The organism is Sporomusa termitida (assembly GCF_007641255.1).
GTDB lineage: Bacteria > Bacillota > Negativicutes > Sporomusales > Sporomusaceae > Sporomusa > Sporomusa termitida.
The window spans coordinates 3,909,902-3,967,572 of sequence record NZ_CP036259.1; the positions used below are offsets into that span (position 1 = coordinate 3,909,902).

At 52.5% G+C, this 57,671-nt stretch carries 55 protein-coding genes, 1 CRISPR repeat array and 1 riboswitch (1 of these 57 cut by a window edge); of the genes, 8 read left to right on the forward strand and 47 right to left on the reverse strand.

The features are described from left to right. Positions 1–238 precede the first annotated feature (238 nt). The 11 genes from SPTER_RS18345 to SPTER_RS18395 form a co-directional block, all read right to left on the reverse strand. Entirely contained in the window at positions 239–1,279 is a 1,041-nt protein-coding gene (locus SPTER_RS18345) for a nicotinate-nucleotide--dimethylbenzimidazole phosphoribosyltransferase (RefSeq protein WP_144351711.1), read from the reverse strand. Then, the gene (gene cobT / locus SPTER_RS18350) at positions 1,272–2,312 is read right to left on the reverse strand and encodes a nicotinate-nucleotide--dimethylbenzimidazole phosphoribosyltransferase (protein ID WP_144351712.1); all 1,041 of its coding nucleotides are present in this window, start codon (positions 2,310–2,312) and stop codon (positions 1,272–1,274) included. The genes SPTER_RS18345 and cobT overlap by 8 nt, the downstream gene beginning before the upstream one ends. Positions 2,313–2,398: 86 nt before the next feature. Then, positions 2,399–2,588, reverse strand: a riboswitch (cobalamin riboswitch). 64 nt (positions 2,589–2,652) lie between these two features. Next, complete coding sequence (locus SPTER_RS18355) at positions 2,653–4,137, reverse strand: UxaA family hydrolase (RefSeq protein ID WP_144351713.1); 1,485 nt, start codon at positions 4,135–4,137, stop codon at positions 2,653–2,655. A gap of 23 nt (positions 4,138–4,160) precedes the next feature. After that, positions 4,161–5,678, reverse strand: coding sequence for a tagaturonate reductase (locus SPTER_RS18360; protein WP_144351714.1), 1,518 nt, complete (start codon positions 5,676–5,678; stop codon positions 4,161–4,163). Between the two features lie 22 nt (positions 5,679–5,700). Next, entirely contained in the window at positions 5,701–6,714 is a 1,014-nt protein-coding gene (locus SPTER_RS18365) for a zinc-binding alcohol dehydrogenase family protein (protein ID WP_170233320.1), read from the reverse strand. Positions 6,715–6,727: 13 nt separating this feature from the next. Next, complete coding sequence (locus SPTER_RS18370; protein ID WP_144351716.1) at positions 6,728–8,008, reverse strand: TRAP transporter large permease; 1,281 nt, start codon at positions 8,006–8,008, stop codon at positions 6,728–6,730. 1 nt (position 8,009) lies between these two features. Then, positions 8,010–8,507, reverse strand: coding sequence for a TRAP transporter small permease (locus SPTER_RS18375; RefSeq protein WP_144351717.1), 498 nt, complete (start codon positions 8,505–8,507; stop codon positions 8,010–8,012). Between the two features lie 77 nt (positions 8,508–8,584). Continuing rightward, positions 8,585–9,610: a C4-dicarboxylate TRAP transporter substrate-binding protein gene (locus SPTER_RS18380; protein WP_144351718.1), complete on the reverse strand. Its 1,026-nt coding sequence runs from the start codon at positions 9,608–9,610 to the stop codon at positions 8,585–8,587. A gap of 196 nt (positions 9,611–9,806) precedes the next feature. Then, the gene (locus tag SPTER_RS18385; protein WP_170233321.1) at positions 9,807–11,648 is read right to left on the reverse strand and encodes a sigma 54-interacting transcriptional regulator; all 1,842 of its coding nucleotides are present in this window, start codon (positions 11,646–11,648) and stop codon (positions 9,807–9,809) included. A 784-nt stretch (positions 11,649–12,432) separates the two neighbouring features. After that, entirely contained in the window at positions 12,433–13,599 is a 1,167-nt protein-coding gene (locus tag SPTER_RS18390) for an ABC transporter substrate-binding protein (protein ID WP_144351720.1), read from the reverse strand. A 359-nt stretch (positions 13,600–13,958) separates the two neighbouring features. Continuing rightward, positions 13,959–15,326 carry an N-acyl-D-amino-acid deacylase family protein gene (locus SPTER_RS18395; protein WP_144351721.1) on the reverse strand — a complete coding sequence of 456 codons (1,368 nt, stop codon included), beginning with the start codon at positions 15,324–15,326 and terminating at the stop codon, positions 13,959–13,961. A 30-nt stretch (positions 15,327–15,356) separates the two neighbouring features. Between SPTER_RS18395 and SPTER_RS18400 the strand changes: the two genes are divergently transcribed. Then, the gene (locus SPTER_RS18400) at positions 15,357–15,713 is read left to right on the forward strand and encodes a toxin-antitoxin system HicB family antitoxin (RefSeq protein WP_246105352.1); all 357 of its coding nucleotides are present in this window, start codon (positions 15,357–15,359) and stop codon (positions 15,711–15,713) included. 1,188 nt (positions 15,714–16,901) lie between these two features. Further along, positions 16,902–17,306: a hypothetical protein gene (locus SPTER_RS18405; protein WP_144351723.1), complete on the forward strand. Its 405-nt coding sequence runs from the start codon at positions 16,902–16,904 to the stop codon at positions 17,304–17,306. A gap of 69 nt (positions 17,307–17,375) precedes the next feature. Here SPTER_RS18405 and SPTER_RS18410 read toward each other — a convergent pair whose 3' ends face one another. Continuing rightward, on the reverse strand, positions 17,376–18,125 hold the full coding sequence (locus SPTER_RS18410) for a 3D domain-containing protein (RefSeq protein WP_246105353.1): 750 nt from the start codon (positions 18,123–18,125) through the stop codon (positions 17,376–17,378). Positions 18,126–18,222: 97 nt separating this feature from the next. Then, on the reverse strand, positions 18,223–18,885 hold the full coding sequence (locus SPTER_RS18415) for an HAD family hydrolase (RefSeq protein ID WP_246105354.1): 663 nt from the start codon (positions 18,883–18,885) through the stop codon (positions 18,223–18,225). A 261-nt stretch (positions 18,886–19,146) separates the two neighbouring features. On the opposite strand from SPTER_RS18415, the gene SPTER_RS18420 reads away from it, so the two are divergent. After that, complete coding sequence (locus SPTER_RS18420) at positions 19,147–19,716, forward strand: xanthine phosphoribosyltransferase (protein WP_144351724.1); 570 nt, start codon at positions 19,147–19,149, stop codon at positions 19,714–19,716. Positions 19,717–19,773: 57 nt separating this feature from the next. Here SPTER_RS18420 and SPTER_RS18425 read toward each other — a convergent pair whose 3' ends face one another. Beyond that, positions 19,774–20,130, reverse strand: a complete 357-nt coding sequence (locus tag SPTER_RS18425; RefSeq protein WP_144351725.1) for a hypothetical protein — start codon at positions 20,128–20,130, stop codon at positions 19,774–19,776. A gap of 58 nt (positions 20,131–20,188) precedes the next feature. Then, complete coding sequence (locus SPTER_RS18430) at positions 20,189–20,668, reverse strand: GNAT family N-acetyltransferase (protein WP_144351726.1); 480 nt, start codon at positions 20,666–20,668, stop codon at positions 20,189–20,191. 223 nt (positions 20,669–20,891) lie between these two features. Between SPTER_RS18430 and SPTER_RS18435 the strand changes: the two genes are divergently transcribed. Further along, the gene (locus SPTER_RS18435; RefSeq protein WP_170233322.1) at positions 20,892–22,106 is read left to right on the forward strand and encodes a diguanylate cyclase domain-containing protein; all 1,215 of its coding nucleotides are present in this window, start codon (positions 20,892–20,894) and stop codon (positions 22,104–22,106) included. 59 nt (positions 22,107–22,165) lie between these two features. On the opposite strand, the gene SPTER_RS18440 is transcribed toward SPTER_RS18435, so the two are convergent. From SPTER_RS18440 to SPTER_RS18450, 3 genes are all read right to left on the reverse strand, one after another. Then, complete coding sequence (locus tag SPTER_RS18440; RefSeq protein ID WP_144351728.1) at positions 22,166–22,687, reverse strand: isoprenylcysteine carboxyl methyltransferase family protein; 522 nt, start codon at positions 22,685–22,687, stop codon at positions 22,166–22,168. Continuing rightward, positions 22,681–23,733, reverse strand: a complete 1,053-nt coding sequence (locus SPTER_RS18445; RefSeq protein ID WP_246105355.1) for a type III polyketide synthase — start codon at positions 23,731–23,733, stop codon at positions 22,681–22,683. The genes SPTER_RS18440 and SPTER_RS18445 overlap by 7 nt, the downstream gene beginning before the upstream one ends. A gap of 123 nt (positions 23,734–23,856) precedes the next feature. Then, positions 23,857–25,251 (reverse strand): FMN-binding glutamate synthase family protein, encoded by a 1,395-nt coding sequence (locus SPTER_RS18450; protein WP_144351730.1) that lies wholly within the window; start codon positions 25,249–25,251, stop codon positions 23,857–23,859. A 156-nt stretch (positions 25,252–25,407) separates the two neighbouring features. Between SPTER_RS18450 and SPTER_RS18455 the strand changes: the two genes are divergently transcribed. Continuing rightward, positions 25,408–25,860, forward strand: a complete 453-nt coding sequence (locus tag SPTER_RS18455) for a hypothetical protein (protein WP_144351731.1) — start codon at positions 25,408–25,410, stop codon at positions 25,858–25,860. Positions 25,861–25,939: 79 nt separating this feature from the next. On the opposite strand, the gene SPTER_RS18460 is transcribed toward SPTER_RS18455, so the two are convergent. The 3 genes from SPTER_RS18460 to SPTER_RS18470 all read right to left on the reverse strand — a co-directional run bounded on the left by SPTER_RS18460 (position 25,940) and on the right by SPTER_RS18470 (position 28,982). Continuing rightward, positions 25,940–26,542, reverse strand: coding sequence for an ECF transporter S component (locus tag SPTER_RS18460; protein ID WP_144351732.1), 603 nt, complete (start codon positions 26,540–26,542; stop codon positions 25,940–25,942). A 209-nt stretch (positions 26,543–26,751) separates the two neighbouring features. Continuing rightward, complete coding sequence (locus tag SPTER_RS18465; protein ID WP_144351733.1) at positions 26,752–27,663, reverse strand: Na/Pi cotransporter family protein; 912 nt, start codon at positions 27,661–27,663, stop codon at positions 26,752–26,754. 122 nt (positions 27,664–27,785) lie between these two features. After that, a complete protein-coding gene (locus SPTER_RS18470) occupies positions 27,786–28,982 on the reverse strand; it encodes an MFS transporter (protein WP_144351734.1) in 1,197 nt (398 codons plus the stop codon). Positions 28,983–29,177: 195 nt separating this feature from the next. On the opposite strand from SPTER_RS18470, the gene SPTER_RS18475 reads away from it, so the two are divergent. Beyond that, positions 29,178–29,381 carry a hypothetical protein gene (locus SPTER_RS18475; RefSeq protein ID WP_144351735.1) on the forward strand — a complete coding sequence of 68 codons (204 nt, stop codon included), beginning with the start codon at positions 29,178–29,180 and terminating at the stop codon, positions 29,379–29,381. Between the two features lie 240 nt (positions 29,382–29,621). On the opposite strand, the gene accC is transcribed toward SPTER_RS18475, so the two are convergent. The 16 genes from accC to SPTER_RS18555 form a co-directional block, all read right to left on the reverse strand. Further along, positions 29,622–31,001, reverse strand: a complete 1,380-nt coding sequence (accC, locus tag SPTER_RS18480; protein ID WP_144351736.1) for an acetyl-CoA carboxylase biotin carboxylase subunit — start codon at positions 30,999–31,001, stop codon at positions 29,622–29,624. A gap of 12 nt (positions 31,002–31,013) precedes the next feature. Further along, positions 31,014–31,967, reverse strand: a complete 954-nt coding sequence (locus SPTER_RS18485) for a DUF979 domain-containing protein (protein ID WP_144351737.1) — start codon at positions 31,965–31,967, stop codon at positions 31,014–31,016. Next, entirely contained in the window at positions 31,957–32,670 is a 714-nt protein-coding gene (locus SPTER_RS18490; RefSeq protein WP_144351738.1) for a DUF969 domain-containing protein, read from the reverse strand. The genes SPTER_RS18485 and SPTER_RS18490 overlap by 11 nt, the downstream gene beginning before the upstream one ends. 45 nt (positions 32,671–32,715) lie before the next feature. After that, positions 32,716–33,165 (reverse strand): acetyl-CoA carboxylase biotin carboxyl carrier protein, encoded by a 450-nt coding sequence (gene accB, locus SPTER_RS18495; RefSeq protein WP_144351739.1) that lies wholly within the window; start codon positions 33,163–33,165, stop codon positions 32,716–32,718. A 14-nt stretch (positions 33,166–33,179) separates the two neighbouring features. Continuing rightward, positions 33,180–34,187: a 5-oxoprolinase subunit C family protein gene (locus SPTER_RS18500; RefSeq protein ID WP_144351740.1), complete on the reverse strand. Its 1,008-nt coding sequence runs from the start codon at positions 34,185–34,187 to the stop codon at positions 33,180–33,182. Further along, positions 34,184–34,897, reverse strand: coding sequence for a 5-oxoprolinase subunit PxpB (pxpB, locus tag SPTER_RS18505; protein ID WP_144351741.1), 714 nt, complete (start codon positions 34,895–34,897; stop codon positions 34,184–34,186). The genes SPTER_RS18500 and pxpB (SPTER_RS18505) overlap by 4 nt, the downstream gene beginning before the upstream one ends. A gap of 38 nt (positions 34,898–34,935) precedes the next feature. Then, positions 34,936–35,703: a LamB/YcsF family protein gene (locus SPTER_RS18510; RefSeq protein ID WP_144351742.1), complete on the reverse strand. Its 768-nt coding sequence runs from the start codon at positions 35,701–35,703 to the stop codon at positions 34,936–34,938. A gap of 193 nt (positions 35,704–35,896) precedes the next feature. Further along, positions 35,897–36,835, reverse strand: a complete 939-nt coding sequence (locus SPTER_RS18515) for a 5-oxoprolinase subunit C family protein (protein ID WP_144351743.1) — start codon at positions 36,833–36,835, stop codon at positions 35,897–35,899. Then, positions 36,832–37,593, reverse strand: a complete 762-nt coding sequence (gene pxpB / locus SPTER_RS18520) for a 5-oxoprolinase subunit PxpB (protein ID WP_144351744.1) — start codon at positions 37,591–37,593, stop codon at positions 36,832–36,834. The genes SPTER_RS18515 and pxpB (SPTER_RS18520) overlap by 4 nt, the downstream gene beginning before the upstream one ends. Before the next feature lie 17 nt (positions 37,594–37,610). After that, positions 37,611–38,498, reverse strand: a complete 888-nt coding sequence (locus tag SPTER_RS18525) for a LysR family transcriptional regulator (protein WP_144351745.1) — start codon at positions 38,496–38,498, stop codon at positions 37,611–37,613. Between the two features lie 111 nt (positions 38,499–38,609). Continuing rightward, positions 38,610–38,888 (reverse strand): helix-turn-helix domain-containing protein, encoded by a 279-nt coding sequence (locus SPTER_RS18530; RefSeq protein WP_144351746.1) that lies wholly within the window; start codon positions 38,886–38,888, stop codon positions 38,610–38,612. 295 nt (positions 38,889–39,183) lie between these two features. Continuing rightward, on the reverse strand, positions 39,184–40,113 hold the full coding sequence (locus SPTER_RS18535) for a DMT family transporter (RefSeq protein ID WP_144351747.1): 930 nt from the start codon (positions 40,111–40,113) through the stop codon (positions 39,184–39,186). Between the two features lie 201 nt (positions 40,114–40,314). Beyond that, positions 40,315–41,226: an arginase gene (rocF, locus tag SPTER_RS18540; RefSeq protein WP_211367322.1), complete on the reverse strand. Its 912-nt coding sequence runs from the start codon at positions 41,224–41,226 to the stop codon at positions 40,315–40,317. A gap of 537 nt (positions 41,227–41,763) precedes the next feature. Continuing rightward, positions 41,764–43,140 (reverse strand): C4-dicarboxylate transporter DcuC, encoded by a 1,377-nt coding sequence (gene dcuC / locus SPTER_RS18545; RefSeq protein ID WP_144351748.1) that lies wholly within the window; start codon positions 43,138–43,140, stop codon positions 41,764–41,766. Between the two features lie 67 nt (positions 43,141–43,207). After that, on the reverse strand, positions 43,208–44,299 hold the full coding sequence (locus tag SPTER_RS18550; protein ID WP_144351749.1) for a mandelate racemase/muconate lactonizing enzyme family protein: 1,092 nt from the start codon (positions 44,297–44,299) through the stop codon (positions 43,208–43,210). Positions 44,300–44,540: 241 nt separating this feature from the next. After that, positions 44,541–44,882 (reverse strand): DUF3870 domain-containing protein, encoded by a 342-nt coding sequence (locus tag SPTER_RS18555; protein WP_144351750.1) that lies wholly within the window; start codon positions 44,880–44,882, stop codon positions 44,541–44,543. 245 nt (positions 44,883–45,127) lie between these two features. Here SPTER_RS18555 and SPTER_RS18560 point away from each other — a divergent pair, with 245 nt between their 5' ends. After that, the gene (locus SPTER_RS18560) at positions 45,128–45,898 is read left to right on the forward strand and encodes an exodeoxyribonuclease III (protein ID WP_144351751.1); all 771 of its coding nucleotides are present in this window, start codon (positions 45,128–45,130) and stop codon (positions 45,896–45,898) included. A 63-nt stretch (positions 45,899–45,961) separates the two neighbouring features. Further along, positions 45,962–46,951: an asparaginase gene (locus tag SPTER_RS18565; protein WP_144351752.1), complete on the forward strand. Its 990-nt coding sequence runs from the start codon at positions 45,962–45,964 to the stop codon at positions 46,949–46,951. A 92-nt stretch (positions 46,952–47,043) separates the two neighbouring features. Here SPTER_RS18565 and SPTER_RS25720 read toward each other — a convergent pair whose 3' ends face one another. The 10 genes from SPTER_RS25720 to cas3 all read right to left on the reverse strand — a co-directional run. Continuing rightward, positions 47,044–47,175, reverse strand: a complete 132-nt coding sequence (locus SPTER_RS25720) for a hypothetical protein (RefSeq protein WP_281289458.1) — start codon at positions 47,173–47,175, stop codon at positions 47,044–47,046. Between the two features lie 95 nt (positions 47,176–47,270). Then, positions 47,271–48,710 (reverse strand): DEAD/DEAH box helicase, encoded by a 1,440-nt coding sequence (locus SPTER_RS18570; protein WP_144351753.1) that lies wholly within the window; start codon positions 48,708–48,710, stop codon positions 47,271–47,273. A 67-nt stretch (positions 48,711–48,777) separates the two neighbouring features. After that, positions 48,778–51,156 carry an ATP-dependent DNA helicase gene (locus SPTER_RS18575; protein WP_144351754.1) on the reverse strand — a complete coding sequence of 793 codons (2,379 nt, stop codon included), beginning with the start codon at positions 51,154–51,156 and terminating at the stop codon, positions 48,778–48,780. A gap of 222 nt (positions 51,157–51,378) precedes the next feature. Further along, the gene (locus tag SPTER_RS18580; protein ID WP_144351755.1) at positions 51,379–51,585 is read right to left on the reverse strand and encodes a hypothetical protein; all 207 of its coding nucleotides are present in this window, start codon (positions 51,583–51,585) and stop codon (positions 51,379–51,381) included. Positions 51,586–51,742: 157 nt separating this feature from the next. After that, a complete protein-coding gene (locus tag SPTER_RS18585) occupies positions 51,743–53,770 on the reverse strand; it encodes a methyl-accepting chemotaxis protein (protein WP_170233323.1) in 2,028 nt (675 codons plus the stop codon). A 486-nt stretch (positions 53,771–54,256) separates the two neighbouring features. Further along, complete coding sequence (locus SPTER_RS18590; protein ID WP_144351756.1) at positions 54,257–54,511, reverse strand: hypothetical protein; 255 nt, start codon at positions 54,509–54,511, stop codon at positions 54,257–54,259. A gap of 132 nt (positions 54,512–54,643) precedes the next feature. After that, a CRISPR array of direct repeats spans positions 54,644–55,188; the repeat unit is 29 nt; unit sequence GTTTCAATACATCCATGTTACGGTCAAAG. A 179-nt stretch (positions 55,189–55,367) separates the two neighbouring features. Further along, positions 55,368–55,649, reverse strand: a complete 282-nt coding sequence (cas2, locus tag SPTER_RS18595; protein WP_144351757.1) for a CRISPR-associated endonuclease Cas2 — start codon at positions 55,647–55,649, stop codon at positions 55,368–55,370. A gap of 8 nt (positions 55,650–55,657) precedes the next feature. Further along, positions 55,658–56,668 (reverse strand): type I-B CRISPR-associated endonuclease Cas1b, encoded by a 1,011-nt coding sequence (gene cas1b, locus SPTER_RS18600; RefSeq protein ID WP_144351758.1) that lies wholly within the window; start codon positions 56,666–56,668, stop codon positions 55,658–55,660. A 13-nt stretch (positions 56,669–56,681) separates the two neighbouring features. Next, positions 56,682–57,176 (reverse strand): CRISPR-associated protein Cas4, encoded by a 495-nt coding sequence (gene cas4, locus SPTER_RS18605; RefSeq protein WP_144351759.1) that lies wholly within the window; start codon positions 57,174–57,176, stop codon positions 56,682–56,684. Next, positions 57,173–57,671 carry the 3' portion of a CRISPR-associated helicase Cas3' gene (gene cas3 / locus SPTER_RS18610; RefSeq protein ID WP_144351760.1) on the reverse strand. It continues 2,162 nt past the right edge of the window, so 499 of the gene's 2,661 nt are visible here — the last part of the coding sequence; its start codon lies beyond the right edge, outside the window; the stop codon is at positions 57,173–57,175. The genes cas4 and cas3 overlap by 4 nt, the downstream gene beginning before the upstream one ends.

Genomic DNA, 57,671 nt, shown 5'->3' on the forward strand with positions numbered 1-57,671 from the left:
TATTTAACTAATAACTAGGTGCCTGTTTCTATTTATTAAAAGGGTTACATTCTCACCTTGCCTTATTTATGGCTTGGTGTCTATTTTTTTATGCAGAAAAAGCCCAGGCAGCAGAATTTTTGCTGCCACCTGAGCTTGTTAGGGGTTACCAGGGCTTCCGCCCGGTAGCTTTTATCTGCTTGACAAAACCCGCGGCCTTCGGTTAAGCCTGGGCTTTACCTGGCGGGAAGCCAGCCTGCTAATCCTTAACCTCCTTGTTCTGCTTTAACGCCCCCGGACCGTCCTGAGCAACAGCAACCTCGGCTTCGCCGAAGGTCTTCATATCATTGATCACATGCTCGGAAGCCTTGACAAGGGACAGGCCGAGAGCGGCGCCGACGCCTTCGCCCAAAGCGATATCCAGCTTAAGATAGGCCGGTATCCCGATCAGCGCCAGGGCGGTCTGATGGGCAGGCTCCACAGCAAAGTGCGAGCCTAGCAAATAATGCTTCACGGCCGGCGCCAGCCTGGTGGCAATGAGTGCGGCCGCACTTGTGGCCAGGCCGTCCAGGACAACGGCGGTCCGGTGAGCAGCTGCCCCCAGGATGACACCGGTCAGGCCGGCAATGGCCAGACTGCCGGTTTTGCTGACAACATCCAGGGGATCTGCCGGCTCAGGCTGATTGACAGCTAAGGCTCTCTGCACAATCTCGCTCAGCAGACTGCCTGCTTCAGTCCAGGCCTTGTCACTATAACAGGCAATCACGGCCGTACCCGGCGCAGTGCCGCCCAGCCCCATTTCGCCCAGGCCCAGCACCCTGGCCCCTTGTGCGGCTTCCGCGCGGGCCAGGGCGATGCCGGTCTCCAGGGCCTGAATCGCCTGCTGCCGCGTCATTGCCGGCCCCCGCGTAATATCACCGGTACCGTAAGCTATTTTTTTATGGCAGATCTGCGGCCAGTGCGTCAGTTCGGCCGCAACCCCGATATCCACGACAACCGTCCGGGCCTGAACATGCCCGGCAAACGTCGTCAGCGGCGACCGGCCGCGGCAGAAATTCTCAATCCTGCCGGCAGTTGGCTGGCCGGCGGCGGCAACACCATTATCAGCCGCCATGACAATAATACTTTTCCCCAGGCTCCGGGGCCGGGGGTTGCCGGTAATGCCTGCCAGCTGACAGGCTATATGCTCAAAGGAATATAGACTGTTGAGAGGCTTGGTCAGGTTATCCAGCCGCAGCTGACACTTCTCCATCGCCGCGGCATCAAGGGGTTTGATTTGGCTAATCGTATTCTCAAGCATTCGACTGACCTCCCAGGTTATTCAGCATATTAACTGTCGCCGTCAGCATATCCACCACGACCGAAGCCCCAATCGCTTCGCCCAGGCGAACCCCCATATCCAGGCAGGCTTCCAGATTAAGATGCCCCAAAGCAATGATATGGGCCGGTTCCCCGGACAGATGGGAAGCAAACATATATTCCTTGCTCAGGGGATGGATCGCATTGGCGATCAACGCCGCCGCCGTGGTATTGAGACCGTCAATCACAACCGCACAGCGGTTGGCGGCACAGCCCAGAACAATACCGGCCAGCGCCCCGATCTCAAAGCCCCCCACCTTGGATAAAACATCGATGCCGTCGCCGGCGTCAGGCTGGTTCAGGGCCAGCGCCCGGCGGACAATATCCATCTTAACCTGCAAACGGCTGTCCGATATCCCGGTGCCCCGGCCGGTCACCTGCTCCGGCGACAGACCGGTAAAGGCCCCGACAATCGCAGCGCTGGCGGTTGTGTTGCCAATGCCCATCTCCCCCAGGCTAAAGCAGTTATAGCCCTGCCGGACCCGGTCATTGACGATGTCGATGCCTGTTTCGATTGCCTGTACAGCCTGCTGCCGGGTCATAGCCGGCCCCTGGGTAAAATCCTGCGTCCCATAGGCTATTTTCCGGTGCCACAACCCCGGCACATGCGACATATCGCCGGCCACGCCCATATCGACAACAACCATGTCGGCGCCGCAAAAATTAGCAAAGGCATTGGCGCTGCCGCCCTTGGAAATCAGATAATTGGCCGTCATATGAATGGTGGTTTCCACCGGATATGCACTAATCCCCTGTCTGGCTACCCCATGATCGGCCGAGGCCACCACCATGCAGGCCCGGGGAATGTCAGGCTGCAGCCGGCCGGTTATCGCCGCATACTGCCGTACCATTTGCTCCAGACGGCCCAGACTGCCGGCCGGCCGCAGCAGCCTGTCCAGTTTTTCCTGTACCTGCTGCCCAATCACAGGTTCCGGTGCCGTAATGCGCAATAACGTCTCGTGTAGTAAACTCATAATAACCCCCCATTTTAGTACAACAATCAGGCAAAAACAAAGGGCTTTTCTGGGTAATCCCAAAAAAGCCCTCTTTTCCATGAAGGTGGTATAACGGTATTAAGGCAGGTCTCCTGGCTCCCGGTTCATCAACACTTACGCCTTCCCCTTGCGAGTGGCATCGGTAAGGTCTTCCCGGTACAGTGGCGGGCCCGCGCCTACATACGGAATCATTCCGTACTCGGACTTCCCTATTCTCCCCCGGCACGCGGGGGCACCTCAACCGTGAATATATATAATGTTCACCGTCATTATAGCAGACGGTCCGGAAAGCCGTCAATGGCTAAAAACCTAAAACCGGCTACAGAGTGACCCCGTTTTTAAAGATCGCAATCTCCCGGAACCCCATTTTTTCCGCCTGCGTCTGCCGGCCGGAAGCCACCGCCAGCACATAGTCGACAAACAGATCGGCCAGCGGCTCCAGCTTCATGCCGGTCAGCAGCCGGCCGGCATCAAAATCCATCCAGTTGCGTTTTTTACTAAACAATTCACTGTTTGTCGCCACCTTGACGGTCGGCACAACGGTTCCCAGCGGCGTACCGCGTCCGGTGGTAAACAGGATCATATGACAGCCGGCAGCAGCCAGCACCGTTGTCGCCACCCCGTCATTGCCGGGACCGCTTAACAGGTTTAACCCCCGGGTTTTAACCTGCTCTCCATAGTTCAGGACATCAGTCACGCTGCTGGTGCCGCCTTTTTGCGTACAGCCCAGCGATTTGTCCTCAAGGCTGGAGATGCCGCCCTGCTTGTTGCCCGGGGACGGGTTCTCATAAATAGCTTGGTTATGGGCGGCAAAGTATTCTTTGAAACCATTAATCAGCCGCACGGTTTTTTCAAAAACCTCCCGATTCGCGGCCCTGTTCATTAGAATCGTCTCGGCCCCGAACATTTCCGGCACTTCGCTTAATACGGTAGTGCCGCCCATGGCGGTCAGCCGGTCGGAAAAAGCCCCGACCAGCGGGTTGGCGGTAATGCCGGAAAAGCCGTCTGAGCCGCCGCATTTAAGACCGATGATCAGTTCCGAGGCCGGGCAGTCCTGCCGGGAAAACTGCCGGGCGTAGCCGGCGAGTTCGCCGATAAGCCGCACCCCTTCGGCGATTTCATCCTCAACCGCCTGGGCTTCCAGAAACTTTACCCGGTCCGGGTTGTAGCTGCCCAACACCTTTTTAAACTCCCCGATATTGTTGTTTTCGCAGCCCAGCCCCAGCACCAGCACGGCCCCGGCATTGGGATGCGCAACCAGATCGGCCAGAATCCGCTGGGTCGTCAGCTGATCCTCGCCCATTTGCGAACAGCCATAAGGATGCTTAAGTTCAAAGATACCGTCAATATGTTCCATACCGCCATATTCCCGGGCCGCCTGCCGGGCAATCAGCTCGGCATTCTTGTTGACACAGCCGACGGTCGGCACAATCCAGATCTCGTTGCGGATGCCGACTTTGCCGTCCGGACGGCAGTAGCCCTGAAACATTTTGGCGGCCGCCGGCCTTAGTTCCGTAAGTTCGGGCTTATATTCATAGGCCAGAATCTCCCCCAGGCCGGTGGTCAGGTTATGGGTATGGACCCAGTCGCCGGCCTTGATATCGGCGGCGGCAATACCGATAGGAAAACCATATTTAATAATTTTCTGGCCGGCGGCAATATAGCCGAGCGCAATCTTATGGCCTTTGTCAACCGCCACCGCCGCCCGCAGGCACTGGCCGTTGATTGCCAATTCCTCACCGGCCGCAACCGGCGCCAGGGTGACGGCCACATTGTCATTGGCCTGAATTTGTAACAACGCCATTGCTATTCCTCCAACCGCTTCGGCTATTCGACTAATTGGGCCACAGTAGCCTGGATACCGTGCTCGCAAATATCGTAAAGATACGCGGCAATCATCGGCGTGAGACCGGGAACCGCCGTAAGATCAGTACCCCAGATGCCGGTATTGCCCAAAATCGCCTGGGCTACTTTGGCGGCACTTTGGGCGCTGCCGTCATAGTCCCGCCAGGCGGCAGCACAGAATTCCAGAGTCGGCAAATCGTCTTTCATAATAAACTCGCCGGCTGCGCGCTGGGCTTTCATGGCCGAGCCGTCAATAACGCCGTCTTTGTAAACGGTAATCAGGGCCGCCAGCGAGAATACCAGCTTCTCAGACAGTACGCCGTTCTGCTGGTAGTAAGCAAGCAGTGACGGCAGATTCCTGGTTTTGAACTTGGCGGACGAGTTAAGCAGAATACTAAGCAGATAATGCTTAATAAAAGGATTCTCAAACCGTTCAATCACACTGCCGGCGAAATCGCTCAGCATCTCCCGGTCCAGGTTAATCGACGGGACAATCTCCTCCCAGATAACCTGGCGGATAAACTTCCCCATCACCGGATGATCCATCATCTCTTTGACCGCCTCCAGCCCGTACAGATAAGCCACCGGCACCGACGCGGTGTGCGCGCCGTTCAGGATGCGGACCTTACGGGTGCGGTACGGCGACATATCGTTGGTCCAGATCACATTCAGGCCGGTTTTGGCAAAAGGCAGGCGCTCAGCTAATGCCGCCGGCCCCTCAATAACCCATAAATGGAATAATTCTCCCGTAGTTAACAACCGGTCCTGATACCCCAGATACTGTTCCAGTTCCCCCGCTTCCTCCCTGGGGTAACCGGTGACAACCCGGTCCACCAGCGTATTCACAAACGTATTGTGCTCCGACACCCAGGCTGCGAAGGCCGCCGGCAGGCCCCATTCCCGGGCCAGGCGCAGCACAATGGCCTGCAGCTGTTCCCCGTTGCGCTCGATCAGCTCGCAAGGCAGAATGACCATGCCCTTGGCCGCCTCACCCTGAAAATGCTGAAAGCGGTGATACAGGTAGACAGTCAGTTTGCCGGGGAAAGAAACAGGCGGCAGCTTGTCGGGGCGGTCCGCCGGGTCATAGATAATACCGGCTTCCGTTGTATTGGAAACGACAAATTCAATGGCCGGGTTCTCCGCACACGCCAGGCAGGCCGCCCAGTCTGTATAGGGATTGATCCCCCGGCTGACAGAGCTTATCAGTTCTTTTTGCTCAACAATCCGGCCCGCCTGCAGGCCCCGCAGCAGCAGGGTATATAACCCGTCCTGCTCATTAATGCTGCCGGCCAGCCCGTCGGCAATCGGCTGAACCACTACAATCCGGCCGTTGAATAAGCCCTGCTTGTTCAGCCGGTGAATCATCCAGTCCACAAAAGCCCGTAAAAAGTTACCCTCGCCAAACTGAATAACCCGTTCCGGCAAATGACTGGCGGCAAACACCTCCAGGTCGGCCGGCGGCTGCAGGTTTGCCAAAGTTGCTGCGTTTAATTGGTTCATCTTCTTCACTCCCGCTATTGAATTAGAACAGGCCAATGACCTTAAGGTAACGCTCCGGATGCTCGGAGATATCCTTAACCGTAGCCGGAATCTCCTCTACAGAGACTGTTTTCGTGACAAGGGCGGCCACATCGACTTTTTTCCCGGCAATCAGGCGCAGGCTTTCCGGGAACATGCCCACACTGTTACGGGAACCGACAATTGTCAGCTCTTTTTTGGTAAACAGGGCTGTCGGCAGCGGAATTTCATTCTTAGGCCAGCCGACAAAGGAAATCCGTCCGGCATAGGACACATAATCAATCGTACTGCGAATGGCGCGGGCATCCCCTGAGGCCTCGATGACAACCTCGGCCATACGCTGATTGGTGATTGTCTGAATCTCCTTAACCGCATCACCGGCAACAGGATTAACCGTGTGCCGGATTCCCAACTGCCGCGCCAGGGCCAGTCTCTCCTCCACCGGATCGACAACAATCGGGATCGCCCCTAAGGTCAGCGCATATTGGGCCGCCAGCAGACCGATGGGGCCGCAGCCGGTAATCACCACATGCTCGCCGGCCTGCGTCTTGGGCTGGGTAACCGCATGCATGGAAATAACCAGCGGCTCGGCCATCGGCAGAATATCCCAGGGAATATCATCAGGTGCTTTATGCACCAGGTGCCGGGGATGGGAAAAATACTGGGCCATACCGCCGTCAATATGTACCCCCAGCACCGTCAGATTCTCACAGCAGTTCGTGTGGCCGATCGAACACGGGTAGCAGTGGCCGCAATACACATAGGGTTCAAGAATAACCCGGTCCCCCACGGCAAAATTGGTTTCATCCGCCGGGATTTCGATAATTTCACCGGCAATCTCGTGACCAATGATCCGTGGATAGGAAACCAGCGGATTGGTACCGCGATAGGCGCCGATATCGGAGCCGCAAATACCGGCACTGCGGACCGCAATCAGAAGCTCGTCCCGGCCGCGCTGCGGCTTTTCAATCTCCGCGATTTTAATATCGCCGGGGTTTTGTAAATATACAGCTTGCATGTAAAACACTCCTTTACTTAACGAGTTCTGCCAGAATCAGGCTTAGCGGCGGATAGTAGGTCGTAACCGCCAGTGTTATCAGCAGCACTACGTAAAATGGTATGATTTCTTTAAGGAATTCGTCCATCCTTACCCCCGTCAGGTTACAGGTCAAAAACATAGTTGTCCCAAACGGTGGTGTAATGGCGCCAATCGACAAATTGAAAATCATGGTAATGCCAAAGTGTACCGGATCAATCCCCAGAGCATGCACCGTAGGCATTAATAACGGCGTCAGCACAATAATCGCCGCATTGCCGTCCAAAAACATACCGATAACCAGCAGAAACAGGTTAACAAGCAAGAGGAACATGGCCGGGTTATCCGTAAATCCAGTCAGCATGGCCGTCACATTCGCGGCAACCCCTTCCCAGGACAGTATCCAGGCAAAACCGGCTGAAGCCATTAATATCAGCATAATGGAGCCATTGGACCGGGCCGCTTCGGCCAGGGCGGTCTTAACATCGGCCCAGGTAGTCTCCCGGTAGATAAAGCCGATAATCAGTGCATAAATAACCGTTACCGCCCCGGCTTCGGTAGGGGTAAAGATACCATAGCGGATACCGCCCAGGATAATGACCATCAGCATTAGGCCCCAGACAGCATCTTTGGTCGCTATCGCTACTTCTTTAACCGACGGCATCTTCGTACGGGTTGGCTTGTAGCCGCGTTTTTTGGCAACATAGTCAACAGCCACCATTAACAACAAGGTAAGCAGTATACCTGGTCCCATGCCGCCCAGAAAGAGCTTGCCAATTGAGGTGTCGGACACAAAACCATAAATAATAAGACCAATACCGGGCGGCAGAATCGGCCCCAGCAGTGCCGACGCTGCCGTCAGGGCGGCCGCAAAGGGACGGCTGTAGCCATTGCGCACCATTTCCGGCACCAATACCTTGCAGATCATCGCCGCATCGGCCAGACCGGCGCCGGAGGGCCCGCCAATCAGCGCGCCCAGTATTACATTGGTCTGAGCCAGACCGCCGCGCATATGGCCGGTAAGCATATCAGCCAGCTTCAGCAGCCGCTGCGTAATCCCCGTATAATTTAATATTGACCCCAGCATCATAAAAAACGGAATGGCCAGCAAGGGAACATTATCGGCCCCGCCAATCATCCGCTGGATCACCATCACCGGTGACAGGTCATTGGCCACAAAAAAATAAACAAACGTTGACAGAGTAACTGCAAACGCCACCGGCACATTAATGCCGAACAGGGCCAGCATGACTAAGAAAGCAATTAAAACAGACATATTAGTGTAATTCCTCCATCTTGCATTTTTCCTCTTTACCGGTTAAATGCCGCCAGGTGCTCCGGAGGTAATAGCTAAACATAAAGACGCCGGCAACCGGGAGCGCGGCATCGACCAAAGAATAGGGAATGCCGAGTATTGGCGTCACCTTGCTGGTGGCCAGTATGGACAGCTCGGTTCCATACCAGATGACGAGACCAATTGTCACCAGTGTGCACAAATTGCCGAAAATGGTTATAATACGCCCTGGTCCCGGCGGCAGCTTTCTTGTTAACACATCAATGCTACAGTGACCTTCCGCTTTAATGACGGCGGCAGCGCCAAACATAGTCAGCCAGACAAAAGTAAAGATCGTTACTTCCTCAACCCAGCCCCAGGGGCTGCCGACAACATACCGCATAAATACATTGGCACAAGCCAGTAATATAATAAAAGCCATTAAAACCATGCCGGCAAATTCGTCAAAATTCTTAATAAAATTCCATAGCTGACGTCCCATGTTATCACTTCCTTATGCTTGTTACCCCACTGATTAATCCGGCCCCGGTTGCAAAACCGAGGCCGGGTTATGGTGGTTTACTCTTTAATGATGGAATACACCTTATCCATTATTTCAGGCGGGAATTCTTTGAATCTCTTGGGGAAATCCTTCATCGCTTCTTTAAAGGCAGCGCGGTCAACCTCGACGATCTGCACGCCGGCAGCCTTCATTTTTTCTATTGCTTCTTTGTCTGCCTTTTCATTCTCTTTTATCAGGAAACGGCCGGCTTCTTCCCCGGTTTCCTTCAACTGCTGCACGACCTCAGGCGGCAGCTTGTCAATAAATTTCTTACCGGCAATCCAGGTGGACAGATTTACCTGATGGCGGGTAAGCATCAGGTATTTCGCACCTTCAAACATTTTGCCGCCATACAATACCGGGATAGGGTTCTCCGCCCCGTTGATTACACCCTGCATCAGGCCCGGATAGGCCTCGGCCAGCGGCATCGGTGTGGCGACAGCCCCCATTGCATTCATCATTTCGTTGGACAGCTTAATGTTCGGCACCCGGATTTTCAAGCCTTTGAGGTCTTCAGGCTTAGTAACAGGTTTGGTGGCAAGCAGATGACGGTCACCATAAATCCACTTGCTGTGAACGACATATAAGCCTTTGGTCTCCAGCTTTTGGGCGAGATCTGTAAACAGGTCGCTATCCACTAATTTAAACAATTGCTCTTTATTATCAAAAATATAGGGCAGATAGGTTACACCAAACTCAGGCACATAGTCCATCAGGAAACCGCCGTCGGAGATCGTAATAACATTGGCTCCGATGATCAACTGTTCGGTTACGTCTTTTTGCGAACCAAGCTGAGAGCTGGGAAAGTACTGGAACTCAACCTTGCCGTTGCTCTTCTCTTGCATGAGACGGCCCCATTCGCGGACAGCCTTGTCATTGGGCTCACCCACGTTATTGCCATAGGCAATCTTGATAATGATCTTTTCATCAGCCGCTGCTTTCTGTTCGTCTTTCTTACCGCCACAGCCGGCCAGTACCAGTGTCAGCCCGATCACACATGCTATCAAGGCCAGTACATACCTGTTTTTACCCATGTTTTTCATGCTTGTACGTCTCCCCCTTTTTGTTTACAGCCCCTCGGCAAACCCGGTCACTGCATCGCGCCCGCAATCACCCCTGTCATGTTTGGACTAACAGCTCCGGTATAACTAATAGCAAGAAGTGTGCCAAGCTGAAATCATAGATTTTTTGGCACACCCCGGCAAATTTTGTTTCGCATCTGAAATTACATCTGTTTCATTATTGAAACAAATCCTTGGTTTTTCGCCACAAAGTAACCCGGCTAACCCCCAGCTGCCGGCACACCTCATCGGTTGAGTGTTTGGCTAACAGACATTTTATAATTTCCCCCTCCATCTGCTTCAGCGAACCACCGGCCGGTATGGTAATCGACTTACTCTGTTCGACCCGGGTCTCCTGCTCTCTGAGCACATCGTCAATATGTGCAGGTTCAATGACCTCATCCCCGCCATAAGTAATCACCTCGGCAATGTTTCGCAGCTGGCGGATGTTTCCCGGCCAGGAGTAGGCCTTCAGTATCTTCATAGCCCCGGCGCTAATCCTGACTTTCTTGCCTTCCCTGGCACTCATTCGCCTGACAAAATAGTCAAAGAGCAGCGGGATATCCTCCGCCCGTTCCCGCAGCGGCGGGATACGCAGCCCCAGCACATGAATCCGGTAATACAGGTCCTGCCGGAAAGCACCGGTTTTTACCTGCTCGAACAAATCCCGGTTTGTTGCCGAAATAATCCGCACATCCACAGGTATTATCTTATCATCGCCAATGCGCATGATCTCCTTTTCCTGCAAGACCCGCAGCAGCCGGCTCTGGATTTCAGGCGTAAGCTCGCCGATCTCATCCAGAAAAATCGTTCCCCCGTGGGCCAGTTCAAACAAGCCCTGCTTGCCGCCTTTGCGTGCCCCCGTAAAGGCCCCTTCGGCATAGCCGAACAGTTCACTTTCCAGCAGGCTGGGCGGTATTGAAGCCGTATTGACCGACACGAACGGCCCTTTGTGATACCGGCTGTGGTTGTGCACACTCTGGGCGATTACCTCTTTGCCGGTGCCGGTCTCGCCATAAATCAGCAGGTTCGATTTATAGGTGGCATAGTTTTTCGCCTTGGCAATTAATTGCTGCATGATTGCCGACCGGGCGATAATATCGTCAAAGGAACGCTTCGCATACAAACCTTTTTGATAAGAAGAAAAGCGGATTTTTCTCTCAAAAGCCTGGATACTGCTTACCTCGTGGAAGGTAATAACGTCGCCCCGTTTTTTATTATTAAACTCCAGGGGAATAATGCGGGCCAGCACGCTATTGCCATTGATGGAAACAATCTTTTCCTGATTGCGGTAGTTCAGCAAATCCACAATATGACTGAAGGTCAGCTTCTTATTGGGCTCTGTACAGATTCGTTTCGCCAGATTATTATAGAAACTCACTTTTTTATCACCGGTGACGGCAATGACCCCTTCCTCAATATTGTCGATGATCGCCGTCAGTTGGGCGGCCTGCAGTTTTTCACTTTCTTTGGCCTTGACAATCCGGACAGCCTCCTCCAGCGCTTTTCTGATCGAAACCGCGCTGGAGTCCAGCAGTTCGGCAACCAGCCCGCACTCCCTGGCTGTTTCGTATGCCATCCGGCAGCCGATTACCGCCTCAATCTGTTGCTCAGAAAACTGCAGCACCGTCTGGTGAATCTCCTGTTCATCAGTACAGGAGCGAATATACACCTCCGTATCGGCAATAGAAAAATCCCCCATTGTGCCGTCAAATAAATTGGCGCGGCTGGCAATGCCAATGCGCCGGATGCCCTGTCCGGTAAGCCGGCTCAGCACACTGAGCAGATCATTAACCGACATCGTGATCTCCACAACACTCATATTGTCAAAGCCTCTAACCTTCTCCGCCACCCCGCCGCGGCTGACAATAACCTCGGTGTCCGGATATTTATTGACAATTGCTTGCGCCTGCGCATCATCAGTCACCTCGACAATGACCTGGATGCCCATCTTTTGGGCGATTGCCGTCGCCAGATTAGCCATACCGGGAAACGGTGCTAAAAATAATATCGGTATCATGCTTATTCCTCCATCTGCCGTCCTGAAGCTGTCTCTAATTTGAATTTCGCCTAATTTCATTTCTGCAACAGCCGCTAAAATCCTCTTCCCCGGCCCCTCGCAAAATTTGGTATTATTCCCCGCCCAGGCTACAGCGACGGTGGTTCTTTTTATTTTCAGCGTTAGCATGGTTAAGCTCCAGTAAAAAAAAGAAGCAAAATGAACGTCCCCCTGCTTCTTAGGTCAGAGTCTTTGTTCCAGCTACTAGGCAGCCCCAGCAAGCTATGCTTATTAGGTGGCTGACAAGCCGACTGTTGTTACAACTAATTTCCTAAACTGTTATATAATGACTTCCGCCTGTAGAGATTATATAATGTTAATGGGACGGGTACACGGCCCGTCCCAAAACTGAATAAGGAGGTGAGACTTATGCGCTTTACGACGAAGTGGTTCACAATCACCGTCTCAAGCGGCTTTCTCTGGATGATTTATCAGATCATCAGAGAACTGTGGAAGTAGCCTCCCTATTCCTAATGCAAAGCGCTCCTGTTCTCAGCAGGGGCGTTTTGCTGTATTAACCTATGCTTATTATAACCCATTTATACCAATTGTAAAAGGTTTTGTTGCTAAATTACTTGCTAACCTGGTGAACAAACCATTGCTCATTTTGAATTATTCTCCCGGTAATTGTCATCTATTGCATTTTTTTCACTAGCGTTGCTGTCACCAAAATCTTTCAGCAAACATTAGCGGGCTGCCCCTATGCTAGCAGCAGCCCCTGAACTTGCACTTAATTATCAAACCCCTACGGCTTAACAGTTGCTTTATAGACCTGTTTGCCTTCCTTCATTTCAATAATGACCGCGTTTTTCACCGCGTCGTGGCTGGCGTTTAAGGTGGTCGATCCCGTTACGGTCGGGTAATCCTTAGTCGCCGCCAGGGCCTCGCGAATTTTGCCGGGTTCCAGGCTGCTGGCCCGTTTAATGGCATCAATCAGTACATTGGCGGCATCATAGCCAAGTACTGCCATAGCGTCAGGCGCCAGGCCGTACTCTTTTTTATATGCTTGCACAAAGGACTGGGAGGCGGCACTGGTATCATCCACCGAATAATGATTGGTAAAATAGGTATTATTCAAAGCCGCTGCCGTACCAATCTCCACCAGTTTCGGCGAATCCCAGCCATCGCCGCCGATGATCGGGGCTGTGATCCCTAATTCGCGGGCCTGCTTAACAATTTTGCCCACTTCCTCATAATAGCCGGGTACGTACAGGACTTCAGGATTCAGGGCTTTAACCTTAGTCAGGATTGTTTTAAAATCCTGGTCTTTTTGCAGATAGGCCTCTTCCGTTAAAATACTGCCGCCGCCTTTAGTGAACGACTCCTTGAAAAAAGCCGACAGGCCCTTGCTGTAGTCGCTGCTGTTGTCGACCAGGATAACCGCTTTGTTAAGCTTTAATGTATTAAGAACAAAATTGGCCCCCACCGTGCCCTGGAACGGGTCAATAAAGCAGACCCGGAACGTATATTCTTTTACCTTACCGCTTTTCTCATCAATAGTGACCTTGGGATTTGTCGCCCCTACCGCCAGAAACGGCACCTTGACCGATTCGGCCACACTGGAGGCGGCAATCGCATTGGAGCTGGCAAACATGCCGGTCACAGCCACAACTTTATCCTGAGTCGCCAGTTTGGTCATAGCATTGGCAGCCTCCGAGGGTTCACTTTTATTATCGGCAATCACGGCCTGAATCTGTTTGCCCAGCAGGCCGCCTTTCGCATTAGCCTCTTTGATTGCCATCTTTGCCCCATTGGCGGACGAGGTGCCCATTGTCGCATTGCCACCTGTCATTTCATTGAGAACACCAATTTTAACCTCATTTGCGGACGTGCCGCCACAACCGGCCAGCACAGCGGCTGCTAGCAAAGTGGCGAATACGGTAGCGGCAAACCTGAAACCAATCTTGCGCATATAAATGTCTCCCCTTCTTTTTTGGCCATCAGAATAATATTGCTGCAACAGGTTAAATCCCATTAGCTAATCCGGCCATTTTGCATGAAAAGTACAATATAAAAGTATACTGACTACATACTTTTATAGTATTTTTTCATGCTTCACACTACAATTCTAGATTATATTACATTATGGCAAGTTTTTCAAGATGTTTCGCGACAGTTATCACTAATAATTCCAATATTTTTTACCTTTTGTGCGCCGCACGTAAACACGCCCTCCTTTAGTCTGCACAGGAGGTATTATAAAAAAAATAAAACACCCCGGCAACGGTGGCTGGCGGGGTGACAGGCAAAATATTTTCCGGGCTGACTGCTTTAAATAGTATAGTCATACACAGGGGCGGTGCAGCGGACAGCCTGGCCGGCCCGGGTATGCAAAAGCTGCCCTTTGTTCAGTACCAGCTTGCCGCCGATAAGCACATAGTCAATCCCCTCAGGGACAGCATCAGGCAAGCCAAAATCAGCCTTATCCATAATGCCCTTAATATCGAACACGACCAGATCCGCATCCATGCCGGCCCGCAAACGGCCCTTGGTATGGAAACCAAGCGTCTCCGCCGGCAGCAAAGTGGCTTTCCGGATTGCTTCCATAATCGTTAATTCATAGCGTTCACCCACCATTTGCCGGAAATAGCGGGGGAAACTGCCGGCAATCTGGGGATGGCCCTCACCCGGTGCATACTCGCCGGTGTCGGTAGAGGGCATGGCATAAGGATGGCTTAAAGCCATATAAATCTCTTCCTCGATCCCGGTAAACACAACGACCGAGGCCTGGGGGTCATTAGCGCGCAAATCCCGGTACATGTCCATATCCAGCCGCCGGCCGTTATACTTGCCGGTCACAGCCAGGATATCCTCCAGTTTCCAGCCATTGGCCACCATCGACTCCTCGCTGAACAGAACCGCGCCGATATGGCTGGCCCATTGGGTATACATGCCGCTGTCAAAACGGATGTCCAGACCGTCCGCCCGGGCTTTGTCGATCACGGCCAGCGCCTCATCCATCATTCCGGTGCCATACTGATAAACCAAATGGGAGATCTGGACCCTGGCGCCGGTTTGCCTGGCAATATCGATCGCTTCCACCAGGGAATACATATCAATACTGGTGCGCATCCGCGTATCTACCGATACCACCCGCCCATAACGGGCGGCCAGCCGGCTGAGCCTGTATATCTCATCATTGGAGCTGCCGGGGGCGTAGGCCAGCCCCAGGGATAAGCCGCAGGCCCCCTCGTTCAGGGCCTTCTCGACCTGATATTCCATCCGGGCCAATTGCTCCGCCGTCGCCGGCTGGAGCGGATCGCAGGCGCCCACCGCCTCCCGCAGGCTCATCGAATGCCCGAACATTTCCGCCTGATTGATAATAAAGCCCTCTTGTTCCTGGGCGGCAAAAAAGGCCTCAATATCCAGCGGGCTCAAACCGCAATTGCCGCCCACGGTTGTGGTTATCCCCTGCCGCAGCGACAGCTCGCCGCAGTAGGCGCGCCAGTCCACATGGCCATGGATGTCGATAAAGCCGGGACAAACAATCCTGCCGTTCGCATCAATCACTTCCCGGCCGTGAATTTCCTGCTGCGTAACCGCAGTGATCTTGCCGGCCTCGATGCCGATATTGCCTTGCCGCCGGGTCAGCTGTTCCGGATCAACTACAATGCCATTTATAATTACGATATCAAACATCTTATCGCCACCTATACGATTTATTAGGGGGTGACCCGCGGCCACGGCTCAAGATTATCATATCATTTCCTCCCGCTCCACACAACAAAAAAAGCAGGTGCAAAACGGCTGCGCCTGTTGATGCTCTGGCCCATTGCGATTGCACGAAACAAGGAACCTGGCCCATTGCGATTGCACGAAACAAGGAACCTGTCCCCCTGCTTCTACCAGGCTGGAAGCGATATCCCCGAACCTGAGGTGGAAGAATACAGCGGCAAATTTAATCTAAGGATACCAAAGTCATTGCACAAGGATTTAGTAATAAAAGCCAAGGCTGAAAATATTAGTCTAAATCAAATGGCAACCTATTTGCTGGCCAAAGGACTAAATGCAAAAGTGAAGCTATGACGGCAACCCCGGTAACCCCCGGCCCTTTGCCGGAAAAAGCGTTCCGCAGGAGAAAAGCCGGGCGGTATGCCGTTAAGAAATCCGTACTGTTTGAGCGCAGCGAGTTGCGGATTTTAGGAATACCGCCCGGCTTTTCAGCTTTTGGAGGCTCCGGGCCTAGACCTTTTGGTTACTTTGGGGCAATGCCAAAAGTAAACCCATCCCCTTGTAGGTCCAGAATTATCTGCTATGCGCGACCGCGCCCAGCGGTTTTCTTGTACTGTCGATTTATAAGTTTTAAGAGGCTAAAAGTCCTGATAAAACCAGGGGCGCCAAGGTCAATGCCCGGCTTGGGCAAGGAGCCGGCAACCCAGCAACCCCGGTAACCCCCGGCCCTTTGCCGGAAAAAGCGTTCCGCAGGAGAAAAGCCGGGCGGTATTCCGTTAAGAAATCCGTACTGTTTGAGCGCAGCGAGTTGCGGATTTTAGGAATACCGCCCGGCTTTTCAGCTTTTGGAGGCTCCGGGCCTAGACCTTTTGTTACTTTTGGGGCAATGCCAAAAGTAATCCCATCCCCTTATAGGTCCAGAATTAGCTGCTATGCATAAAGCCCCAAGACGGCGCCAACGGTTTTTCCTGGCTGGGAGCCGGTAAAAATGAAGCCCTTGTTCCAGCATAAGCCCCCGTACCGGCCGGAAAAATCGCGGCCGCCCTGCATCTCTACTTGCAAATTGCCGGAAACAGGCTATAATTAGAAATAGGTGGAAATAAAAAGTCGCCGTGACCCGAAAGTGTTCGAGCACTTCCGGGCCCGCGCAAGGTGTACGCAGCACACCTACACGTAACAGCAAGCTGTCCACGACGACATTTCTATTATACACCGGGCTTTCGCCCCAGCACAAGCGGGGGAGGAAAGCACGGGGTTTAAGAGATGTTGACGTCGGCTCCGGGCTGTAAGTGCGACAGACGCAGCAGACCATGCACTCTTCCCTCAATCTGCCAATGTCAGCAGCGGGGCCAGACAGAACTGACCGGCCCGACTGCCTTGCTGACCGGTCCGGCTTATTGGCATTGGGGCTTTAGCAGTTGACAAAGCCAAACGCATGTGTAGGGTACAAGCCTTCGCATGCGTTTTTTATTTCCCCCTGTAAAAACCCGGGGCAGCGGCCTGCGGGCTGCTGCCCCGGCTTAAGTATAGGGGGTATACATTGTGTCTGACGAAAACAGAACCCGGCTCCGGCCAGCCGCCGGCCCCAGGCGCCGGCGGCCCAGTGCCGGCCAGGCAGACCGGGATGGACTACAACGGCTGTTAAACCAGGTTTTTGATCAGTATATTGCTGCCAGGGTGGAACAAATCCTCTTGCGGGCCGGCACGCAGGATGCCGACTACCGGGAAACAGGCGAGAAAGTCAGCGCCGCCCTCGGCCAGTTGCTGGCACTGTCCCGGCAACTGAAAGGCCTGCAGCCGGAAATGACCGGTCTGGTTATGGATTTCGAGTCCTGGACAACGCTGGAATCGGGGCAGGCGGCGGAAATTGCCTACCGTCAGGGTTTGCGGGACAGCAGCGAGGTCTGCCGGGAGCTGATGGCCTGCCTGCAGCGGCAGGGTGATTGAAAACCGCCAGCCAGTGCCCCAGGACGGATAAAATCCTGCAAACCCTTATGCGGTCTGCAGGATTTTAGCTTAGGCATCCTTGCCCAAAACATGGACCTTAACATTCTTAATGCCAAAATCGTAGGCCTTAGCGACCGAGGGCACGGCAACATCAATCCGGTTGCCTTTAATGGCCCCGCCCGTATCCTCGGCCACGGCATACTGGCTTGTACCGTCGGGATATTCAATATAGACCCGTGTACCCAGGGGAATCACATTGGGATCAACAGCAACGATCCCGGGGCGGACCGTGGTGCCTAAAAAGGTTTTATCCCCCCACTGCCCGTTGTCATGTGCGCCCGGGGCATAAGCAGTGGCTTTAACATCAAGCACCTTGGTGGCATTGGCCGGCGCCTTGTCGGCGGCCGGAGAAGCCTGCACTTTTTTTGTGGTTTGCTTTGTATTTGGTTTTGTATTTTGTTTTGCGGCCTCTTTTGGGCCTGGCTTGGCAGTTTGTTCCGCAACCGGGGTTTTACTCTGCGCCTGCTGGCTGCGCTGGGCGGCGGCGGCTTTCGCCTGGGCTTTGGCCAGCTTCTTCTGGGGAACCCTGCTTTCCGACTTAAAATTAAAAGGTCCCTTCGGGGTTTTGGCCATCTGCTGCGTGGCCTGCGCAGGCTGCGGGGCCTGCTCCGGGGCCGCTGAGGCCTGGGCCGTCGCCGGCACGCCCGGCAGCAAGGCCGAAGTAACCAATGCCGCCCCGGCGACAGCGGCGGCGGCCGCCATCCGTTTGAATCGGCGTTTAAGCGAGCGGGAATGTTTGCGCTGCGGTTTATGGTGCATCAAATTCGCCTCCTTTCCCAAACTATTATTTATAGTTTCTGTTAAATGCCCTTTTCAATGCACAGCAGTTTTTTACAAGCAAAATTCGCAACAGCAGCTATAAGCTCAGCAATAATTGCTCCAGCTCCGTCACGGAGGCCACAAGATAATCGGCCCCGGCCTGCCTCAGTTCAGCCGGGCCGCCGTAGCCGTAACTCACGCCAATCGCAGCAAGCCCATTGCTGCGGGCGCCGCTGATGTCATGTTTTCTGTCACCGATCATAATAACGTCTGCCGGTTCAACCTGCGGCAACTGTGACAAAATACAGGCAATAACCTCCGCTTTATGGATGCGGCTGCCGTCAAGGTGGCTGCCGACAATGGCCTTAAAAAAATGCCCTAAGCCAAAGTGGGCAATAATCTGCTCCGAGAAAACTGTCGGCTTGGAGGTGGCAATGATTAGATCCCGGCCGGTGGCGGCCAACCGGGTCAGCATGGTTTCCACACCGGGATACACAGCATTCTCATACATGCCGGCCTGAACGAAATATTCCCGGTAATACCCGACCGCAGCCTGGGCGGCCGCCGGGCTGAGGGAGTAAAACTCCTGGAAGGATTCGGTCAGCGGCGGACCAATAAACGGGATCAAGCGGTCTAAATCGGGTTCAATAATATTACATTTCCGCAGGGCATATTGTACTGATTTTGTGATGCCAATTTTAGGATCGGTCAGTGTCCCGTCCAGATCAAACAATATTACCTGATATTTCAATCCAATCACCTCAAAAAACGTCGAATTTTACTTTGTTTTGTTGACAAGCCCGTAAAAAGGCTGTTACAATAAAGCCTAAATAATAAAAACTAGCTTGTTGGGGACCGGCCCCGGAAGTCGTTAGCGGCAACCGCAAATTGCTGTTATGTCCATATACTGCCTTTGACGGGGTAAAGCCCGGACAGGGAAGTTTCGCTCATATACTGCCAAGCGGAGTTTCCCTGCCAGGGCTTTTTGCATTTCCCCCACACTAACACAGGAGGCTTGTACATGGACTTATTAAAACAAAGAATCCAGGCTGACGGTCTGATTTTGAATAATTCCCTGCTAAAGGTTGACTCTTTTCTCAATCAGCAGATTGACCCCGAACTAATGATGAAAATTGCGGAAGAATTTGTCAGCCGCTTTCAAGGCGAAAAAATCACCAAAATATTAACCATTGAAGCTTCCGGTATTGCCGCGTCGGTAATGACCGGGCTCATTCTGCGGGTGCCTGTTATTTTCGCGCGCAAGCGCAAGCCAAAGGTAACCGGTGATGATGTGTATACGGCTAACGTCTATTCTTATACCAAGGGTGAAAGCAATAACATCATTATCTCCAGACAGTTTTTACAGGCCGATGACCGGGTGCTGATTATTGATGATTTCTTGGCCAATGGCGAGGCCGCCGCCGGCCTGGCCAATATTGTCGAGCAGGCTAAGGCCAAAGTCGTCGGGATAGGCATTGTCATTGAAAAGTCTTTCCAGCCCGGGGCCCAGAAATTAGCCGCCGCCGGCTACCGGGTTGAATCACTCGCCCGGATAAAATCGTTTGCCAACGGCCAGGTCAACTTCCTCTAAGCCTTATCAGGCAGCAGAACCGGCCCTGCTGCCGGCGATATAGCCGCTGCTGCAGACTTACAGGCCGGCGTTAGTTGCTTCAATATGAATAACCTCTACATCAGTAGTAGCTATCAGCCGGTAGCTGCTCTTATTTTCTCCTGCCAGCCGTTTCAGAAACCACCGCCGGCCCAGGTCCTTTCTCGTCGGCAGGGATAGTGCAACCACCAGCCGGTTTGTGCCGGCAGTCAGGCACGCCGGAAACAACGCCTGGCTGCTCTTGCTGACAACCGGATGCGGCACGGCGGCATTAACCTGGCAGAAAATGATTTCCGGCCCGTCTTTTTCAATCTGCCCGCTAATCTCCTGCATTATATCGGCTGCGGCGCAACCGGCTTTAGGCTCAATTAAAATAGCGAGATTATATATTTTCAAAGCAATCACTCCCGTACAGGCTGGGCCTGATATTGTACCGCTTTCCTGCTGTCAGCCCTTAAAGCGCTGCAAAATGTGCCAGCAGCAGACACTTTTCGTTACTGTCTTCCGCCCGGCGGCCCGGGGCCGGCAGGGAGGCAAAACCAGCCTGCTTATACATGGGGTTATCCCAGGTGCAAACAATGACCTCAAACTTGCCCGCGCCATGGTGAAGCCTGATCCTGCGGATACGTTCCTGCAGCATCAGCGCATTAATACCCTGATGCCGCCATTCAGGCACAACCGTAGCCCACGACAATTCATAAACGGAAAAACCGCACATGGACTGAGCCCAGGCAGCCACGCCGATTACCTTGTCCCGGGCCAGGGCGAGAATGAATCTGGCCCGGATATAGCCTTCGATGTCACCATTGAGAAAAGCTCTCATTTCAGCCTTTACATACAGCAGGCTTTCTTCTTCCCAGCCGCCGCTGATAAATACGTTCAGCGCTTCCTCAAATCGGTCTGCTGTTAAATCAACGAATTTAACATTGAACATACTGCTCCTCCTTATGCTTGTCTGCCAGTCCGGCCCAGCCAAGCCCCTGTCTCCGGTCAAAAGGGATTATGGCTTCTGATTCGGGATGGCAAATACCTTTTCCTTTATTTCACCAGGCATAAATATCGACAAATCTGCAACTCTACCTTGTCACCGGCAGGGATATTGTCAGGCCATAACGAAAAAAGCTTAATTCCCAATGCCGGCAAGGAGGGTTACATGCTTGAAGTCCAGCAAATTTATCCTTTTATTATTATTTTGCAGCGTCATCAGCATCATTCTTTATTCGCAGCGTTTTTTTACGGCTGAATTATTAACAATTGAAAGCAATATTGAAGTAGTGCAAAATCGCCATATTAAGCACTCCCGTATGGTTGTTGATATTCAGACCAAAATCAACAAAGTTCCTTTACTGCTGTGGAAATATATGCTGGCTGACTCAGGGGAGAAGAAAGCTTACTTTTCCAAGCAGCTGACTGAACAGATTGGCGAGATTGAAACCGAGCAGCTAGTCACTTTTAACAAGGATTCGGAAGAAATGATCCTGTATAGTTATGTACAGAAAAACTGGCTTGATTATAAAAATTTCGTTATCAAAACAATGGCCGCCGACAAAAACAATGAACCGCTGCTTGCCCTGGAAGCATTGACAGCAAGCCTGATTTACCTGGAGCGGGTCAATGACAGTATGAAAATGATTGTGGATTTCCATCAAAATGATGTCTCGCAAAAAACGGCAAATGTGGCCGCCATTGCCACAAGCTCCAAACACAATGCATTTGTATTCTCTTTTATTGCTGTTGCCGTCTTCCTGTTCGTTGTCTTCATTGCCTTCGGGAAAATTATCTTAACCGAAAAACAGCTGCGCAAACAAGTACTGGCCCTGGCGGAAAAAAATGCCCTGCTGGCCGAAAAAAACCTGAGAATCAGGCAATTGGCTTATGAGGATAATCTTACTGGGTTAGCCAACAGGTATGCCTTTCAATCCGCCCTGGCCAAAGAATTAAGTGCGGCCTGGCTGAACAACAGCGCCGGCGCTGTCGTTTTTTTGGACATTGATGACTTTAAGCAGGTCAACGACCGCTATGGCCATGCGGTCGGCGATGAACTTCTGGCCACGATCGGTACCCGTATTAAATCCCTGCTGGACCCGGAAATTTCTTTCGGTGCCCGTTTCGGCGGCGATGAATTTGCCCTGTTCTTCCGCAACATTACTGCGGCCGGGATTGTCCCGGTACTTGATACATTCCTTAACGTGGTTTTTATACCGGCGGAAATTCAGGGTATAACCCTTCATCCCAAGGCCAGTATTGGTGTGGCTTTTTACCCCCGGCAGGATACCGATACGGCCGGCCTGCTAAAAAAAGCGGATATTGCGATGTACCAGGCCAAGGGTAAAAAGAATGCCTATGTGCTGTATGATGACAGTATGCAATAAGCAGCCGGCCTTAACACACCGCAAAGTAAATTAAACCCCCGTAGCGCTGACGCCTGGCGCTAACGGGGGTTTTCCATATGGTTGAGGGCTCTTTCTTCGGCCGGAATCCGGATAAAAAGCAGCAGGGCCGCATTACAGAGGGTAGCCGCCGCCGCTGTCCAGACTGCGCCGAAGAGCAGCGGTACCGCCGCCAGTTCTATGGCTACTGCCAGATAGTTCGGATGCCGGAAATAGCGGTAAGGACCGCGCCGGCTATAGGGCTGGCCGGGAATAACCAGAATCCGGGTATTCCAGCAGCGCCCCAGGCTGATGATGCACCAGTACCGCAGCAATTGGGCCCCGGCAAACAGACTCAGCCACACCGGCCATACGGCTGATAACGCACCGGCCGCCTGCCCTTCCAGCACCCAGCCGGCCAGCCAGCTGCCGTGGAGGATGAAAAATAACCGGTAATGGTTAGCCCCATATTCCCGCGCGCCACAGGCCAGCGCCCGGCGGCGGTTGCTCTGGGCCAGCAGTAATTCGCCCAGCCGCTGCCCGGCAATGATCGCCGCCATGCTCGCAATGGCCCCGGCTACCACCGGAACAACACCTGCTCAGCGCTGAATCCCGGTCCCAAAGCCAGCATCAGTCCATACCGGTCAACCGGCTTGACGGTTGCCATAAACCGTTCCAGGACAAACAGCACCGACGCGCTTGACATATTGCCATAGCCTGCCAGTACAGTATAAGCGTTCCTGAGCTTATCGGCCGATAAAGCAAGGCTTTCCGCATAAGCGCCCAGTACTTTTGCGCCGCCGGGATGTACCACATAATGGACCACGTCGTCGGCGGCAATCCCGTTGCTGCCGCACATGGTGCCTGCCAGCTCCGGCAAATACCGGCGAATAATACTGGGTATATCCCGCGAGAACCGTACCTGCAGCCCGCCGTCGACAACATCCCAGCCCATAATATCCTCCGTATCAGGGAACAAGGTGCTATAGCTGTCGATAATGGCCGGGCCGTAGCCGCCCGGGGCAATGACGGCAGCGGCGGCGCCATCGGCAAACAGACTTGTCCCCACCAGGTTAGCCTTCGAATAATCGCCGCGCTGGAAGGTTAAACTGCATAATTCAACAGTCACGAGTAACACGGCCTTGCCTTTAAGAGAATAGCAAAACTGAGCGGCCCTGGCAATGCCGGTCACGCCCCCGGCACAGCCCAGCCCCCAGACCGGCAGCCGGCAGGTATTGGGCGGCAAGCCTAAGCTTTGGATCAGCCGGGCATCCAGGGTGGGGGTGGCAATACCGGTTGAGGAAACAAAAATAATCATACCGATATCAGCCGCCCCTACACCGGCCCGCTCAATCGCCTGGCTCGCTGCCTGTTCTGCCAGTTCCAGGGCCGCCTGCTCATAGATCCGGTTGGCTTCGGCAAAGGTATGTGGCTGCGCGTACCATTCCAGGGGCTGGGATAAATGCCTGACAGCAATCAGACTGTTCTCAAACACCGGCAGCAGCCGGTCCAGATTGTGCAGGCTGTCGCGAAACAGGGTGGCCACAAAACCTTTAATATCCTCTTGCCGCAGACAATAAGGCGGTACTGCTGTTCCCACCGCTAACACTTGCGGAACTCCCACATGCATCCCTCCTGCTCACTTTAAAGCAACTACTATAAAGCTATTGCAGCAGTGATAAAAAATGCCTGTCAGATAAATATATTCCTGGAAAATTTATAAAATGGCAGCACCGGCCGGCCACGCCCCCGTTCAATGCAACGGCAGTTCCTCCGGCTGATAATACTTGCCCGGCTGCGTTGCCGCCCCCGGCACCTGCCGGTGGCTGGCAGCATAGCGGATACCGGCAAACTCGGCCAGGTCCCGCTCCACAGTCACCAGATCAGTGCGTTCCAGGTCTTTTAACGCCTGCTTGCCGACAGCCTGCGCGGCCAGCTGCATTTCCACAGTACAGGAGTTGAGAAAATTCGCCAAATGCCTGGCAGCCTTATCAACATCAAGCTTATCGGTAATCCTGCCGCTATACAGTGCCAGCTGGGAAGGCGGGGTCTGGGGCAGGGCTTTAACCACCTGGGCCTGCATCGCCGCCATCAAAGCAATTGTGCCGATATAGACGGCGTCAGCCCCCAGTGCCAGGGCCTTCAGAAAATGGCCGGGCGTTGTCAGGCCGCCGGCAGCAATCACACTGAAGCGGTCCCGCAGGTGATTATCCTCCAGCCAGTCTACTGTGCGCACCAGGGTATGGAAAGTCGGCAGGCCGACATTATCCTGCAGGGTCGGGTTGGAGGCCGAGGTTCCCCCTTCCGAGCCGTCAACTACAATATAGTCGGCCTGGGTTTGGGCAATCACGGCCAGTTCATATTCTATATAGTCAGTGCCGGCAATTTTTACCCCCACCGGTACCTCATACTGCTCTTTCATTGCATTAACCATATTTATATAATCCTGCGGTGTTTGTTTGCCGGGCATTCTGGCATAGACCGTGTGGCTTTGCCCGGCCTCCAGCTGCCAGGCTTTGCGCAGGTGCCGCCCGATCTGCTCAGCCGGCATCGGCTCATCGACAGCCCCGCCCCAGGCCCCCTGTCCCAGCTGAATTTCAATCGCATCCAGCTGTTCTAGCTGTTCCCGGCCGCTTAACTGGCCGCCCCGGTGATACTGGCCTACCAGATATCTGGCCGCGTCCCGCTCTTCTTTAACAACCGCCGATTCACCGGTATTGGTTGAGGTTCCCGCCATCGCCGCCCCTTGGGCCAGAGCGGTTTTCATCAGCAGGCTCAGCGAACCGCCGTAAGACATGCCGGTAATCATAATCGGGATGTCTAGCCGTAACGGGCGTTTAGCGTAGGGGCCAATAACCGTTTGGGTAGCCACCTGGGTATAATCAGGATAAGGCAACTGAAAGAGCTGTTTGGGATTAAGCAGTATTTTATCCCAGGGTGACAGTACCACCGGGCTCCCCAGCGGTCTGACCAGTTCCTTGCCGGCCTCGGCCCGCATAGCCGCCTCCATGATGGCCCGCGGTGATAATTTCTCGGCTACAGTGACCATTAAAAACGGGTTATCCGGGTAATCTTCGGTAAGCGTTTTCGCCATCGCCTCATCAGCCATGGGGTCCATCATTTTCATCATCATCCAGCTTAATAGCATAGCTACCACCTCCGTATTTTGCTTACTAGTCTGCCCAATTTGCCGCAAATACTTGTAAAAGTCGCTAAAACTATGTTTATCTACAGGCAAGGCCGGATAAATACCGCTGGATTTCTCATAATAATAATAACTAAAAATTTACCAACAGGAGGTACCATGAAACTTATATTGCGTACGAAAATCATACACGCTGTTGTCTGCCTCGTGTTAGTAGGACTGCTGGCCGCCGGCTGCAGCAACAACATGACACCGGTTGATCCGAACGGATCGGCGCCGCCGGCTGCCCCGTCCCCGGCGACGCCGGTTCCGCAGGAACACAAAGTCACTTATAATTATGGTGATACCGGCCCCATTCAGCTCTCAGCCAACAATCTGGTGTTAACCGTAGGCCAAAAGCTAATCCTGGCCCCGGCCCCCGGCCTTACCAAAAATACCCGCTTTATCTCCAGCGGCGAGAATTTCTTTGGTGATATCATGCAGCAGGAGGGTGACACCGGCACCGGCCAGGTAGTATTTGTCGCTAAGAAAGCCGGCAAAGGCAAACTCCAGATTATCCCCAACACCAATGAGACCAGCAGAGCCACCGATCTGTGGGTTACAGTACAATAAATAAACAGCGCCCACTCGCTGCAGCAGCAGCGAAGCGGGCGCTGTTTATTTCATTTGACCGGCCCGTAAACCGGCAGGGTTAATTTTTGTACCGTTTCTTAATCGCCGTCACAATCGGCACCGTGATCGCGGTGGCAATAATCGCCTCCGGCACCCCGTTCACCAAAGCAATACCGTAAATGACCTTGGCGGTGGTGGCCAGGTCAATTCCCCTCACCTCGGCAAACTGAGCGGCATATAAAACATAAATCATCGTCAGCACACCAAACGTATTGGTCAGAGAACCGATCAGGGCTCCGGTCCCGATCCGCACCCCTTCATGCTTGCTTCTGGTCCATTTGTATGCATAATAGGCGGTAATACCGATAAGCACCCTTGGCAATACGGACACCAGGGGATTAATAAAGGCAAACGACAGAATGTTCGGGGCCATCAGGCTTTGGACAATGCTGAACAGCCCGAACAGCAGCCCGATCATCGCCCCGACCGCCGGCCCTTCCAATATGGCCCCGATAATAACCGGGATCTGCATTATTGTCGCCTTGGCTGTCGGCAGCGGAATAAACCCATACCCGGAAAGCCCCAAGATAATCGATATTGCCGACAACATGCCGACAACGGCAATCTGCCGCACCCCAAATCTGCCAGTAGTACGTAACGCTTCTGATTTTCCCAATCCCATTTCCTCTACCTCCGTTCTTATTCCCGCAGGATATAAGTCGATTTCTTTGCTTCTCCCAATTTCACCAGTCTGGTTAATAAAATACCAGCTATCTTGGTGCTCCGCCTAACATATTACCACACTTCAAATAAATTTTGTATAGTTTTTTTTACTATTTTTCCGGCCGGACATTGTCCGTCCCCGTAAGGCTTAAGGCCGCCGGCCGGGTGCTACCGCCCGGGTATCAGCAAACAGATTAACTTAGCGAACTGATTGAATACCGGTAATATCATCAGGGAGGAAATAATATTAAACAGGGTGTGAATAACAGCAACCTGGCCGCTGAAATCATCTGTAAACAGGCCGGCGGCGCTGATAAGCCAATGGGTCAGCGGGAAAAAAACAATAACACCCAGTACATTCAGGAGAATATGCGACATGGCAACCCGCCTGGCCGCCACAGGGGCAGCCGCGCTAAACACAACCGAGGATACGCAGGAGCCGATATTATTGCCATAGATTACATAGGCGGCAGTACTGATATCAACAAGCCCCATATCGGCCAGCAGCATTAGCAGCACGGTAGCGGCACTGCTGGATTGAAACATCAGGGTTGCCAGAATGCCGCCCCAAATCCCATACAGGGGCTGGGAATTAGCCAAAACCAGATATTCGGTCATTTCACTCATTTGCGCCAGACCGGAAATCCCGGTTACCAGCAGCTCCAGCCCGGCAAACATGCTTAATAAGCCGGTGAGAGCCAGCCCCAGGTTGCGCTGTTTGGCCCAGATGCACAGCAGGAGCGACAGCGACAGCAGCGGCAGGATATATTCTATCGGCACCGACAGGCTTACCAGCTGAACGGTGGAGCAGGTGCCGATATTGGCGCCCAGGATGATCCCCAGCGCCTGGCGGAAAGACATATAGTCGGCGCTCACCAGGCCGATGGTAATCAGGCACACGGTGGTGCTGCTCTGGAATAAAGCGGCCGTAATCGTCCCCAGCACCAGGCCCCGGCCCGGCGTCTTGGTCAGCTTTCCCAGCACCCCCTGCAGCCGGTGCCATAAGGCCTTTTTCAACCCGTAGCGCATGACAGAAATACCGCCCAGCAGCAGGGCCAGCCCCAGCAGGATATTCAGCATCGCCAACCCCTCCCGGTTCCAAATTCCCTGTTATTACAATATGACGGCAGCGGCCGGCATATGTTTGTTGAGCAGGCTCATTAAAATAAGCACTTGCCCTGGCAAGTGCTTATTTATATCTGTTAACCCCGGGACTGCAACCTGGCGGGGGCCGTTTTCCCGGCCAGAAACACAATACCGCCCAGTACCAGCAGCATACCGCCGGTAACAAGAAATACCGGTCTGATGCCCAGCCAGGAGCTGATGCCTCCGCCCAGCAGCGGCCCGACCATGCTGCCCAGTTGATTGGCTGTCGTTGTCAGGCCGAAGATCCGCCCCTGCGAATTGGCATCACTGCAGGACACGGCAATCGTATTAATCGCCGGAAACACACCGACGATAAATAACCCATAGAGAAATTGCAGGCCGGCGAACTGATAAATATCACCGGCAAAAAACTGGCTGAGATTAAAAAGGCCGGCGCCCGCAAAAGCAACTACCAGTATTCTGAGGAAACCGGCCCGCTGCCCCAGCCGCCCCCACAGCGGGGCGGAGATCGCGCCGGCCACCCCGGCCAGACTATAGACAATACCGGCGGTAAATACAACCCCCGCAGCATTCCCCTGCAATTGGACAACATACAACGTGATCAGCGGCTGCAGGATCATACTTACCGCCTGCACTGCAAACAGCAGCAGCAGCACAGCCATCAGCCGCCGGTTGCGGAAAGCAGCCCGCAGATCGTCCCTGATACTGCTTTCCGGCTGGACCTGACAGTGTTTCGGCTCAGCCACCAGGGCCCCTACCATCAGGGTCCCCAGAAAAATGATAACGGCTGCCGCCACAAAGGACAGCCGCATCCCAAACAAATGGGTCAGGGTGCCGCCGATGACCGGCCCTAATATTCCGCCGGTCAGCAGGGTGGTTTGCATGATCCCCAGGCTGAAGCCCATTTTAGCGGGCGGGGTGGAGGCCGCCACAATCGCCATTGAAGCTGGAACAAAACCACTGGCTACCCCCTGCAGGACCCTGACAGCAAGCAGGTCGGCCGGGTTTCTGACAAAGGCCCCCAGCAGATAAACAGCGGCCAGGCTAAACCCGGCCCGCAGGATCATCCGCCGCCGGCCGCTTTGGTCGGCACGGCGCCCCCAGTAGGGGGCCATGACGGCGGCAATGAAAAAAGTAACGGAAAATATAAAGCCGGACCAGAGATTCACCCGGTCGGGGCTTACCCCGATCTCCAGCAGATAGAGGGGCAAAAAAGGAATAACCATCGTATAACTTGAGCCTGACAGCATGACTGCAAAGGCTAATGTCCAAAGATTCCTGCGCCAATTCAATACTAAGACTCCTCAAAATCAATTCCCCGGCAAAGGCTTATAAATATTCTACCACCGGCACCGGCTCAACAGCAACGACTCGCCACCGGCACACCGCCCAGAATCTGCCAGCGCCGGCCTGACAGGATATTGCGGCCGAACAACGAATCATAGTATACAATTGCAAAATTAGAGAGCAAACAAGAAGGTGATACCATGCTCCGGGTCATTATCAGGAGTTTTCTTTGGGCTGCCGCCTGCGGCAAAAGCCTGCGCGCCCCGCAGGGCGGCTTAGCCGGCAGGAGCCTGGTTATCCTGCGGCCCCGGTACTGCTGCCAGGCTGCACTCCTGCTGTTCCTGACTTTATATTCACCCTTTCACAGGCTGCTGCTTAAAGCAACCTATGCCCAGGACTGCTGAAGAGCTTATATCAGCAGCAGAAGACGACCCCTGGTCCCAGCTGCGGGGGGTCGTCTTGTGCTGTCCGGCCAGTATGTTGTCCTTGGGCAGGGTCAGTTCTAGAGCTTATCCGAAAAAGGTCTAACCGTTGCCAGCGGCTTTCTCCGGCTGATCTATAGGATCATCATATGCTTAAGGCCAAACGCTCTGTTATCAGCAGAGCGTTTTGACTGTTGTCAACCTATGTTTATTGTAACTCATTTATTCCGTTTTTAAAAGGATTTGTTGGCCCACATCACCAGAGAGCTGACGGCTGTCCAAAAAACCGGTATTAAAATCCCCGCTTACAAACACTTCGTCGGCCAGCAGCTGTTGGTGAAACGGGATGGTTGTCTCGATCCCCGCTATGACAAACTCAGCTAAAGCCCGCTGCATCCGCGCCAGGGCTTCCGGCCGGGTCCGGCCCCAGACAATGACCTTGGCGATCATGGAATCATAATAGGGAGTAATTTCCCAGCCGGCATAGGCAGCACTGTCAATCCGGACGCCAAACCCGCCTGGCGGCAGATATTGGTCAATAACCCCCGGTGACGGCCGAAAATTTTCAGCGGGATTCTCGGCATTAATCCGGCACTCCAGCGCCCAGCCGCGGCTCTGCACCCCGTCCTGGGCGACGGAGAGGGGCTTGCCGGCGGCTACGGCAATTTGCTCTTTGATTAAATCCAGCCCGGTCACCAGCTCAGTGACAGGATGCTCAACCTGGATGCGGGTATTCATCTCCATAAAATAAAACCGGCCATGCTTATCAAGGAGAAATTCCACCGTACCCGCCCCCTGATAGTTAACAGCCCGGGCGGCCGCTACCGCCGCCTGCCCCATTTGCTGCCTGAGCGCCGGACTAAGCGCCGGCGACGGCGATTCTTCGACCAGCTTTTGGTGGCGGCGCTGAATGGAGCAATCCCGTTCCCCCAACTGGATTATCTGGCCGTATTGGTCGGCCATCACCTGAAACTCGATATGCCGGGGCTCTTCCAGAAACTTTTCCAGATAAACATCGGCGTTGCCGAAGGCCAGCTCCGCTTCTTTCTGCGCCTGGCGGACCGCCTTGCGCAAGGCCGCTTCATCGCCGGCAACCCGCATGCCTTTACCGCCGCCGCCGGCCGTCGCCTTGACAATAACGGGGTAACCAATGGCAGCGGCTACGGTTACGGCTGTCTCAACGTCGGCAATCACGCCTTCTGTGCCGGGGACAACCGGCACACCGGCCTGCTGCATAGTCTGTCTGGCCACCGCCTTATCGCCCATAGACCGGATAGCGGCAGCGGCCGGGCCGATAAACACCAGGCCGCCGGCCGCGCAGATGTCGGCAAAATCCGCGTTTTCCGCCAGAAAACCATAGCCGGGATGAATGGCGTCGGCCTGGGTCGCCGCGGCCACACTCATCAGGGCGGCGATATTGAGATAACTGTCTTTGGCCGCGGCCGGGCCAATGCAATAGGCTTCATCGGCCTGCTGCACATGCAGGGCCTGACGGTCTGCGGCTGAATAAACAGCAACCGTGGCAATTCCCAGCTCCCGGCAGGCCCTGATAATTCTGACGGCAATCTCGCCCCGGTTGGCTATCAGTATTTTTTTAAACATGACACCACTCCATCAAAAGACTAGGAAGTACATTAAAAATATGTTGACGGTCAGCAGGATCAGGGCTGTTGGCACCTGGGCCTTGATTACACCGTTCTTGTCAGGCAAATCCAGCAGGGCGGCAGGCACAATGTTGAAATTAGCCGCCATCGGCGTCATTAACGTGCCGCAATAACCGGACAGCATGCCAATGGAGGCCACAATCGCCGCATTGCCGCCATGCATCTGGACAATCAGCGGCAACCCGATGCCGGCTGCCATCACCGGAAAGGCGGCAAAGGCATTCCCCATAACCATGGTAAACAGGGCCATGCCCACCCCGTAAGCCAGGACAACCATAAACCTGTTATCAACCGGAATGGCCGAACTGACCAGGCCGGCTACAACCTCCCCGACACCGGCAGCGGCAAACAGGGCCCCCAGGGTGGCCAGCATCTGCGGCAATACCGCCGCCCAGCCGATAGCATCAAACAGGCGGCGCGATTCTCGCACAGGCTGCAGGCCTTTATCCCGGGTGAGGAGCATGGCGAACACCAGCGCCAGCACACAGGCAATGCCCAGGCTGACCAGGGTAAGATTAGCTTTTTCGAGAAGTTGCAGGCCGCCCAGCTTGAAATCCTTCAAGCCCAGGGTGCCAAACACAGTAACAGCCGGGATTAACAGCGCCGGCATAAGCAGCCAGTTGCCCAATTTCCTGGCCTTGGCCGTACGCTGCTCCAGGGTTGCTTCCTCATGCCGGCCGGTGCCGACACCGCCAAAGCCGGCAATCACGGCCATAGCAATCACCAGGACCCCCATATATACAGGACTGATCATAGTGCCAAACAGAAATACGATCGAATACAAGCCCCAAAAAGTCCCGGTCAGCAAACGCTTGGGATTATTTTTATCCAGAAAGGAAAGCAGGGCTACAACCGCAATCAGCGCCCCCAGTACATAATAAATATGATCAAGACTAATTAGCATGGTTGTTCAACTCCTTTGCACCGGGGCTGCCGGTAAGCGCCTGCTGTACTTCCCGCTGAATAGCGCGGTCCAGCAAAAACAGGCGGGTACCATGAATAATAAAAGCGGCAATCGCCGTGGGAATCCCCCACAGGGCTATTTGTAAAGGCTCCAGGAAGATGCCGTGCTGCTCATAAAACCCTTTCATCAATAAAACCGCACCAAAGGCAATAAAGATGTCTTCACCAAAAAAGAGACCCACATTGTCGGCCGAGGCCGAAAACGCTTTAATTTTGTTCCGGGTATTTTCCGGCAGCGGCCCGAATTTATTTTCCGCCGCCGCCTCGGCCATGGGGGCAATGAGCGGCCGCACCAGCTGGGCATGGCCGCCTAAAGCCGTCAGGCCGACGGCAGCAGCAACCTCCCGGATAAACAGATACAGAATCAGGAGGCGCCCGGTAGTGGCAGCCTTAATTTTACCGATTATAGACAAGGCCTGCTCTTTTAAACCGTTGCGCTCCAACAGGCCGATAACCGGTAACGTAAGCAGGAATAAGGGCAGATAGCGGTTTTTCACAAAGGCTTCGCCAAAGATAGTGAGAATCCTTTCCATGGACAATCCCCCGGCCAGGCCGGTGACAATACCGGCGGCGACAACTACCAGCAGCGGGTTAAACCTCAGGGCAAACCCAATAATAACGACAACAATCCCCAGAAGAGTCATATCTCTCGCTCCTTCATTTTTTCTTTATCGTCTAAAAACCGGCGCTCAGCTGCGTTGCTCCTCCCTGACTACAAACAGGGGCTGTCCGTATTCCACAAGCTCGCCGTCCCTGACCAGCACCTCAACGATCTCCCCCTCGACGCCGGCCTCAACCTCATTAAACAGCTTCATAACCTCAAGGACACAGACCACCGTATCGGCACTGACTTTCTGTCCGGGTTCGGCAAAGGGCCGGGCCCCCGGCTCCGGCGCGGCGTAAAAGGTCCCGATCATCGGCGCCGTAATCTTATGGCAGCCGGCCCCGCCGTCCGGGTCCGGCCGCTCCTCCGGCCGGGCTGCGGCCGGGCCGGCCGTAGCGATGGTGGTGGTTACCGGGGCACCCCCGCCGTCTTTGGCAATCGCCAGCCGGGTTCCCCCCTGCTCCAGTTCAAAGCGGGTAATGGCCGATTCGTTTATCGCTTTAATAATCTCCATGATTTCAGCAAGTGTAAGCATTTCTTCCCCCCTGATCAAACTTTCATTTTCAGGCCAATCGCCGTCCGCAGGGCGGCAATGGCTTGTTCCCGTTCCCGGTACAGCCGGGCAGCCTCATGCACGGTAATTTCTCTAAACCTTATTTGGCCGCCCGGCTTTATCTGAGCGATCCTGGCAATATCGACCTGGGCAACCTGGCCGATTTTCGGATAACCGCCGGTTGTCTGCCGGTCAGCCAGCAATATGATCGGCTTGCCGTCCGGCGGTACCTGGATAGTCCCCAGGGCTACCGCTTCCGATACCATCTCCAGCGGCTCTTTAAGCAGCAGCGGCGGACCGGCTAACCGGTAGCCCATCCGGTCCGACTGGGGGGTAACGGTAAATACGCTGTCCCGTAATTCAGCCTTACTCTCAGCCGTAAACTCCTCAAACTGGCTGCCGCGCATGACCCGCACCGTCACCGGCTCGGCATCGGGCCCCTGCCGTTCCCCGCCGGCATACCAGGGCGGATAACCTACCGGCCCGGGGGCTGCCCGGCAGGACAGCTGCCGGCTGATAGGGAGCGCAAGCGGCGGCGGCGGATTAACCGCCAGCACATCGCCGGTCTGCAGCGCCCGGCCCTGATAGCCGCCGATGCCGGCCCGCAGGTAGGTGCTCTTGCTGCCCATTACGCCGGCAACCTGATAACCGCCGGCCACGGCCAGATAAGCCCGGCAGCCTGACCGGCAGCGGCCAAATTTTAAAACACTGCCTTGTTTAATATATACGGGCCGCCCCAGCGGCACGGGTGTGTCGCCGATGGTGGGCGACAAGTCCCCGCCGGTGACGGCCGCCAGCATATCGCCTTCAAACCGGAGGACCGGCCCCAGCAGGGTTATTTCCAACCCTGCTTCGGTCTCGTCATTGCCGACTAACAGATTAGCCACCCGCAGCGAGCAGGCATCCATGGCGCCACTGACAATGACCCCATAGCGCTGATAGCCGTATCGCCCCAAATCCTGCACAGTGGTAAGCAGCCCGGGGCGCAGAACAGTAATGCTCATTGGCCTGCCCCCTTTAATTGCCGGTATTCCTGCGGACAAATTGGCCGGAACCGGATCAGGTCACCGGCGCAGAGCAGGGTCGGCGGGTCGGCGGCGGGACAAAACAGGTCTAAGGGGGTGCGGCCAATCAGCTGCCAGCCGCCCGGGGTTGTGATCGGATACACACCGGTCTGCAGCCCGGCTATGCCAACAGATCCGGCCGGAATGGCCGGACGGGGCGACTCGCGGCGCGGGGCGGCAATCTGTTCCGGCATGCCGCCCAGATAGGGAAACCCGGGCGCAAACCCCAGCATGTACACAAGATACCGGCCGCCGCTATGCAGCTCAATAACCGCATCAACCGTGAGGCTGTTGTGTTGGGCCACAAACCCCAGGTCAGGACCGAATTCCCCGCCGTAACAGACAGGTATCTCTACCACCCGGGGCGTACCGGGCGGTTCCTGCTCCAGCTGACTCACAATCGCCTGCAGGCGGGCGGCAACCGTATCGCCGTCAAGCCGGACGGGATCATAAAAGACGGTAACACTGGCGAACGCTGCCACATATTCCACCAGCCCCGGAAAAGGATTATTGTCAAGATAGTGGCTTACTGCCTTTACCTGCCGGTGCAGTTCCGGATGAATCCCCTGGCCGAAGGCCAGCGTAACGGCCGTTTCGCCAAACGGCACGATGCTGACAGACGCCGGGCAGGCACCTATGGTTTGTTGCAAAACTCATCACCCCGTTATTAAAACTAATTGGACGCCGTCTAGAGGAATGTCCCTGCCGGCTGAACACCAATACCGGTGCCGGCCAGCGTTTCCCGGATATGGCGGGCAAAAGCCAGAGCGGCGCTGCCATCGCCGTGAATACAGACCGTATCGGCCTGCAGCGCCACCTCGGTTCCGCACCGGGCGGTTGCCTGGCCTGACCGGACCATGCGGACCACCTGGGCGACCGCTTGTTCATGGTCGGTAATCAGGGCATCGGGCTGACTGCGCGGCGTCAGTGAGCCGTCGGCCTGGTACGTGCGGTCGGCAAACACCTCCTGGGCGGTTCTCAGGCCGGCTTGGGCCCCGGCTTTGACCAGTTCACTGCCGGCCAGACCAAAAAGAATCAATTCAGGGTTAACTTTGTAGACCGCTTCCGCGATGGCCTCAGCCAGCTGCGGTTGTCTGGCCGCCATATTATACAGCGCCCCGTGGGGCTTAACATGCTGCATCCGGCCGCCTTCGGCTTGGATAAAGCCGGCCAGCGCCCCGATCTGATAGACCACCATATCGAACACTTCCCGGGGCGAAACGGCCATCTCGCGCCGGCCGAAGCCGATTAAATCAGGCAGCCCCGGATGGGCGCCAAGGGCCACCTTATGGGTGAGGGCCAGACTTACGGTTTTGTGCATTACCCCCGGATCACCGGCATGAAAACCACAGGCAATATTAGCCGAAGTGACATACTTCAGTATTTCCTCATCCGCCCCCAGTGTGTAGGCGCCAAAACTTTCCCCCAAATCACAATTCAAATCAATCCGGTACATATCTGTTCACTCCTTTTTTGTTGCACCTGGCTCGGCATACAAAAAAGGCACATCAAACAAATATAACTCTGTTTGAAGCGCCTTTGCTTCTTACAACATCTCATTATTTTTATGTGTTTTATCATACCACTGTAAACCGGCCAGGTAAAATTGAAAAATTAAATAGGGCAGTTCAATTTTCTTGAACTGCCCGTTAACGGCCTCTGGCCAGCGCTTGCAACAGGCGCTCTGCATATTGCAGCTCGGCAATGGCCTCAGACTCGGCCACAGCGGTAAACCGGATCTTATCACCGGTCCTGGCCTGGGCCAGTCTGGCTAAATCCACCTGAATCACATAGGCAATTTTGGCAAAACCCCGGGTAGTTTGATGATCGGCGGTAACAATATAAGGCATACCGCTGGACGGTATTTGCACAGCCCCAAGGCCGACGGCATCAGAAACAATATCAGCCTCTTTGCCAATCGGTATAATCTTGGGTCCTGTCAGGGAATAGCCGGCCCGGTCCGACTGACTGCCGACCACATAGGTACTGGCATAAAAGGTGTCAATCGCCGTACTGGTAAACATCGTGTCCTGCGGCCCCGGGATCACCCGCAAGGTCAGCTCCGGCCCATACCGCCTGATAAATTGCCCGGGCACCCGCCGGGGAACAGCCGGGCCGGCAGAGCCTGTCCCCACATATAAGACATCGCCCTGGCGCAAAGGCCGGCCCTCATACCCCCCGATTCCGGCCCGCACATAGGTTGACCGGCTGCCGAGCACAGACGGTACAGCAATGCCCCCGCACACCGCCAGATAGGTGCGAAAGCCGCTGGTCACAGCCTCAAACCGGAGCTCCCCCTGGCGGGGAACAATAAAGGACGACCAGTTGGTAATTGGCCTGCCGCCAAGCCTGCCCTGCATATCGGCCCCGCAAACAGCAACAAACTGCTCCTCATCAAATTTAAACGCTGCCCCCCGGTGCGTCATCTCGATAACGGCGGCATTGTCCGGGTTGCCTGCCAGCAGATTGGCCAGCCGGTAAGCATATCTGTCCATAGCCCCCGCCACAGGCATTCCGTACGCCTGATACCCCCAGCGTCCGCCATCCTGGACTGTGGTAAAGTCCCCCGGCAACAGCGTGGTAATCATATTTGTTCACACCTTTTATCCGCAATAATGGTTTCCAGTTGATAGACACCGGCAGCAACAGCCCGGCGGATGGCAAAATAGTCATCAATCCCAATGCTGGTAAATTGTACATAGTCGCCGGCAGCAACAAGGAACGGTTTGCTGCGCTGCGGGGCAAAAGCTTTGAGGGGAGTGCGGCCGATAAGCCACCATTCGCCCGTACTTTCGATCGGGTAAAAACCGGTTTGATTACCGCCAATGCCCACAGAACCAGCCGGTACCTTGTTGCGCGGTGTTTCCTGCCGCGGTACCTCAAGCTGAGCCGGCAGGCCGCCCAGATAAGGAAAGCCGGGCGTAAACCCCAGCATATACACCAGATAGGGTTGCCCGGTATGCGCTGTAATCACTTCCCGGACCGACAGACCGGTATACCTGGCGACGAAATCCAGGTCCGGCCCCAGCACACCGCCATAACAAACAGGCACATTGACAATACGGGCTGGTAAGCTCAGCATGGTCACCGGGTTCAGCCGGGCCAGCAGCGTCTCAACAAGTTCAGTTAAATCCTGCCGGCTGAGAATTAAAGGATCAAAATAAATACTGACAGAACGGTAGGTGGGCACAACCTCCCGGATACCACCCTGGTTTAAGTCCAGCAGCAAGCTTGTCAGCTGCAGGACCAAAGCATTGATTGCCGGCGAAATAACGGTGCCAAACTCCACGACAAGTCCGTACTCACCGGCCAATTGCAGTTTAACAGCCTCGGGAAACACCTTCATGCCGCCATCAACTCACTTCACTTAAGTAATCTTTCCTGCACTAATTTTATAAACGCCCGTATGGCATGGGAGTGCCATTTATCTTTATGATACACCAGATAAGCACCGGTCTTAAGGTCAGGTCCCTGCCACGGCAAGGCCGCCAGCAGGCCTGTTTCAATCTCTTTTTTGACAGCGATAAGCGGCAGTATGGCTATACCCAGATTAGCAATGACAAATTGTTTGATGGTTTGAATCTGACCTATTTCCAGCACCGTCCGGGCCTGAACATCGGTTTTAGCCAGGATCTCTTCCAATACCCGCCGGTAACTGCTGCCGGCATCGGTAAAAACAAAAGTCTGCCCCTGCAAATCTTTTACCCTTACTTTTTTCTGCCTGGCAAGCCGGTGCTGCGGCGCCGCCACCATAACTACCGGTTCGGGCCAGAGCAGCTGGCCGACCAAATCGGCGTCTTTGATATTCTTTTCCAGGAAAAAGGCCAGGTCCATCATGTTTTTTCTTAGTAACAGCCGAAAATCGCTGGCAATACCCAGTTTCAGCTTCAGGCCGACATCAGGGTATAGTGAAGCATATTCTTTCAATACATCAGTTAAATAATACACACACAATGATTCAGGCATACCGATGATAACCGGCCCGCGGGGCACTGCAAAATTATCAAACTCATTTTTGGCGTCATCGGCCAGCTTGGCAATCTGCTCGGCATAATCATACAGCCTTTCCCCATCCGTTGTCAGCATCAGCTGATGCCCAAACCGTTCGAACAAAGCGGTAGCCAGTTCTTTTTCCAGTAATTGAATATGGGTAGTGACTGTGGATTGGGTATAGCCCAAAAACTGGGCGGCCTGTGAGAAACTGCCCAGTTTTACAATCGTGATAAACGTCTTTAATTGCCGGATTTCCAAAAAATCAGCCCTCTTTCTGCCAACAGCTAAGGAAAAAGTACCCATATACCTACCGGCTAGTAGGTTATGGGTACTTTCTATGCAGCGTGGACTATGTCCTGCTAAAAAAATCTATTTTGTCCGCCCTATGGCGCAAAACCGGCCGCAGCCAAAGTTTTTAATATAAACAGTACTGCCGTCCTCATCCTGCACAGCCAGACAATCCCCCACCAGGTCCGGCACTGTAGCCTTCAGCAGTACTGCCATCCTTGTAATAAGCCCCTTCCCCGGGCGCCAGCGGTCAGCTTCATAATGTTCGATCGCCGCCGCCGACACGCCCATAGCCTCTGCCAGTTCTTCCCGGGTCAGGCCGCAGCGTTCGCGCAACATCCGGATCCTTTCCCCGATCATATCGTCCCCTCTTTATTCTCCGCGCTTTTTTGTAATCCTCTGAGTTTTTTCTCCAGATTATCAGCCACTATATATTTCCACCCGTTTGCGGTTTTAGTACTTATATCACTATTATTTAACTATACTCGCAGCGGTAATAAAAAGAAAGTGCTGATTAACGCAACGGCAGTGCAAGGCGCAGGCTGGCCTGGCATTACCGGGCATTGCCCCTGTGTTTCTCAGATTATCTCGATAATGCTTCTTGTTTCAGCCTGTTGCCCAGGTGCCGGCCATGGTTGACCTGACGGCTTTTACATCATGATTTTTCGGCAACCAGCTTTTGGCTGCCGACAGCCGGCTGCTTGCGTGCCGCCCAAATACCGCCGCAGATAATAAACAAACCGCCGATAATGTGGGGGCTGCCGATTGCTTCGTCTAAAAATAAAGCGCCGAGTAATGCCCCATACAGGGGCAGCGTATTGTAAAAAACCATGGCCCCGCTCGGACCAAGGCGGGCGACGCCGGCATTCCAGGCGTAAAAGCCGATAGCCGCAGGGACAATACCTAAATAAACCGTAATCAGAAGTAATCCGGCGTCAATACTAACAGGAATCCTTTGCAATTCCACGCCGGCCAGCAGGCAAAGCACCGGCAAGCCGATAAACATGGAAAAAGCCGTAGCCGATATGGAAGAACGGTAGCGCATAACCCTGCTGCTAATAACAGAATAAAGGCCCCAGACGGCAACTGCAATCAGGATAATAAGATCGCCCCTGTTAAATTGCGCAGTCTGCCAAAAGGCTAAGGACCCGCCGGAGATCAAAACCAATACGCCGATCAAGGCAAGTATGGCCCCGCCAATCTGCCGTTTGGACATCGGCTCTTTAATCAGCCAGGTTGCAAAGAGGCCGGTCAACAGCGGTGCTAAGCCATTAATAATAGTACTATTAACGGCGGTGGTGTAGTGTAGTCCCCAATACAGAATCGGTGAAAAAAGCACGATGCCGGTTAAGGCCATCGCCGCCAGCAGCGGCCAGTCCTTGCCTGCCTGTCGATCTGCCGGCGGCTGTTGCCGGAGTATTACCGCAAATATAAGTGACGCAATAAGAAATCTGGCGCTGGAAATCGTAATCGGGCCAATAGAATCTTTCAATAAACGTCCTAAAGCTATATTGGAGGCCCAGAGTAAAGTGGCCAAATTTACACAACTAATCCCGATAATCTGGTTTATCCTTGCCTGCTTCATATACCAACCTGCCTTTGCTGTTCAGTGAGATTACTTGCCGGGCTGCCTGCAGCGCTTACCAAAATTATAGCAAATTCCTGGCGAATTCCTATACCTTGGCCGAATTAAACTTTGGTTACCGTATGGATCTTTTCCCGTCTCGACAAAATTAAACAGGACTGCTCTACGGCGGTCCTGTTTCTCTCTGCCTAAATAGCTGTTTTACAATACCCGTTCCCCCAGCAGCGACCCCATCAGCGCCACTGCCACCTTAGCGGTTTGATTGCGGTGATCCAGCACGGTATTCACCTCTACAAACTCGGCACTTGTCACAATATCAGCCGCCGCAATCAGCTCCATAGCCAGATGGCTTTCCCGGTAGGTCAGCCCGCCGAACACCGGGGTGCCAACCCCGGGGGCGTGAAGCGGGTCCATAACATCCATATCGAAGCTGACGTGAACGCCGTCCGTATCGGTGGAGACAATCCGGATTGCTGCTTCCATGACCTTGGCCATTCCCAGCATGTCAATCTCATGCATCGTGTAGACGGTAACCCCCAGCTCTTTCAGGAGCATTTTCTCGCCCCGGTCCAGGTCGCGCACGCCGATCATGACAAATCTCTGCGGATCAAGTTTGGCCTCCCGGCCGCCTACGCCGGTCAGCCGGTCATGGCCCCGGCCGAAGCTTACCGCCACCGGCATGCCATGAATATTGCCGGAAGGTGACGTTTCGGCGGTATTAATATCGCCATGGGCATCAAACCATAGAACCCCCGGCTTTTTTTTATGCTGGAGCACCCCGGACAGGGTGCCGATAGCAATACTGTGATCACCGCCCAGAACTAACGGAAACCGGCCTTTGCCCATTTCCGCCGCCACTTGCCGGCATAACTCCGTATTGACCCGCTCGATCTCATCCAGATATTTAAGCTTGGTTCCGTCTAGCTGGCATGAGTCCGGCCTGTGAGGAACAATATCGCCTTTGTCGTCAACTTCATAGCCAAGTTCCTCCAGCTTTTCCCGCACCCGGGCATACCGGATCGCACTGGGTCCCATGTCAACGCCCCGGCGGTCGGCGCCCAAATCCAGTGGTACGCCGATAATGGAAATCAGGTTGTTAATTGTGGGCTTCATGGGGGGATCCCCCTTTCATTTAGGTTTAGTATCCAGCAAGCATCTATTACATCGCTTATGCGAAAAAACGGCCGGCAGCCATTAGGGCGGCATCGGCAACCTGCTGACAACACTATAATTCATACTCATTATGCTCTGTATTGCCGGCTTTCATGATAAAACTGCCGTTATGTATTGGACTGGTAATTTTTATAAAAAAATTATACCATCGGCCTGGTCCTTCTTCAAGACCGGGCCGGGATTACCGGGAACGGCCGGCGCGGTCCTTTGGCTTTGCCCATAGCAGATAATTCTGGACATACAAGGGAGTGGTTTTACTTTTGGCATCGCCCCCAAAGTAACCAAAAGGTCTAGGCCCGCAGCCTCCAAAAGCTGAAAAGCCGGACAGTATTCCTAAAATCCGAAACTCGCTGCGCTCAAACAGTACGGATTTCTTAACGGAATACCGCCCGGCTTTTCTCCTGCGGAACGCTTTTTCCGGCAATGGCCGGGGGGTGTTATAGCGCCGGGGCAGGCTGCATTAGCCCGGAACCGGTGCTAATAGAATAATACAAAGTTAGCAACAATAATCACAATTAGCGCCCCGATCATGGGGATTGCGGTCCGTTTGACAACATCAAACGGCGAGACGCCGCCCATGCTGGAGGCGACGACAATAACGGCAGTAATTGGCGATATCGCCCGGGCCGCACTGGCCGCAAAGTGCATTGGCAGCAGCATAACCACCGGGGCTACCGACATCTTGGCAGCAACAACAGGGGTTAAGGCGGCAAAGGCAAAAAACGGCGCATTGCCTGAACCCATAACCACTGAAGCAATGGCGATAATGCCGACCATGACCAGAATCATGCCTGCCGCCCCAAAACCGGAAGACTGGGCCGAGGCAATGATGGCATCAATGGTGCCGATCGTCATGAGGCCTTTGGCAAAGGTTTCACCGGCCACAATCAGGGTGATTACATTGGCCATCTGCAGGCCCAGGCCGTCAAAAAACGACTGGATATCGGCCAAAACTTTTTTACCGTCCCGGCAACGGACATATTCAAAGATCATGCCAATAGCCACACCAATAAACATCGCCTTAATAATATCCATCTTAATCCAGGTAATCCACAGACTGCTGAAAGCCAGGATTAAGGCTAACGGCAACGCCGGCAGTATGGCATAGATCATCGGCGGCATATTGGCATCGGCCTCGTCCGCCACTAACTCTGTCGCCTGCACTACATGGCCGTCGCGTTTATCAAACCATTTCTGGGTTACATAGTGAAGAACGGCAACAATAGGAATGACAGCAATAGCAATGGGAATCTGATAATTGGTCCAGTACAGGACCGGATCGATCCCGGCGGTTGTAGCCGACAGGATCGTGCCGGTGTCACTGGGACTCCAGTCCAGACAAAGGGTGGTGGCAATAACCGCCGTAGCTGACAGGCGGCTGACCCCTAAGCTGATTAACACCGGGAACACGGTGACCATCAGCAGCATAGCCAGACCGGAGGCACTGTTAATGCACAAACCCAAAAACATGCCTAATACCCAGGCGCCGGCCATGACCAGATAAGGGGAACGAAGGGCCAGCAATGGTCTTATTGTCAATTTAACCAAGGCCTTGCTGGCGCCGATATGGTCCATATAACGGGCAAAACCGCCTACAGCCATGATGTTCATGCCAAGCCCGGCCGCCCGGGAGCTCATTGTCTGCTTAATAAACTCGAAGGCGTCAAACAGCACTGAGCCGGTGCTGTCTTTAACCGGCAGAATCTGGCCAAGGCCCAGGGCTACCGCTGCGAACATGAGAATGAGGCCGGCCATGAACAGCACCGGCTGGGGTTTATATTTTTTTACGATCAGATAGCCCACCCAAAAGGTCACGAGTAAAGAAAGAATAATACCCACTTTTTTTACCTCCATTTTTTTGTAATGCTCTGGTACGGTACCAGCTGCCTAAACAGCCCCTTATCAACACCCCCTTACGCTGTTACTGAATCTCCTGCCAGCCTTGCACGTCGGTAATGCCTAAACCGGGTGCGTCAGAAATACTCAGCTGGTTTTTGGAAAAACTTACGCCGCCGATTACCGGGTCTTCAGCCAGCAGCACGGCCGCGTCCAGATCCGCTGTGCTGATAATCTTCTTACCGGCCGCCAGGCTCGCCGCGGCCGTAATGCCGACTTTGCTTTCCAGCATACAGCCCATCATACACTGAATGCCCATAGTTTCGGCCAAATGGGCAATCTTGACGGCATTATGCAGGCCACCGGCTTTCATAAGCTTAATGTTAATCAGATCACAGGCCCGCATAGCCAGCAGCTGAAACACTTCGTAGGCGCCAAAGGCCGATTCGTCGGCCATAATATCGGTCTCAACCTGGTCGGTAACATATTTGAGGCCGGCAAAATCATGGGCCGGAACGGGCTGTTCAATCAGTTCAATCCCTAAGCCCATATCTTCAAATTTGCGGATTGTCCGGACAGCTTCCTTCGGACTCCACCCCTGATTGGCATCCAGCCTAATTTTCACATCCTGGCCAACAGCGGCCCGGATGGCTTGCACCCGTTGGATATCAAGCGCCGCCTCGGTGCCTACTTTTAATTTCAGTTCGGTGTACCCTGCCGCCACCGCCGCCAGCGAATCCGCAACCATTTCTTCCGGGGCGTTGATACTAATCGTCAAATCCGTGGTTATGCCCTGCCGGTAGCCACCCAGTAATTTATAGAGCGGAATGCCATGCCGTTTGCCAAACAGGTCATAAACGGCAATGTCCAGCGCCGCTTTGGCCGAGCTGTTATGCAGCATCGCGGCATCAATAGTGGTCATGATGCCTTCCAGATTATCAACATCCATCCCGATTAGCTTGGGGCCGATTGTGTCGCGGATGGCGGCGATGATGGAATCCTGACTGTCACCGGTGATCACAGCCGTGGGCGGGGCATTGCCAAAACCGGTTTCGCCGGTGTCGGCAATCATCTTGATGATAATATCCTCGGCTGAATGTACCTGTCGTAAGGCTGTTTTGAAGGGTTTTTTCAGGGGAATACTCACTTTGCCAATTCTAATTGCCGCAATTTTCATTAAATAAATCCGCTCCTCTCACTACTCTCATTAATTATATGTGGCTTAACCACATAAACAGTCCTGACTGTTCCTAGAAAAACCCTTGGTACCCTTGAACTTTTACAATCTGAGGCGATAAAAAAATCCAGCATAATCAACCTTCTACTAACAGAAGGTTGGTTATGCTGGATTTTATTTACGTCTGCACCTGCGTTCATAAACAGGCGTACAATAAACAAAGCAGCGGTCATGGGTGTTTTTAGTCGTTCAAATCAAGGGGCATGCCGTTCATAATGCGGAAAAACTTTTTTTGCGCATCTTTGTAGGCAACTAAAATAGCTTTTTGCGATGAACCGAAATAACGGGCTTCTACGTGCTGCCGCATAAGTTCAAACTCATCCTGCATACTTTTGCCGGCAAACAAACTGCCAATAAATTCAGCGGTGGTAGGCACTGTCGCCGAACTGCCGCAGGCTACAATCCTGCCCGTTTCCCGTTCCACCACAAAGCCAATGAAAAACTGGCCATAGTGGTGAGTAATCGGATTATTCTGCTGAGACTTGGCATTACCCACTATATAGATGGTATTATCTGCAAACATCTCGCTCTCCATCTAGTTTGTAATGGATTTTATCTCCTCCTATATTCGCGAAAAATGCTTGTTTTCCTTTCGCGGTTGTGCCGATTTTCAATTATTTCAACAATTGGTTCGCCTTAATTTTGCAATACTTGGCAAATAATCGCCAGCCAGCCCTCTCAGATCATCCATAATTCGCCAAGCAGGAAATCAGATTCTTTGCAGGGAATATAATGATCCACACAACTACTGGAAAGAAAGAGGCTGCTATGAAACTTATTTCCTGGAATGTAAATGGGCTGAGAGCCTGCCTGGGTAAGGGCTTTGGCGATTTTTTCACCGGTGCCGGAGCCGATATCTTTTGTATCCAAGAGACGAAAATGCAGCAAGACCAGTCAGAACTGGTTTTGCCCGGCTATGAGCAGTACTGGAACAGCGCTGTGAAAAAGGGCTATTCAGGCACTGCGGTTTTTACCCGGCTTAAACCGCTGGCCGTTACCTGGGGCCTGGGTATAGAAGAACATGATCAGGAAGGCCGGCTCATTACCCTGGAGTTTGATGAATTTTATCTGGTTAATGTCTATACCCCTAATTCACAGCGCGGGTTGCTGCGGCTGGAATACCGGCTCCGGTGGGAAAGCGATTTCAGAAACTATCTCCTGCAGCTTGATAGAAACAAGCCTGTCGTTATGTGTGGCGACCTCAATGTAGCCCACGAGGAGATCGATATCAAGAACCCTAAAGCCAACAGAAAGAATGCCGGCTTTACCGACGAAGAGAGAAATAGCATGACCGTCCTGCTTGCGTCCGGGTTTACCGACTCTTTCCGGGCTCTATACCCTGAGAAAAGGGATGCCTATACCTGGTGGTCGTATATGATGAATGCCAGAGCCCGTAACATTGGCTGGCGGATTGATTACTTTATCGTTTCCGACAGGCTGAAAGATGTGATTGCCGCTGCTCATATCTATCCTGACATTATGGGCAGTGACCATTGTCCTGTCGGCCTGGAGCTGCATCCGCCCCTGTCACCGCAATAGAAAAAGCACGCGGCTCCGGGCCTGGGCGAAAACGGAAATAAAAATTTAATAAAGGATGAGGGTATGAAAAAAATAACCATCCTTGCTACCGGGGGAACGATTGCCGGGGTCGCTCCCTTTCCCGCCGGTACTGTCAGCTATCAGCCGGCAGTAGTGCCCATTCAGGAGCTGCTGGAGCAAATTGGTTCACTGCCGGGTATAGCCGCGGCCACCAGTGAACAACTGGCGCAAATAGACAGCGCCGATATGAACCACGGCATCTGGCTGCAGCTGGCCAACCGCCTCAATGCCCTGCTGCAGCAGCCAACTGTGGACGGGGTTGTGGTCACCCACGGCACAGATACGCTGGAAGAAACCGCTTATTTCCTGAATTTAGTTGTAAAAAGTCCCAAACCGGTTGTCCTGGTCGGCGCTATGCGCCCGTCCACAGCCATAAGCCCTGACGGCCCCATGAATCTGTATAACGCCATCATCCTGGCAGCAAGCCCTTCGGCCTGGGATAAGGGGGTGCTTGTCGCCCTCAATGACACGATCAATTGCAGCCGCGATGTAACCAAAACCAACACCTCGCTCCAGGACACCTTTAAAGCGCCTGAGCTTGGCTATCTGGGCTATATAATCGACAATCAGCCTCACTTCTACCGCCTGCCGACCCGCAGGCATACCTATCTGACCGAATTTGATATTACCGGCCTAAACGAGCTGCCGCCGGTTGATATCCTTTACGGGCATGTAAATGATTACGGCACCCTGGCTCAGGCGGCGGTGGCCGCCGGCGCCCAGGGCCTTGTCTATGCCGGTCTGGGTAACGGCAATCTGTCCCAGCATATGCGGCAGGTCCTTGGCAATATTCAACAGCAGGGAGTTGTCGTGGTGCGCGGCACCCGGGTTTGCAACGGGGCAGTTACCCGCAACGGGGCGCTTGACGATGAGCAGTATAACTTTGTCGTGGCCGATACCCTGAGCCCGCAAAAAGCCCGCATCCTGCTTATGCTCGCCTTAACGAAGACCAGGAACCCTGCCAAAATTCAAAACATGTTCTGGATTTATTAATAGTTAGAAAGCTTGGCAGCCGGGTGTCCCGTTACACAGAAACTGAAACGCCTACAGCACAATGATCTGCTGTAGGCGTTTCTATTATCCGACTATTTACCCCGTCCGGTTTTCCGCATGGGCATTTTATTGTTTGTAGTTTTAGCCTTACTTGCCTTGGGGAATGGTTTATTATTTTCATTGGCTTTTTTCTTCTTTTCTTGTAGTAAAGCGAGTAAATCCACTTAGAACTCCTCCTTTGCCAGCATCAACGTACACCTCTATTTTACAACGTCATGTACCCATTAAGCAAGACTTGGTGCCAGCTTACTTAAATAGTTTAAATAGTCCGGAAGCCTACTTGTTTTGTTGTATATAGCCTGCCTTTAATCTTTGTAGCCTGGAGGGCAGCCATCACCAGCGGGCCTTTGCCGTCCAGGATCTCTACATACGAGCAGGTCTCCTGAACATCAATTATCCCAATATCCCCGGCGCTAACCCCGGCAATGGCAGTGACGGCTCCCAGGATATCTCCCGGTCTCATTTTAGTTTTTTTACCGGCATTGATACGAATTCTGGTAATCTCACTATTTAGTTTGTCACTGATATCCGGTTTGTACGCCGGCTTAGCCTTATCATGCTCAGAAATCATATTGCCACGCTCAACCGCTGCCCCTGTGGGCTGTTCCAGCCTGGGTATTTTATATTGCACAAATTCCTCGATTGCCGCTAAGGCCCTTCGTTCAGCCAGGGTGACAAAGGTTAGCGCCGCGCCTGCATTTCCCGCCCGCCCTGTCCGGCCAATACGGTGAACATAGCCCTCATGATCCAGAGGAAAATCATAATTGATCACCAGCGCGATCTCCGCCACATGAATTCCCCGTGCGGCCACATCGGTAGCAATCAGAAAGCGAAACTCGCCTCTTTTAAAGCCTTGAATGGCCGCTAACCGCTCCCTTTGCTCCATTCCGCCATGGAGGGTTCCACAGAGATAGCCGGCATGTTTTAGTTCCGCCGCCACCAGTTCCGCTTTTTCCCTGGTGTTGCAAAACAAAATGCAGCTATCCGGCCGTTCAGTAACCGCTATCTTTTTGACAAGCCTGAGTTTGCCGCTTTCTTCAACCTCATAGTAGCCCTGCTGAATTGTTGCTGCAGCCGGGCTTGCCGACTCAACCGCCAGCCTCACCGGCGCCAGCATGTATCTACTGCATATCGCCTGGATTTGCTCAGGCATTGTTGCGGAAAACACCAAAGTAACCCTGTTCCCGGGCAGCTTGGCGATAATTGCTTCAACCTGTTCAATAAAGCCCATATCCAGCATTTTGTCGGCTTCATCAATAATCAGATATTTGATTGCAGCCAGGTTGATACTACCGCTTACCGTATGATCAAACGTTCTGCCCGGCGTACCGACAATAACATGAACCCGCTGGCTTAACTCTCTTCTTTGTATCGCCATCGGTTGCCGGCCGTAAATAGCAGCACACCTTATTTTCTTAAACCGTCCGATATTAGCAATATCCTGTTTTACCTGTACAGCCAATTCCCGGGTTGGTGTAAGCACTAAGGCCTGCGGACTCCTTTGCTCTATTGCGATCTTTTCACAAACCGGGATGGCAAAAGCAGCCGTCTTGCCACTGCCGGTCTGTGATTGCACAATAATATCCTGCTCTGCAAAAACCAGGGGTATCACTTGTGTCTGAACCTCAGTCAGTGTTTCATAGCCTAAGGTTACCAATGCCTTTTTTATTTCTTTACTAAATCCGTCTATGATCTTCAACCCTCATTCGCACAGATTAAATGCGCTGTATTCTTTATTTTGTGCTTGTCCAGAATATCTTAATCATCTACTGCAGTAACCAAAATTGTTTTAGGGCCGCGCCAATCCGGCTAACACTATTTGTGCGTACGGCGCCTTGCCATTCCCGGGGAAAGAGCCGCTTATACCGGGCTTGCGAAAACCGTTCATCAATAAGCAGAACCAGTCCCCGGTCCTGCTCGGTACGGATTACCCGCCCTGCGGCCTGCAAAACCTTGTTCATCCCCGGATAGACATAGGCGTACTCAAACCCCTGGCGGTTATTCTGATTAAACCACTGTCTGATAATCTCCCGCTCCAGGCAGACCTTCGGCAGCCCCACACCAACAATGACAGCGCCAACCAGCCGCTCACCGGTCAGATCAATGCCCTCACCAAATACGCCGCCAAGAACGGCAAACCCCACCAGGGTTTCGGTACTGTCAGCAGAGAACTGCGCCAGAAAGCCGGCGCGCTCGGCTTCCGTCATCTCACCGGTCTGTTTGCTAACGCTGATACGTGGGTTTTGCAGGCAAAACCGCCGGCCTACTTCCTCCATATACCGGTAAGATGGCAGGAATACCAGATAATTTCCGGTTTTAGCCGTAATTGCGGCGGTAATGCTGTCGACAATTACGTCATAGGTCTGGGCTCTGGTTTTGTAGGTTGTACTGATATGATCGGCGACCAGAAGCCTTAGATTGCCGGCGGCAAACGGCGACGGCACCGCAATTCTGCCATCACCCTCCCCGCCCCCTAAGATCTCAAAAAAGTAATCGACCGGGGTAAGGGTAGCGGAAAAGAAGACGGTCGCCCGCCCCCGCAGCCCCGCCTGCCGCAGCAGCTCCGCCGGATTAACGCAAAACAGTTTAAGTTTTACATCTTTATCGATTTTTTCGGCATAGGTCACATACCGTTCATCATAGGTCTCGGCCGTACGCAAGAAAGCATTCGCCATAAAATAGCTATCCAAAAGCTCCTCCCGGAACTCGGCCTGCTCATTTTTGGCCAGCCACTTTTCGGCTAAATCCATAAATTTTCGCAATAAGGGCAAGACCTCGCTGCAGGCCTGTTCGCGCACAAAATAGTCTGTTTCCCCGGCTGCTGTCTTGTCTATGCATAGCTTCCCCAGCTTCAGCAAAAATGTATTGATCTTGCCGGCGGCCTTAGCCAGGGCAGGAAGCTTATTGTTAACGGTTTTTTTTATTCCCAGAAAGCTTTGCTTGGTTATCGCCGCGGAAAACATCTCCCGGGCCCGGTCAACAAGATTATGGGCCTCATCAACCAGAAAGCAATATTGCCCGCTGTTTTCAGAAAAGAACCGTTTCAGATAGACCCTGGGATCGAACACATAATTATAGTCACAGATAACGGCATCTGCCCAAAACGCCAGCTCCAGCGATAATTCAAAGGGACAAACCCGGTATTCCCGGGCGTACTGTTCAATAACTTCCCGGGTAAAAGCCGCCTCTGGCCAACAATGATGCAAGGCCGGCTTAATCCGGTCATAATAACCCGCGGCATAGGGACATTCCTCCGGTGTACAAGCCGAATCAGGCCTAAAACATATTTTATCCTTGGCAGTCAGGGTCAGGGTTTTACACTGCAAACCGGCCTGTCGCAGACGGTCAAAGGCAGCCTCGGCTAACTGCCGGGTTACCGTTTTCGCGGTGAGGAAAAATATTTTTTCCACATGCCCCAGTCCCAGGGCCTTAATGGCGGGAAATATAACGGCCATTGTCTTCCCTGTGCCGGTAGGCGCCTGGGCAAATAACTTAACCCCCCCGCAGATCGTCTTATATACGGCAACAGATAACTGCCGCTGGCCCGGGCGAAATCCAGAAAACGGGAACCGCACCAGGCCGGCGGAGGCATCACGGCTTGCCGCCCAGTCGCCAAGCCGCTGGGCCCACATAGCATAGTCACTGATCAGCGCCTCAAAAAAAGCAGCCAGTTCCTGCACCGGATAGATTTGCTTGAACAGCTTGGTTTCCAGGGTAGCGGCCTGGCAGTAGGTGAGCTGGACGCCAATCCGCTCCAGTTCATGCTGGACGGCATAGATGTAGGCGTAACACTTCGCCTGGGCCCAGTGCAGTTGGTTATACCCGGCCTCAATCGTTTCCAGCTCCTGGGTAACAGACTTAATCTCATCAATGGTAATCTCCGCCAGGCCTGTTTCCGCTATTGTCGTAATTACGCCGTCTGCCCGCCCGCTAATCTGCAGGACAAGATCAGCCCACGTGACTGTTATTGCCAGGCTGACCTCCGGCTGATACTCGGAAGTCTGGGCCTGCTGGAGCTTACGGTGGATTTTAGCCCCGTCAGCCAGGCGTGAGCTGCCGGTAAAGGCTGCCACCAGGTCACCTGCTCTAAGTACAAACTCAACTAAATTGCGGACCGAGGTCTTAATTACTTTATTCTCAGACATAAACGCTTGCCCTCTTGCTTTTGTGTTTTAGCGCTGTCAGTAGCAGCTTTACCGGCAGACAAGCTCCTGGCTGCAGCGTTTGTCTGCGTAAAAGCTACTGGTTGTGAAGCAGCCCTTTCCTACCCCCACTGTATAGCCAGTCTCGGAAATTGTCAATGAGGGCACACACTAAAACGCCCTTAACGCAGCGGCATAAGCAGCTTTAGTTAAGGGCGCTCCAATTTACAGCTTTTCGTTGGAAGTTATCTGTACTGCCAGCTCACCTTTGGCTGACCGCTTGATTACGCCTTTCTTGCCGGCGCCGTCATCCACAGTTATGGCCTGCAGGTTATGGGCCATCAGGAAGTTAAGCACATCCTGTTTAATAAAGGCTTCCCAGTTAAGTTTCTGCGTATTGGCGTCATTTTGATTGAGAATGTCTTGATTCACTACAATATCCTCCCCGAATTCAACATTGAGCAAAATATGCATTGTAAAAGCACGCATACTTTGCTCTTTGCATTATACTCAACATTGGCGCGCTTGCCTAGAGGGTAAATGGGGCGCCAGTGCCGCATTCGGGCTTATTATTCGGGTTACTCATTGGTCATAACTTAAATTTCTCTACAGCTTCCTGCAAATCAGCCGCCAATTTCGCCAGATTATTGCTGGAGGAAGCGATTTCCTCCATGGATGCCGACTGTTCCTCAGTCGCTGCCGATACCGTCTGGACCTCGCCGTTATTTTTTTTGTTCACCTGGTCGATTTCCTGGATAGAGGTTACCAAGGTCCGGCTGCCCTCGGCCATTTGGTTTATGGCTTCCGATATTTCCTTGATTTGCGCGGAAAGCTGCATGATCGCCCCGACAATTTTTTGGAAGGTTTCTCCGGCTGTGTCTACAACAGCAATCCCTTCTTTGATCCCTGACGCTCCGGCCTGGGTTGCAGCTACGGCCTGATCCATGTTGACCTGATTCTTTTGAATCAGCTCCCCGATCTGGTGCGCCGCCTGGTTCGATTCTTCCGCCAGTTTCCGGACTTCTTCCGCCACCACGGCAAAACCCCGTCCATACTCGCCCGCTCTGGCGGCTTCAATGGCGGCGTTTAACGCCAGCAGGTTGGTTTGGCCGGCAATATTGGAGATAAGACTGACAATCTCCCTGATGGCTTGCGACCCTTGCGCCAGTTCGGTTATGGCCGCCTGAACGGCTTCAGATCCCTGACCAATCTTGTTCATTTGTCCCACAGCCTGTTCCACCGCCTGGCGTCCCTGCTCCGCCTCCTGGGCGGTGTTGCCGGCAATTTCAGCTGCTTCCTGCATAGTGGCGGAAATTTCTTCAGCCCGCACTGATATTTGACTGGAAACAACACTGATCTGACTGGACAAACCGGCCTGTTGCTCTGCCCCCTGGGCCATCTCGGTAATCGAGACGGCCATCTGGTTGGCAGCCTCAGCCGACTGCTGGGCGCTGGCTGTCAGTTCCTCACTGGAAGCCGCTACTTGTTCGGCCTGCAACTGTACTTTGGTAACCAAATTCCGCAAATTGTTCCTCATCGTGCGAAATCCCTGCGCCAATTGCCCAATCTCATCCGCCGATTGAACTGATGCCTGCAGTTCCCGGAAATCGCCCCCGGCTAACAGCAGGCACTCATCCCTGATAAGTTGAATCGGTCCGGCAAACCGTTTGCTGAGAACAACAACAAAGATTACGGCAACAATGGTAAATACCAATGATACCAAGAGAACCGTTCTTGCCAGGCCGGATGCCGCTTTAGTCAGTTCAGCCGCCGGAGCCGCAACAACAGTAATCCAACGCTGACCGCCCGGCAAATTTACCGGCGTGAAAACACCTGTCTGCTTAATGTTGCCAAAGCGATATTCTCCCACCGCCGGCTGGTCCAAACTGGCCTGAAACAGATGCAGCAGCTTATCATCCAGTTCCGTTTCTTTTAACTTGAGTTCGGGATCAACTTGTTTTTTGCTAAGATCGAGTTTATTGACAATTTCCGGCATTGTCGGGTGAGCAATGAGCAAGCCGCTGTCATCGCAAACAAACCCATATCCGCTGTCGGCAAATTTCACCCCTTGCATCAACTTCGATAATCCTTCTAACGAATAATTTCCAACTAACACTCCCGTCAATTTGCCCCCATTGAATACGGGAACAGCCAAATTAACAGCTGCTTTCCCTGTTGCCCGTGCAATTAACGGTTCAGATGCATAAGCCTTTTGCGTATCGACTACTTTTCTAAAATATTCACGATCGCCAAGCTTGGCAGTACTACCGTCGAGTCTGACAGCCAATCCATCCAAATAGATAAACGCGACATTGTCAAATACCCCGACCCGCTGCTTGGTTTCAGCCATCATGGCAATCATTTGCGCTCTATCGTTTGCATTTTGCATTACCGGAACACTAGCCAGATCTTCCAAATGTGTCATAAGCTTCATAACATTGGCCTGTAGACGGTTAGCATAATCATTACCGACGGCAACAGCGGTTGCCTCGGTGCTAATTGCCAAAGATTGCTTCGATAAATAGTAACTAACTGTTGACAGTATGCCAAATGACAGAATAAAGAATGGCAGCAACATCATCAGGAGTTTTTTTCGTATACTGTTGTTAATTTGCAATTTACTGTCCTCATTTCCGTTTATATTTTTGTATTTATGCCTACAGCATGGCAGACAAGCTTACTCTTCACATCCCTTCTGTTTTGTACGTTCAGTTCCCCTTTTATATAAAGCCTCTCCCGAGGCCACCTGTTAAGGTTGCCGTAATTGCAATTAGTCTTAGATATAAAGATACGATAAAATTCGACAATTTCCTTTGTTTTAGGACCATCCTGGTAAAAAAATATATAATATTATTAATTTAAATATGTTTTCTTAGAATATAGGATTTTTTGCCCCTTTATTAGTGAACTCAGATGCAACCACTTCTCATTCCTCAGGCATCAAATCGCAAACGACAGGCAGGCTGCCATGCGGCCTTCCTGTTCGTTTGCGATTTAGTTACGCATCTATTCATTGCCAAGCCCCATCAAGCCGCCTTCGGCTTATTATGCGGCCTGATACAAAAAGAACTGCGCCGGCTGTAGGGCACAGAACAACGACAACTTAAGACTCCAATTTTTGAATTCGCCTGATTAACTCCTGTATCTGTTCACTCTCAGGTGGCGTTTGCTTTTCCGCCTGGTGCTGCTGCAATAGCTGCTTCTGGGCGGCGATAGCAAGCATGACACTGCCCAGGGCCTCAAAAAAGTTTCCCAGGGAATTGAGTTCATCCAGATCAAGGTCCTCGGCCCACAGGATTGCCAGAATTGCGGTAAGCGCACCAAGCTGATTAGGTCCAAGTTGAAATAGTAATGCCATGCAGCCTCCCCCCATTATCCAGGTTAGCCCGGTTATCTGCTGCAGATAATACTTCAACCTCTATATAGACTTACGCCAAAACAATGGCAGATATACCTGAATACTAGCGAATCAAAAAGAACGTCGTCCTTGCTTTCTCTACATCCATGTTACGGTCAAAGGGATGAGGACAAGACCTTCACCCGCCTGGCCGTGGGGTTTCAATACATCCATGTTACGGTCAAAGATGGAAAAACTTAAAACTTGCTCCGCAGATTATTTGTTTCAATACATCCATGTTACGGTCAAAGTGGCTAACAATACCATAGGGTAATGTCGGTGGTCCTGTTTCAATACATCCATGTTACGGTCAAAGCAAGATTAATATACTCAGTGGTCAGGTAGATTGCTTGTTTCAATACATCCATGTTACGGTCAAAGATACCGTAAGGTTCCAGTGGCGGCGCTGCTGGTTGAGTTTCAATACATCCATGTTACGGTCAAAGGGCGGCGCTTTTTGTGCCTTCTCCGACCGCATCAAGTTTCAATACATCCATGTTACGGTCAAAGGTATTCAATTACTTCAGAATCTCCAGATACACTTGTTTCAATACATCCATGTTACGGTCAAAGCAGGCTCGATTTGTACTGCAAGAATCAAATGTTATTGTTTCAATACATCCATGTTACGGTCAAAGGCTAGTAAAATCAAGCTTTGCCAAAACACCTATAGCTATACAATACAATGTTTACAAGGGCTTAGCAATATTTTCCCAACCGGAGAGCAACATTTAATCAATTGCCTCAAATTGCGCTTCATCCCTTATAGCTCTTGGACGCAAGCCTTGCCTAGAGATTAGGCCGGTTGGGAAAATTATTACAGTAGCATTGCTTCTTGATTATGGAGCCGAACGCCAATAACTTCTTCATCAAATACGTAATCGCCGGTCATTTTAAAAAGAGCTACAAAATCTACTTTTTTATCAATGACTTTTTGAAGTTCACTGCGAAGTTTAATTAAGTTTGCAGGAGTAATTTCGCCGCGAAAAACCGATTTTTGGAAAGGAACTAAATACTTTTTACATATCTTGAACACTTTTCCTACCCGCTTCTCACCAATATCATAGACAAGAATAACATAATTATAATTTTTTTCCATAATATTGTTTACCTCCGGTCTTTTTCCAAAAAAGGGGTAAATGGCGTTCCCTCAACAACGTGCTTTTTCAGCTTGTAAGCATCATATTTGATCGCAGTCAGATAGCTTATCTTTCGCTTCATCGTGCCATGATCAAAGACCTGTTGTAAGCGTTCTTCCATGGCGGTAATGAATACATCACGTCCCGGTTCATTTAATAGGCAGTAATTATATTTCTTATCAAAGTGCTTACTGACCTGAATTCTTCGATTGTTAACAACTTCAAAAATAGTACGAAAAACAATCAATGGTTTGAATGCTTCAGACAAGTCCAGGCTTAACGAAAAGCGGCGATCACTGGGCTCGTGCAAGAAGCTGATCGTCTGGTCCAGATGCGTATGATAGATTTGCGATATCGTTTTTGTATACAGGATTGTGTTACCGAAACTGACCAGTGCATTGATAGGATTGTCAGGAGGCCGTTTCACTCTGTGATTCATCACAAAATCCTCCGGCAAAATCAATTGAAACGTTTCATAAAAGCGCCGCCAAATCTCTCCCTCCAGACTTAACAGAGTAGGAACCTTTTTAATTTTAGGCAATAAATCAGGTACTTCTTTTTTGAGCCAATCCAAATAGGGTTTGATTTCTTTATTGCCATGCTTAAAGTAATGGTACAGTACCTCATGAATATTCGCCGCAATCGCGCCAACAAAAGCAACTGCAATCGGCAGGCGATTTTCCAAGCAGGCCTTCGCCTGCAAGAGCATCACCTTACCACTCACCCGAGCCTCTTTGGGATAGAAAGTGCCGCGAAATTGTCCATAATAATCGAAAAAGTGAACTGTAATATTTGCCATTGATAAAAAGGTGAACAGCTTGCTATTCAAGGATATTTCATTTAGTAAATAAAGTTCTTTCAGACTATTTATCGGAATGTGCGTAATACCTTTTTCATTGCGAAATGTTAGTGAATTGTCTTCACGCCCTAAGGTGCCCGGCGTGCGAATATAGCGCGTAGTCGGAGCTGACTTTGCCAACCTTCATCCCTCCTTAAATATAGCAATAAGCATAGTACGCGCAGCGCTCACATTTCTTAGCGTAAATCGCCGGCACCGGCTTATCTTGTTGTAAGTACACTTCGATGTCGTCCAGCAGCCTAATTAATTCTGGTTCTGTACGCTTGTCTAACTCCAGTTCAACAGTTCTGTGATTTTGCTTGTTGCGCTCAATAAACTCCAATCTCCCTTTACGGTCCAAGCCCTTCTGCTTGAGTATGTACAGATAATACAGTGTCTGCCATTTTGTAGCCTCCACATCAGCATCCGATTTCTTCAGCTCCACAACATACTCTTCAGTCATTTTATCAACTTTAATACCTTCAATTTGAATCTCCGTATTATTGCGTCCCTCGCTGCGAATTTCATGTAATATACGACCGGTACGCACATCTTCACTATCATCTTCAAAATTCATCTTATGGGCAAACAGCCAGCACTGGCGTTTGCAATGGATATAATAATTAACAATGGTGCCTGTTATTCTCATAAGAGCGGCGACACCCCCGCATCTATATAAGCTTGACGGTTAAACTTCTTCGCCCCTGTATTTTCATCCAATTCCATAAAACGTTCACCATTGGGTATGTAATATAGCGTGCCAGCTACTTCAGTATAAATTTGAGGCGGTGTTTGTTTGCAACTATGCTGAATCCCATAATTAAAAGTAAAATAGGCCATTTTCTCTTTAATTTGGGAAAGTTTCACGATTCGCTCAGCATATTCCGTTTCCCGATCTGCCAAAAGAATCTTAAATTCTTCCCAAACTTGCGCCCCATCCAGTCGCTCTTCTTTGCCATCCGTATTTTTATAAGCCGCCTCATGAGCGATAAATAAGGTATATTGCTTTTCGGTAATTAGCCGCATTGCCGCTTCTACTTCTTTAAACTGTAATTGTTGCACGCTGGCGGTAAAATAAGACCAGTTTTTCAAATTAGCTTTTTGTCGCTCCGCATTAATTCTTGCCGTTACCAAGCGATAAAAG

What these genes read in the sequence shown, in the direction of transcription:
- SPTER_RS18375 (WP_144351717.1), bottom strand. Translation starts at nt 8,507, where the DNA reads ATGGGACGTCAGCTATGGAATTTTATTAAGAATTTTGACGAATTTGCC.
- accB (WP_144351739.1), bottom strand. Translation starts at nt 33,165, where the DNA reads ATGCTTACACTTGCTGAAATCATGGAGATTATTAAAGCGATAAACGAA.
- SPTER_RS18515 (WP_144351743.1), bottom strand. Translation starts at nt 36,835, where the DNA reads ATGATTACCACGCTGTTGCCGGGGGACTTTACCACAGTCCAGGATGGC.
- SPTER_RS18510 (WP_144351742.1), bottom strand. Translation starts at nt 35,703, where the DNA reads ATGTACCGGATTGATTTGAATTGTGATTTGGGGGAAAGTTTTGGCGCC.
- SPTER_RS18590 (WP_144351756.1), bottom strand. Translation starts at nt 54,511, where the DNA reads ATGGCATTACTATTTCAACTTGGACCTAATCAGCTTGGTGCGCTTACC.
- cobT (WP_144351712.1), bottom strand. Translation starts at nt 2,312, where the DNA reads ATGAGTTTACTACACGAGACGTTATTGCGCATTACGGCACCGGAACCT.
- SPTER_RS18555 (WP_144351750.1), bottom strand. Translation starts at nt 44,882, where the DNA reads ATGTTTGCAGATAATACCATCTATATAGTGGGTAATGCCAAGTCTCAG.
- SPTER_RS18345 (WP_144351711.1), bottom strand. Translation starts at nt 1,279, where the DNA reads ATGCTTGAGAATACGATTAGCCAAATCAAACCCCTTGATGCCGCGGCG.
- SPTER_RS18460 (WP_144351732.1), bottom strand. Translation starts at nt 26,542, where the DNA reads ATGGGATTGGGAAAATCAGAAGCGTTACGTACTACTGGCAGATTTGGG.
- SPTER_RS18550 (WP_144351749.1), bottom strand. Translation starts at nt 44,299, where the DNA reads ATGAAAATTGCGGCAATTAGAATTGGCAAAGTGAGTATTCCCCTGAAA.
- dcuC (WP_144351748.1), bottom strand. Translation starts at nt 43,140, where the DNA reads ATGGAGGTAAAAAAAGTGGGTATTATTCTTTCTTTACTCGTGACCTTT.
- SPTER_RS18450 (WP_144351730.1), bottom strand. Translation starts at nt 25,251, where the DNA reads ATGCTATTAAGCTGGATGATGATGAAAATGATGGACCCCATGGCTGAT.
- SPTER_RS18565 (WP_144351752.1), top strand. Translation starts at nt 45,962, where the DNA reads ATGAAAAAAATAACCATCCTTGCTACCGGGGGAACGATTGCCGGGGTC.
- SPTER_RS18455 (WP_144351731.1), top strand. Translation starts at nt 25,408, where the DNA reads ATGAAACTTATATTGCGTACGAAAATCATACACGCTGTTGTCTGCCTC.
- SPTER_RS18485 (WP_144351737.1), bottom strand. Translation starts at nt 31,967, where the DNA reads ATGCTAATTAGTCTTGATCATATTTATTATGTACTGGGGGCGCTGATT.
- SPTER_RS18475 (WP_144351735.1), top strand. Translation starts at nt 29,178, where the DNA reads ATGCTCCGGGTCATTATCAGGAGTTTTCTTTGGGCTGCCGCCTGCGGC.
- SPTER_RS18385 (WP_170233321.1), bottom strand. Translation starts at nt 11,648, where the DNA reads ATGATACCGATATTATTTTTAGCACCGTTTCCCGGTATGGCTAATCTG.
- SPTER_RS18575 (WP_144351754.1), bottom strand. Translation starts at nt 51,156, where the DNA reads ATGTCTGAGAATAAAGTAATTAAGACCTCGGTCCGCAATTTAGTTGAG.
- SPTER_RS18420 (WP_144351724.1), top strand. Translation starts at nt 19,147, where the DNA reads ATGGACTTATTAAAACAAAGAATCCAGGCTGACGGTCTGATTTTGAAT.
- rocF (WP_211367322.1), bottom strand. Translation starts at nt 41,226, where the DNA reads ATGAAGCCCACAATTAACAACCTGATTTCCATTATCGGCGTACCACTG.
- SPTER_RS18560 (WP_144351751.1), top strand. Translation starts at nt 45,128, where the DNA reads ATGAAACTTATTTCCTGGAATGTAAATGGGCTGAGAGCCTGCCTGGGT.
- accC (WP_144351736.1), bottom strand. Translation starts at nt 31,001, where the DNA reads ATGTTTAAAAAAATACTGATAGCCAACCGGGGCGAGATTGCCGTCAGA.
- SPTER_RS18390 (WP_144351720.1), bottom strand. Translation starts at nt 13,599, where the DNA reads ATGCGCAAGATTGGTTTCAGGTTTGCCGCTACCGTATTCGCCACTTTG.
- SPTER_RS18530 (WP_144351746.1), bottom strand. Translation starts at nt 38,888, where the DNA reads ATGATCGGGGAAAGGATCCGGATGTTGCGCGAACGCTGCGGCCTGACC.
- SPTER_RS18445 (WP_246105355.1), bottom strand. Translation starts at nt 23,733, where the DNA reads ATGCATGTGGGAGTTCCGCAAGTGTTAGCGGTGGGAACAGCAGTACCG.
- SPTER_RS18410 (WP_246105353.1), bottom strand. Translation starts at nt 18,125, where the DNA reads ATGCACCATAAACCGCAGCGCAAACATTCCCGCTCGCTTAAACGCCGA.
- SPTER_RS18365 (WP_170233320.1), bottom strand. Translation starts at nt 6,714, where the DNA reads ATGCAAGCTGTATATTTACAAAACCCCGGCGATATTAAAATCGCGGAG.
- SPTER_RS18465 (WP_144351733.1), bottom strand. Translation starts at nt 27,663, where the DNA reads ATGCTGAATATCCTGCTGGGGCTGGCCCTGCTGCTGGGCGGTATTTCT.
- SPTER_RS18490 (WP_144351738.1), bottom strand. Translation starts at nt 32,670, where the DNA reads ATGACTCTTCTGGGGATTGTTGTCGTTATTATTGGGTTTGCCCTGAGG.
- cas4 (WP_144351759.1), bottom strand. Translation starts at nt 57,176, where the DNA reads ATGAGAATAACAGGCACCATTGTTAATTATTATATCCATTGCAAACGC.
- SPTER_RS18355 (WP_144351713.1), bottom strand. Translation starts at nt 4,137, where the DNA reads ATGGCGTTGTTACAAATTCAGGCCAATGACAATGTGGCCGTCACCCTG.
- SPTER_RS18380 (WP_144351718.1), bottom strand. Translation starts at nt 9,610, where the DNA reads ATGAAAAACATGGGTAAAAACAGGTATGTACTGGCCTTGATAGCATGT.
- SPTER_RS18535 (WP_144351747.1), bottom strand. Translation starts at nt 40,113, where the DNA reads ATGAAGCAGGCAAGGATAAACCAGATTATCGGGATTAGTTGTGTAAAT.
- SPTER_RS18395 (WP_144351721.1), bottom strand. Translation starts at nt 15,326, where the DNA reads ATGTTTGATATCGTAATTATAAATGGCATTGTAGTTGATCCGGAACAG.
- SPTER_RS18360 (WP_144351714.1), bottom strand. Translation starts at nt 5,678, where the DNA reads ATGAACCAATTAAACGCAGCAACTTTGGCAAACCTGCAGCCGCCGGCC.
- SPTER_RS18500 (WP_144351740.1), bottom strand. Translation starts at nt 34,187, where the DNA reads ATGAGCATTACTGTTCTGCGCCCCGGGCTGCTTACCACTGTGCAGGAT.
- pxpB (WP_144351744.1), bottom strand. Translation starts at nt 37,593, where the DNA reads ATGAAGGTGTTTCCCGAGGCTGTTAAACTGCAATTGGCCGGTGAGTAC.
- SPTER_RS18430 (WP_144351726.1), bottom strand. Translation starts at nt 20,668, where the DNA reads ATGTTCAATGTTAAATTCGTTGATTTAACAGCAGACCGATTTGAGGAA.
- cas2 (WP_144351757.1), bottom strand. Translation starts at nt 55,649, where the DNA reads ATGGAAAAAAATTATAATTATGTTATTCTTGTCTATGATATTGGTGAG.
- SPTER_RS18370 (WP_144351716.1), bottom strand. Translation starts at nt 8,008, where the DNA reads ATGTCTGTTTTAATTGCTTTCTTAGTCATGCTGGCCCTGTTCGGCATT.